The sequence below is a fragment of the uncultured Thiothrix sp. genome (assembly GCF_937873765.1).
GTDB lineage: Bacteria > Pseudomonadota > Gammaproteobacteria > Thiotrichales > Thiotrichaceae > Thiolinea.
In genome coordinates this window covers 1-57529 of record NZ_CALMZC010000021.1, presented here as the reverse complement: position 1 = coordinate 57529, position 57529 = coordinate 1, and the positions used below count along the sequence as shown (strand labels likewise).

Annotated in this window: 58 protein-coding genes and 1 pseudogene (1 of these 59 cut by a window edge); 31 read left to right on the top strand and 28 right to left on the bottom strand. The window is 44.2% G+C overall.

The genetic code is table 11. The annotated features are described in order from the left end of the window. The 10 genes from Q0307_RS06980 to Q0307_RS06935 all read right to left on the bottom strand — a co-directional run. Nucleotides 1-3053: the 5' portion of a PilC/PilY family type IV pilus protein gene (locus Q0307_RS06980; RefSeq protein WP_298658569.1), read on the bottom strand. 607 nt of this gene lie to the left of the window's left edge; 3053 of the gene's 3660 nt are visible here — the first part of the coding sequence; its start codon is at nucleotides 3051-3053; its stop codon lies off the left edge, out of view. Between the two features lie 27 nt (nucleotides 3054-3080). Beyond that, complete coding sequence (locus Q0307_RS06975; protein WP_298658566.1) at nucleotides 3081-3590, bottom strand: hypothetical protein; 510 nt, start codon at nucleotides 3588-3590, stop codon at nucleotides 3081-3083. A gap of 3 nt (nucleotides 3591-3593) precedes the next feature. Then, a complete protein-coding gene (locus Q0307_RS06970; RefSeq protein WP_298658563.1) occupies nucleotides 3594-4460 on the bottom strand; it encodes a PilW family protein in 867 nt (288 codons plus the stop codon). A gap of 11 nt (nucleotides 4461-4471) precedes the next feature. Continuing rightward, nucleotides 4472-4978 (bottom strand): type IV pilus modification protein PilV, encoded by a 507-nt coding sequence (gene pilV / locus Q0307_RS06965; protein ID WP_298658559.1) that lies wholly within the window; start codon nucleotides 4976-4978, stop codon nucleotides 4472-4474. Beyond that, nucleotides 4978-8577 carry a PilC/PilY family type IV pilus protein gene (locus tag Q0307_RS06960; protein ID WP_298658557.1) on the bottom strand — a complete coding sequence of 1200 codons (3600 nt, stop codon included), beginning with the start codon at nucleotides 8575-8577 and terminating at the stop codon, nucleotides 4978-4980. The genes pilV (Q0307_RS06965) and Q0307_RS06960 overlap by 1 nt, the downstream gene beginning before the upstream one ends. Nucleotides 8578-8683: 106 nt before the next feature. Next, a complete protein-coding gene (locus Q0307_RS06955) occupies nucleotides 8684-9118 on the bottom strand; it encodes a type IV pilin protein (RefSeq protein WP_298658554.1) in 435 nt (144 codons plus the stop codon). 70 nt (nucleotides 9119-9188) lie between these two features. Further along, complete coding sequence (locus Q0307_RS06950) at nucleotides 9189-9728, bottom strand: PilX N-terminal domain-containing pilus assembly protein (RefSeq protein ID WP_298658551.1); 540 nt, start codon at nucleotides 9726-9728, stop codon at nucleotides 9189-9191. Nucleotide 9729: 1 nt separating this feature from the next. Then, entirely contained in the window at nucleotides 9730-10686 is a 957-nt protein-coding gene (locus tag Q0307_RS06945) for a PilW family protein (protein WP_298658548.1), read from the bottom strand. Between the two features lie 9 nt (nucleotides 10687-10695). Then, the gene (pilV, locus tag Q0307_RS06940; protein WP_298658545.1) at nucleotides 10696-11235 is read right to left on the bottom strand and encodes a type IV pilus modification protein PilV; all 540 of its coding nucleotides are present in this window, start codon (nucleotides 11233-11235) and stop codon (nucleotides 10696-10698) included. A 125-nt stretch (nucleotides 11236-11360) separates the two neighbouring features. Beyond that, nucleotides 11361-11552, bottom strand: a complete 192-nt coding sequence (locus Q0307_RS06935; protein WP_298658542.1) for a hypothetical protein — start codon at nucleotides 11550-11552, stop codon at nucleotides 11361-11363. A 116-nt stretch (nucleotides 11553-11668) separates the two neighbouring features. Between Q0307_RS06935 and Q0307_RS06930 the strand changes: the two genes are divergently transcribed. Further along, nucleotides 11669-12562 carry an SUMF1/EgtB/PvdO family nonheme iron enzyme gene (locus tag Q0307_RS06930; RefSeq protein WP_298658539.1) on the top strand — a complete coding sequence of 298 codons (894 nt, stop codon included), beginning with the start codon at nucleotides 11669-11671 and terminating at the stop codon, nucleotides 12560-12562. Here the strand turns inward: Q0307_RS06930 and Q0307_RS06925 are convergent. The 9 genes from Q0307_RS06925 to hisC form a co-directional block, all read right to left on the bottom strand. Then, entirely contained in the window at nucleotides 12559-13902 is a 1344-nt protein-coding gene (locus tag Q0307_RS06925) for a dihydroorotase (protein ID WP_298658536.1), read from the bottom strand. The two genes, Q0307_RS06930 and Q0307_RS06925, sit on opposite strands and share 4 nt — an antisense overlap. After that, nucleotides 13899-14384, bottom strand: coding sequence for a type 3 dihydrofolate reductase (folA, locus tag Q0307_RS06920; RefSeq protein ID WP_298658533.1), 486 nt, complete (start codon nucleotides 14382-14384; stop codon nucleotides 13899-13901). Before folA ends, Q0307_RS06925 begins: the two co-directional genes overlap by 4 nt. Nucleotides 14385-14399: 15 nt before the next feature. After that, nucleotides 14400-14888, bottom strand: coding sequence for a ClpXP protease specificity-enhancing factor (locus Q0307_RS06915; protein ID WP_298658530.1), 489 nt, complete (start codon nucleotides 14886-14888; stop codon nucleotides 14400-14402). Further along, nucleotides 14885-15514, bottom strand: coding sequence for a glutathione S-transferase N-terminal domain-containing protein (locus tag Q0307_RS06910; RefSeq protein ID WP_298658527.1), 630 nt, complete (start codon nucleotides 15512-15514; stop codon nucleotides 14885-14887). Before Q0307_RS06910 ends, Q0307_RS06915 begins: the two co-directional genes overlap by 4 nt. 85 nt (nucleotides 15515-15599) lie before the next feature. Beyond that, nucleotides 15600-16370: a cytochrome c1 gene (locus Q0307_RS06905; RefSeq protein ID WP_298658524.1), complete on the bottom strand. Its 771-nt coding sequence runs from the start codon at nucleotides 16368-16370 to the stop codon at nucleotides 15600-15602. An 11-nt stretch (nucleotides 16371-16381) separates the two neighbouring features. Continuing rightward, nucleotides 16382-17809: a cytochrome b N-terminal domain-containing protein gene (locus tag Q0307_RS06900; RefSeq protein ID WP_298658521.1), complete on the bottom strand. Its 1428-nt coding sequence runs from the start codon at nucleotides 17807-17809 to the stop codon at nucleotides 16382-16384. Beyond that, nucleotides 17809-18405 (bottom strand): ubiquinol-cytochrome c reductase iron-sulfur subunit, encoded by a 597-nt coding sequence (gene petA, locus Q0307_RS06895; protein WP_298658518.1) that lies wholly within the window; start codon nucleotides 18403-18405, stop codon nucleotides 17809-17811. Before petA ends, Q0307_RS06900 begins: the two co-directional genes overlap by 1 nt. A 259-nt stretch (nucleotides 18406-18664) precedes the next feature. Further along, nucleotides 18665-19414, bottom strand: coding sequence for a Nif3-like dinuclear metal center hexameric protein (locus Q0307_RS06890; RefSeq protein ID WP_298658651.1), 750 nt, complete (start codon nucleotides 19412-19414; stop codon nucleotides 18665-18667). A 2-nt stretch (nucleotides 19415-19416) separates the two neighbouring features. Further along, on the bottom strand, nucleotides 19417-20475 hold the full coding sequence (hisC, locus tag Q0307_RS06885) for a histidinol-phosphate transaminase (protein WP_298658516.1): 1059 nt from the start codon (nucleotides 20473-20475) through the stop codon (nucleotides 19417-19419). A 177-nt stretch (nucleotides 20476-20652) separates the two neighbouring features. On the opposite strand from hisC, the gene Q0307_RS06880 reads away from it, so the two are divergent. The 9 genes from Q0307_RS06880 (at nucleotide 20653) to gluQRS (ending at nucleotide 29108) form a co-directional block, all read left to right on the top strand. Further along, entirely contained in the window at nucleotides 20653-21063 is a 411-nt protein-coding gene (locus tag Q0307_RS06880; protein ID WP_298658513.1) for a hypothetical protein, read from the top strand. 201 nt (nucleotides 21064-21264) lie between these two features. Beyond that, nucleotides 21265-22134 (top strand): hypothetical protein, encoded by an 870-nt coding sequence (locus tag Q0307_RS06875; RefSeq protein WP_298658510.1) that lies wholly within the window; start codon nucleotides 21265-21267, stop codon nucleotides 22132-22134. Between the two features lie 69 nt (nucleotides 22135-22203). Next, on the top strand, nucleotides 22204-23694 hold the full coding sequence (locus Q0307_RS06870) for a helicase HerA-like C-terminal domain-containing protein (RefSeq protein WP_298658507.1): 1491 nt from the start codon (nucleotides 22204-22206) through the stop codon (nucleotides 23692-23694). Nucleotides 23695-23919: 225 nt separating this feature from the next. After that, nucleotides 23920-24381, top strand: coding sequence for an acetyl-CoA carboxylase biotin carboxyl carrier protein (gene accB / locus Q0307_RS06865; RefSeq protein ID WP_298658649.1), 462 nt, complete (start codon nucleotides 23920-23922; stop codon nucleotides 24379-24381). Between the two features lie 13 nt (nucleotides 24382-24394). Continuing rightward, complete coding sequence (gene accC, locus Q0307_RS06860) at nucleotides 24395-25738, top strand: acetyl-CoA carboxylase biotin carboxylase subunit (protein ID WP_298658504.1); 1344 nt, start codon at nucleotides 24395-24397, stop codon at nucleotides 25736-25738. Further along, the gene (prmA, locus tag Q0307_RS06855) at nucleotides 25735-26634 is read left to right on the top strand and encodes a 50S ribosomal protein L11 methyltransferase (protein WP_298658501.1); all 900 of its coding nucleotides are present in this window, start codon (nucleotides 25735-25737) and stop codon (nucleotides 26632-26634) included. Before accC ends, prmA begins: the two co-directional genes overlap by 4 nt. A 163-nt stretch (nucleotides 26635-26797) precedes the next feature. Further along, complete coding sequence (locus Q0307_RS06850; protein ID WP_298658498.1) at nucleotides 26798-27547, top strand: zinc-ribbon and DUF3426 domain-containing protein; 750 nt, start codon at nucleotides 26798-26800, stop codon at nucleotides 27545-27547. A gap of 202 nt (nucleotides 27548-27749) precedes the next feature. Continuing rightward, the gene (gene dksA / locus Q0307_RS06845; protein WP_298658495.1) at nucleotides 27750-28205 is read left to right on the top strand and encodes an RNA polymerase-binding protein DksA; all 456 of its coding nucleotides are present in this window, start codon (nucleotides 27750-27752) and stop codon (nucleotides 28203-28205) included. A 3-nt stretch (nucleotides 28206-28208) separates the two neighbouring features. Further along, nucleotides 28209-29108 (top strand): tRNA glutamyl-Q(34) synthetase GluQRS, encoded by a 900-nt coding sequence (gene gluQRS / locus Q0307_RS06840; RefSeq protein WP_298658492.1) that lies wholly within the window; start codon nucleotides 28209-28211, stop codon nucleotides 29106-29108. Nucleotides 29109-29112: 4 nt separating this feature from the next. Here the strand turns inward: gluQRS and ispF are convergent, their stop codons facing one another. From ispF to Q0307_RS06825, 3 genes are read right to left on the bottom strand one after another with little or no spacing between them, the layout of a single operon-like run. Next, nucleotides 29113-29589 (bottom strand): 2-C-methyl-D-erythritol 2,4-cyclodiphosphate synthase, encoded by a 477-nt coding sequence (ispF, locus tag Q0307_RS06835; RefSeq protein WP_298658489.1) that lies wholly within the window; start codon nucleotides 29587-29589, stop codon nucleotides 29113-29115. Next, nucleotides 29589-30290, bottom strand: coding sequence for a 2-C-methyl-D-erythritol 4-phosphate cytidylyltransferase (ispD, locus tag Q0307_RS06830; RefSeq protein ID WP_298658486.1), 702 nt, complete (start codon nucleotides 30288-30290; stop codon nucleotides 29589-29591). The genes ispF and ispD overlap by 1 nt, the downstream gene beginning before the upstream one ends. After that, nucleotides 30280-30645 (bottom strand): septum formation initiator family protein, encoded by a 366-nt coding sequence (locus tag Q0307_RS06825; RefSeq protein WP_298658483.1) that lies wholly within the window; start codon nucleotides 30643-30645, stop codon nucleotides 30280-30282. Before Q0307_RS06825 ends, ispD begins: the two co-directional genes overlap by 11 nt. 311 nt (nucleotides 30646-30956) lie before the next feature. Between Q0307_RS06825 and Q0307_RS06820 the strand changes: the two genes are divergently transcribed. From Q0307_RS06820 to Q0307_RS06800, 5 genes are all read left to right on the top strand, one after another. Then, nucleotides 30957-32579 (top strand): S8 family serine peptidase, encoded by a 1623-nt coding sequence (locus Q0307_RS06820; protein ID WP_298658481.1) that lies wholly within the window; start codon nucleotides 30957-30959, stop codon nucleotides 32577-32579. Nucleotides 32580-32631: 52 nt separating this feature from the next. Further along, the gene (locus Q0307_RS06815) at nucleotides 32632-33099 is read left to right on the top strand and encodes a hypothetical protein (protein ID WP_298658479.1); all 468 of its coding nucleotides are present in this window, start codon (nucleotides 32632-32634) and stop codon (nucleotides 33097-33099) included. Between the two features lie 71 nt (nucleotides 33100-33170). Further along, complete coding sequence (locus tag Q0307_RS06810; protein WP_298658476.1) at nucleotides 33171-34046, top strand: hypothetical protein; 876 nt, start codon at nucleotides 33171-33173, stop codon at nucleotides 34044-34046. Between the two features lie 20 nt (nucleotides 34047-34066). Then, nucleotides 34067-34516 (top strand): hypothetical protein, encoded by a 450-nt coding sequence (locus Q0307_RS06805; RefSeq protein WP_298658473.1) that lies wholly within the window; start codon nucleotides 34067-34069, stop codon nucleotides 34514-34516. Between the two features lie 95 nt (nucleotides 34517-34611). After that, the gene (locus Q0307_RS06800; protein ID WP_298658470.1) at nucleotides 34612-34956 is read left to right on the top strand and encodes a hypothetical protein; all 345 of its coding nucleotides are present in this window, start codon (nucleotides 34612-34614) and stop codon (nucleotides 34954-34956) included. On the opposite strand, the pseudogene Q0307_RS06795 reads toward Q0307_RS06800, so the two are convergent. After that, nucleotides 34945-35966: pseudogene (locus Q0307_RS06795) on the bottom strand (IS1595 family transposase). The gene Q0307_RS06800 and the pseudogene Q0307_RS06795 overlap by 12 nt on opposite strands. 137 nt (nucleotides 35967-36103) lie before the next feature. Between Q0307_RS06795 and Q0307_RS06790 the strand changes: the two are divergent. Continuing rightward, nucleotides 36104-36313 (top strand): helix-turn-helix transcriptional regulator, encoded by a 210-nt coding sequence (locus Q0307_RS06790; RefSeq protein WP_298658467.1) that lies wholly within the window; start codon nucleotides 36104-36106, stop codon nucleotides 36311-36313. Between the two features lie 76 nt (nucleotides 36314-36389). After that, nucleotides 36390-37388 carry a P63C domain-containing protein gene (locus Q0307_RS06785; RefSeq protein WP_298658464.1) on the top strand — a complete coding sequence of 333 codons (999 nt, stop codon included), beginning with the start codon at nucleotides 36390-36392 and terminating at the stop codon, nucleotides 37386-37388. On the opposite strand, the gene Q0307_RS06780 is transcribed toward Q0307_RS06785, so the two are convergent. Both Q0307_RS06780 and Q0307_RS06775 read right to left on the bottom strand, forming a co-directional pair. Beyond that, nucleotides 37381-37584, bottom strand: coding sequence for a Uma2 family endonuclease (locus Q0307_RS06780; protein WP_298658462.1), 204 nt, complete (start codon nucleotides 37582-37584; stop codon nucleotides 37381-37383). The genes Q0307_RS06785 and Q0307_RS06780 overlap by 8 nt on opposite strands. A 64-nt stretch (nucleotides 37585-37648) precedes the next feature. Next, nucleotides 37649-37876 carry a Uma2 family endonuclease gene (locus tag Q0307_RS06775; RefSeq protein ID WP_298658459.1) on the bottom strand — a complete coding sequence of 76 codons (228 nt, stop codon included), beginning with the start codon at nucleotides 37874-37876 and terminating at the stop codon, nucleotides 37649-37651. Nucleotides 37877-38100: 224 nt separating this feature from the next. On the opposite strand from Q0307_RS06775, the gene Q0307_RS06770 reads away from it, so the two are divergent. Further along, on the top strand, nucleotides 38101-38796 hold the full coding sequence (locus Q0307_RS06770) for a hypothetical protein (RefSeq protein ID WP_298658456.1): 696 nt from the start codon (nucleotides 38101-38103) through the stop codon (nucleotides 38794-38796). Between the two features lie 92 nt (nucleotides 38797-38888). Here Q0307_RS06770 and boxB read toward each other — a convergent pair whose 3' ends face one another. The 3 genes from boxB to Q0307_RS06755 form a co-directional block, all read right to left on the bottom strand. Next, on the bottom strand, nucleotides 38889-40316 hold the full coding sequence (gene boxB / locus Q0307_RS06765; RefSeq protein ID WP_298658453.1) for a benzoyl-CoA 2,3-epoxidase subunit BoxB: 1428 nt from the start codon (nucleotides 40314-40316) through the stop codon (nucleotides 38889-38891). 65 nt (nucleotides 40317-40381) lie between these two features. Next, nucleotides 40382-42046: a 2,3-epoxybenzoyl-CoA dihydrolase gene (gene boxC / locus Q0307_RS06760; protein WP_298658450.1), complete on the bottom strand. Its 1665-nt coding sequence runs from the start codon at nucleotides 42044-42046 to the stop codon at nucleotides 40382-40384. Between the two features lie 115 nt (nucleotides 42047-42161). Next, on the bottom strand, nucleotides 42162-43088 hold the full coding sequence (locus Q0307_RS06755) for a helix-turn-helix transcriptional regulator (protein WP_298658447.1): 927 nt from the start codon (nucleotides 43086-43088) through the stop codon (nucleotides 42162-42164). Between the two features lie 142 nt (nucleotides 43089-43230). On the opposite strand from Q0307_RS06755, the gene Q0307_RS06750 reads away from it, so the two are divergent. The 13 genes from Q0307_RS06750 to Q0307_RS06690 all read left to right on the top strand — a co-directional run bounded on the left by Q0307_RS06750 (nucleotide 43231) and on the right by Q0307_RS06690 (nucleotide 57498). Beyond that, complete coding sequence (locus Q0307_RS06750; RefSeq protein ID WP_298658444.1) at nucleotides 43231-43695, top strand: DUF4863 family protein; 465 nt, start codon at nucleotides 43231-43233, stop codon at nucleotides 43693-43695. A gap of 26 nt (nucleotides 43696-43721) precedes the next feature. Further along, nucleotides 43722-45263 carry a 3,4-dehydroadipyl-CoA semialdehyde dehydrogenase gene (locus tag Q0307_RS06745; RefSeq protein ID WP_298658441.1) on the top strand — a complete coding sequence of 514 codons (1542 nt, stop codon included), beginning with the start codon at nucleotides 43722-43724 and terminating at the stop codon, nucleotides 45261-45263. 53 nt (nucleotides 45264-45316) lie between these two features. Beyond that, complete coding sequence (locus Q0307_RS06740) at nucleotides 45317-46885, top strand: benzoate-CoA ligase family protein (RefSeq protein WP_298658439.1); 1569 nt, start codon at nucleotides 45317-45319, stop codon at nucleotides 46883-46885. Continuing rightward, nucleotides 46885-47706, top strand: coding sequence for an alpha/beta hydrolase (locus Q0307_RS06735; protein WP_298658436.1), 822 nt, complete (start codon nucleotides 46885-46887; stop codon nucleotides 47704-47706). The genes Q0307_RS06740 and Q0307_RS06735 overlap by 1 nt, the downstream gene beginning before the upstream one ends. Further along, complete coding sequence (locus Q0307_RS06730; RefSeq protein ID WP_298658433.1) at nucleotides 47703-48869, top strand: ABC transporter substrate-binding protein; 1167 nt, start codon at nucleotides 47703-47705, stop codon at nucleotides 48867-48869. Before Q0307_RS06735 ends, Q0307_RS06730 begins: the two co-directional genes overlap by 4 nt. Nucleotides 48870-49002: 133 nt before the next feature. Beyond that, nucleotides 49003-49884, top strand: a complete 882-nt coding sequence (locus Q0307_RS06725) for a branched-chain amino acid ABC transporter permease (RefSeq protein ID WP_298658430.1) — start codon at nucleotides 49003-49005, stop codon at nucleotides 49882-49884. An 11-nt stretch (nucleotides 49885-49895) separates the two neighbouring features. Further along, nucleotides 49896-50894: a branched-chain amino acid ABC transporter permease gene (locus tag Q0307_RS06720; protein WP_298658427.1), complete on the top strand. Its 999-nt coding sequence runs from the start codon at nucleotides 49896-49898 to the stop codon at nucleotides 50892-50894. A 12-nt stretch (nucleotides 50895-50906) separates the two neighbouring features. Continuing rightward, nucleotides 50907-51653: an ABC transporter ATP-binding protein gene (locus tag Q0307_RS06715; RefSeq protein WP_298658424.1), complete on the top strand. Its 747-nt coding sequence runs from the start codon at nucleotides 50907-50909 to the stop codon at nucleotides 51651-51653. Between the two features lies 1 nt (nucleotide 51654). Then, the gene (locus Q0307_RS06710) at nucleotides 51655-52371 is read left to right on the top strand and encodes an ABC transporter ATP-binding protein (RefSeq protein ID WP_298658421.1); all 717 of its coding nucleotides are present in this window, start codon (nucleotides 51655-51657) and stop codon (nucleotides 52369-52371) included. A gap of 152 nt (nucleotides 52372-52523) precedes the next feature. Then, on the top strand, nucleotides 52524-53777 hold the full coding sequence (locus Q0307_RS06705) for an MFS transporter (protein ID WP_298658419.1): 1254 nt from the start codon (nucleotides 52524-52526) through the stop codon (nucleotides 53775-53777). A 243-nt stretch (nucleotides 53778-54020) separates the two neighbouring features. Next, entirely contained in the window at nucleotides 54021-54440 is a 420-nt protein-coding gene (locus tag Q0307_RS06700) for a YqaA family protein (protein ID WP_366936761.1), read from the top strand. A gap of 541 nt (nucleotides 54441-54981) precedes the next feature. Beyond that, nucleotides 54982-56025 (top strand): bifunctional nicotinamide-nucleotide adenylyltransferase/Nudix hydroxylase, encoded by a 1044-nt coding sequence (locus Q0307_RS06695; RefSeq protein ID WP_298658413.1) that lies wholly within the window; start codon nucleotides 54982-54984, stop codon nucleotides 56023-56025. A 66-nt stretch (nucleotides 56026-56091) separates the two neighbouring features. Continuing rightward, nucleotides 56092-57498: a nicotinate phosphoribosyltransferase gene (locus Q0307_RS06690; RefSeq protein WP_298658410.1), complete on the top strand. Its 1407-nt coding sequence runs from the start codon at nucleotides 56092-56094 to the stop codon at nucleotides 57496-57498. The last annotated feature ends 31 nt before the right edge of the window (nucleotides 57499-57529 follow it).

The window sequence follows — 57529 nt, the reverse complement described above, 5'->3', positions numbered from 1 at the left end:
ACATAGAAACGATCCTTAATAGCCTTAGAAAGTGGATGTGAGCGATAACCACTGCCTACCGCTAGGGTCAATAAATCTTGCCCTTTGATACGTGTGACTGCTACATCAGGCTCATAATAGAACATCCGTTTATCAGCACCTGTACCACCTAATTCAGCAAACTTACTTAAACGTGCTTTGGTATAATCATAGAGCGTACTAGAATCGGTATCTTTAACATCTACATCCATATCAACCCGCCAAATATTTCCTCCAGTATCACCAAAGTACAGGCGATCCAACAGTCCATTTCGATCCATGTCCATTACCCGAATATCACCCGGTACACTATGTTTTAAGTCTGTTCCTGCAGAAACATGTGTACGTAAAGACCAGATAAGCTCACCAGTGCGTGCATCAATAATATAAACATCATTGCCTATGGAGTGAATGGTACGTGTACTAGGATCTTGATTTTCTAAAATTGGATCAAAACCGCCGCCAATGACTAGGACATCCTTCACGGTACTACCGGAGTCAGCATTACTATCCGCAACTCTTAATTTTGCCAACACGGGCTTAGACCAAGACTCCCCTAAGTTATTAAAGCCAGAGGTATCCTTACTAAACTGCCAAGCTAATTTAGGATAAGCAACATCACTCATGTCCGTAATATCTAAGGCATAGTAAGCACTTCCGCCACGACGCAAACCAAAATACACATAGATGCCTTCACCGTCAGCCTTTTTAATTTGGCCATCCTTGTTTTTATCGTCGTACCAAACCGTCAGCGGGCCATCGACGCCATATAAATGCTGTTCGGTAATAGCATTCTCTTTTAAAGCTTTCAGATTCTTCAGCAGGACATTTGGCATAAACGCCCATTTTTCTAACCCTGTGTCTGCATCAAAAGCATGTAAGTAACCATCATTACTCCCAGCTAAGACATAAGATTTATTGTTGATATCGCGTACTATCACTGGCTTACTATTCATAATATCGCCTAGATAGTGCAAGGCTGAACCATCTTCAGCATAACCTTTGGCAAACTGAATCAGTGCAGCACGCTCTTCATCACTCATAGCTGCATTACCTAAAGCAACTTTGTTCAGCGTATTGTCTAGCGGAACTAAAGAACTCGTATTATTCGTTAATGCCACACGGCTGGCAGGATCTAATAAACTTGCGACGCCACCTTCAGCAACATTAGCGCCACTGGCAGCACTACCCCAGAAATCCCAAGCACTATCTAAAAACTGTCCTTCGGCATTTACAGCAGGCTGAGTTGATTCAGAGTCACTCTTACCCACAATTACACTGTTTTCTAGCTTGAACTTCTTCAAATTACCTTGCCAGCGAGCGTTGGGGGTACGTACAAACACCGGAAGAAAGATCTCATCAGAATGAGCCAGATAACTATTTGGGTCAACTTTATAGGTTGGTGAAGCAAAAGAAGATGCTGAAGACTGTACGCGGCCAATAATCGAGGTGAAAGCCTCAGTTAAGTCTTTAACACTACTAGCATCAAAAAAATTACTATTAGTTGCTGCTAAACTAGGGGCACTGCCTGTAAAAAGAGAAGGCTCAAATAAGTTCAACATCGCTTTCGCTAAATCTGGATTATTTAAGAAACTTCTCCATAAGGCCCAAGTGCTGACTAAAGGATTAGTATCATCCCTAGCAGCTTGGGCAACTAACTGTGCCATCTTCAAAGGGCGGGCAGCAGCATAGACTGGTTCTGCTGTAGCTGTTTTATGGGTGCTAGTGGCTTGCGCAAGTACCTGTGTTAAAGCATCCCGCAACTGATTAGCATTATTAGCTACTTTTAAGTGACCTGCTTCGGCCATGCTTTTTAAATACTGAGTACCATCTGGATCATTTAAAGCAAATGCAATGGTGAAAGTTTCAATGGTTTGTTTGCCATCTAAACTAGCACTTTGATCTTCGTTAGCTAAGTATTCGGCAATCTCCGGGCCACAAGTCCCGGCTGGATAGCCTGAAGGAGAGTTCAGGCAAGCTTTGCCAATCGTAGTTTCAATTAGACTTTGTGATACTGGATAATTGATAATCCCATTCATACCTTCGGGTCGACCATCCGACATAAATACAATGTAATTCGACTGACACTCTGAAGTTAGGGGGGAAATATAGTTAGCTGTGCCGGTCATTTGCTCCATACAAAAACGTTGTTCACAAACCTCCGCCTCTACTTGCCCAGCAGGAACTAAACAATTTGCATAATTATAGCCTGGGCAGGTATATCCGCCGGTACACTCCCAAGCGGTCGGTTGCCCAGCCTCATTAAAACTGACAGGAGTTGAGGCACAACAAGCATCATTAGTGGCCTCAAACTGCGAACAACCTAGATCGACCCACTGAGTAGAACAGCTCCCAGGAACGATTTCATAGTAACAAGCACCTGCTGTCTTATTGCAGGAAAAAGGCAAGGAATAACTCCCACAAGCATCATAGCTTAAGTTACCACTATAAGTAGAGGGATGAGCAGCACGCACATGCCCAGGCTTTAAAGCACCGAAACTACTGACTTGCTCACCACGATAATAACGAGCAGCCTCAGCGAGTGAATCAACAATGGGGGTTGCACCAACCGCTTGCCAACTATTAACCACTAAGGGCAAAAACTCACGCACAGTTTGTCCTGCTGTTGGATCGGGTAAATTATCTTGAGCAAAAGGAATGCTACTGGAGATAATAGGTAGAGCTTCAGAGTCAATCGGTTTAATTGGAAAGCTAACTCCACTAGGATCAGCAGTTTCCTCTCCACCGTAACGCATTAGCCCAATATTCAAATTGGGGGGTGCATTAGCAATAACATCAGCAAACACCTCCTGCAACACGCTCATCCGAGTCTTCGTTCCTCCACTACCATCATCTACATCCTTAAAAGCCATACTCCCAGAGTTATCGAGTAAGAACAGTATATTGGGGTTAGCTGCGGGTTTAGCAGCAGAGTATATTTCTGAATCATCAGCTACTACGCTAAACTGCCAGCTCACGATCATTAGACCTAACAAGTAGCTTAAATAACTTGAGCGTTGCTTATTGTTATGCATGATTTCGCTTCCAGTTTCAGTTAAGGGTTATTCTGCCGGAACAAATTTCAAGATACCGGCTGTATGTTGGCTTTCTGCGGATGTACCCGGCACATTACTGTCTGCATTGACTGTAAATAAACGACAAGAGACATTGCCTGTTTTAGGTGTGGCTGAAGTACTCATGGCAACGCCTTGCAAAACAGGTGGGCAAGTAATGCTAGTACCCATTGAGATAGTGCCTACAGAGCTGATTTGCTCACCATTACTGATCGCATCGTTATAAGGCCCTACTTCTTTATCAGTGTGAGTTGTAGCTTCCTGCTTAGCCGTTTGCTCGATTAAATACAGATTACTTGAACGACGTAAACTTGCTTCTGCACCTTGATAAGAAAAATCATCAAACATAGCATTCCCTGCAATCTTGGTGTCCAAGGTTGCGATGCGCCCCGCTGTAATTCCCAAACCAGCGAGTACTAATAAACCGACTAAGCCCCAGAGCAACACAGTACCTTGCTGATATTTAGACTTTTTAAACTTTTGGTGAATGAGGTGCATGTTTTAAACTCCCCCTTGATAAATGTCTAAATTACGTAAATAAATAACTGTGGTATGCACGGTACGCTGATAACGATCATTACGGTTGTAGGTTGTATTCAATAAGGTGTAATTGCGTGCTTCTGCGGCATTAAAAACAGGCTCACGTGAACGTACTAAAACTGAAGCTTTAATTGTGCGCACTTGATACCAACGATTAGCAGCTTTTACGGCAGTGGCATCAAGATAAATATCTACAGTACCATCATCGTTTTGATCTAATCCGTAAGCGAACTGTAGCGCCTCCACCCCTTCGGCCACAGGAATAGCAGCTTGGCTCCGGGAGCCTGCACAGAATAAATTAGGTATCCCGCCTTCAACCCCTACATAAAAGCTATTATAAACTCGAGAATATTCAGGATTGGGAGCCTCTTGGGCTTGACAACTTAGGGGAGTAGCCTCATTGCCACAGTCTAAACCCAAAACAGAATCGGCATAAAATATCACCCCAATCGTATCACCAGTTCCGCTAGATAAATTATTATCAGCAGTTTGCACTAAGGTCTGTGGATTGATGACAAGACTATTTGCACCACCACCACAACTTTTTGAGGCGGGAACTGGATCACCATCGACATAAAACGCCTTAGCCAGCGGTAAATGTGCGGAAGTAGTATAACCTGCATGCTCTAGATGCTTAGCAAGCGCATTAATGGCACTACGTGCATTTTCTTGCATGGTTGATAATTCGTCGCGAGCGTTATAAGTCTGGCGGCTACCCATATAAATAGTTGCTACACCAGCCACCAATACCAGACTCAACGCACTTGCAATCATTAGCTCTATTAACGAGAAGCCTTGCTGCAAATTGGAACACTGTTTAGTTTGCATTTGCCTCACCCTTATAAAACCGTGTTGATCACTAAGTTGAAAGGCTCTACATCGGTTTCGTTTTTAGAACTATTACGCTCATTCCACTGCAAACTTAAACGCACCCCCTTAGAACACTCTGCCGAGGGATCAGGACAATCGACTACCAGTTGACCATTAAGCAACGCACCATTGATGCCGCTACCTGCCCCATAACCACACATAACCCGATACATATCATCTAAGGCCATTTGCGTGGCATTACAGGTATTGGTTTGGCAACTGAAGGCTAATGGATTTGCGCAATAAGTGGCCGCAACCGCATTAATTTTATAGCTACCCGCTAAGACCGCTGAACGATTCGAGCGCATGCGCTCTAACAACTCATGAGCTAATTGGGTAGCCTGTTGCATTTGGTAGGAGTTATGGGTAGCTCGGAAGCTTTTAACCTGCAAGCCAGCCATCCCTAACAAGCCTAAAGAAATTAAAAATGCAGCTACTAAAACCTCGAGGAGATTAAGACCATGTTGTTTTTTCATTATTCTCCTCCATTTTCTGCAGTGGAATCCAACCAGTACATACGTGGTAATAAACGTGTAACATCAATCATTTGACTATAAGCAGTGGAGGCTTGATGCTGAGTATTCGCTAAATCCAACAAGGGCAACTTTAACTTACCAATTCGCACCATAATATTTTGTTGGCAATCGCCTAATTGACAACTTGAACTACCATCCTTACTAGTAAGTCGCCCAAAAATAAGTTGGGGGGTATCTAAGAGTTCATTTGCACCTGCTACAGCAAATTTATCTGCTGAAGCATCTACTGAGCGATCTAAATTCAGTACTGCTTTACCTTGTAAGATGTCCAATACATAAGCACGTGAAGTATTAGTAGCAGGCTGACAGGCTTGCGCTATACTAGAATTGCCCTGTGCATCAGCTTGTGAGAAGGTCGTAAACATCACCTTATCGAGTACCGTTAATACCGGTGAAAGTGCTTTTTCACCATGATGCTCGAACTCGTAATACCAACCTTTCATATCGGGGTAGTCTAATATGTTTTTCCCCGTTTCAATGTTTGCTACATTCAGCAGATTGTTATCTGTAATGAGAGTAGGCGCTTCTGGCATTTTATAAACATCAGGATCGATCAGCACATACAGTCGATCAAGAGCAGCCGTAGTATTTAAAGGATGTGTACGATAACCACTGCCTAAGGCAACCGTTAAAATAGGCTTGCCATTCTGCATACGAATCGCTGTATCAGGCTCGTAAAAGAATTTGCGGTGATCTAAGGTCGTATTGCCCCCACCCAGACTCGCTAACTTGGTAAGTTTAGCCTTGCTATAATCGTAGTATGTAGTCTTGTCCTCATCTAGGACATCAGCGTCCATATCGACACGCCACACATTGCCGCCGGTATCAGAAAAATACAGTCGATCCAAAGCACCATTCCCGTCCATATCTAAAATACGGATGTCACTTGGAATGCTGTGAGTCAGACCACTGGCACCTGTTACCGCTGTTTGGGCACCGGCCAACCCAAAGCCACCTTTGCGTAACGACCACAGGAGACTGCCCGAAGTAGCATCAACGATAAATACATCCCGCCCCCATTGATCTGGCAAGCGTTCAGCAATATCTTCTTCGTCTTTGCGTGGATCGTAGCCGCCGCCAAACACCAAGACTTGGACTAATTTCGATTGTTGCGGATTATCCGCATCTGCTAGGCGTAACCTAGATAGCGTAGGCTTTGACCAAGCCTCTCCTAACTCATCTAAGCCATCACTCCCTGTATTCGTAGTCGATTGTGGTGCAAGCTTCCACATCACACTAGGACTATCGGCCACGCTAATATTTAAGCCATAATACATGCGACCACCACGTCGTAAGCCGAAATACAGCTTTACACTATCGGCATCCTCCGCATTCACTTGCCCATCATGGTTATAGTCTTGGCTCGGCGTAAGCTCGATAATGCCGTTGAGATTATGATCAACCCGTACCAGAGTAGGACTACCGTCAATACCATAGACATGCTTAGTGTCGTTCTGATTATCTAGGAATAGACTCGCATTTTTCAGCAAAGACGCTGGCATAAACGCCCATTTTTCCACACCCGTATTAGCATCAAACGCATGTAAGAAGCCCTCATTCGTAGCTAATAAAACTCGCACTACTTGATTACCATAATCAACAACGACTGCTTTGCTATTTAAGCTATCCCCTAGATGATTGCGTGCTCCTGCATTAGGATCGCCATTTTTATAGCCACGAATAAAATTCAGCAGTTGTGTGCGTTTCTCTTGTGAAATGACTGGCGCTGGACAAGTTGTCACTGCAGCAATGTTCACACAACCCGTGCCCGTATTAGGATTGCCATTCACGGTATGCTGTACACCATTACAATCTTTGTAAGTACCCCAGCAACTGATGCCAGCCGGTAAATTAGGATAGTAAGTGCTAGTTAGAATTAAATTATGTACCGAATTAATCGTATCATTGATTGATAATAGGTTAGCGGTAATGCTTGTGGTGTCGGGACTAATGTGAACTAGACTAGTGCCAACGGGATCCGTATATAAAACGCGGTTAGCGGGTAAAGGTAGTTTGCTTGCAGCCCCACCAATGGTTACATCAGTTCCATGAGGGGTATTTGACCATAGATCTTGCGCATCAACTTTTAGAGTTCCGTCCGTATTTAATACGGAACCACCATTTGCTCCTAGTAAATCCCCTTCATCACTCACGGTGAATTTACGCAAGTTGCCTGACCAAAGCGTGGTTTGGCTAGGGTCAAATATGGGCATATACACCTTATTTTCATGCGAGAGCAGATTAGACTGATCGACCACAAAGCTCGGTGAACTAAAAGATAAGGAGTTTTTCTGAGCATCTGCCAATATTTCACTAAAGGCATTGGCCAATTCTTGAGGATTATCAGCAGTATAGGTACCGTGCTCAGCCGTTGCCAATTGTGCTAAATAACTAGTCCCCACTGGCTCATCGTTCATACCAAAAGCCACTGTAAAGGTATTAACAACCTGACTACCCGGCAATGAAATTGATTGGTCTTGAGTTGCTAAAAAATGAGTTAACTCTGAACCGCACTTGCCACTTTTATACCCCAACGGTGCATCTGCACAGGTTGCTGACGTTAAATTAGGCACTGTTACCGGAAAATTAGCCGTATTCATATCCGGCAACATTGGTGGAACCACATTTGTATTATAGGTTTGAGTGGGTGCAACAGACTCTGGATAACGAGCTGTACCGTCAGCAGTTACACCCTCCCAGAAGGGGTACTCTGGCTTACCGTCTGACATCAACACTAAATAGTTAGCTTGGCAGCTATGTTTAATCGGTGATTTATAAATCGGATTACCACTATAGGTATCACAAATTGTGTGCTGGCAAAACTTTACATTAACCTTGCAGCTGTAATTATTATTTTTGCAATATTGCTTACCATTCGGTGCTGTTTCCCACTCACAACATTGACTGTATTTGCGAGTAGTACAAGCACCTGGGCTTAAATTAGCAGTAGAATTGCAGGTCCCCCAATCAGGGCTACATTCCTCTTGGTGTTGGCTAGTACAAGTTAAACTGCCCGTATAAGTAGCAGGATGAGCTGCCCAACTATAAGCTGCTGTATGCTTACCCCAGACTGGACTTTCGCCACGGAAATAACGTGCTGCTTCATATAAAGAATCAACAATTGGTGTATAACCGGCTGACTGCCAGCCATCCACAATATCTGCTAAAAAAGCTCTAACCGGCATACCGGCTGGTGGGTCAATTAAATTATCACTACTCGCATCTGAACCAATAATACTGGAAGCTTGTTGATCAATTGGCGAAACTGGAAAGTTCACTCCTTTAATCGCGCTCCAGCTATAAGACGGTAATAAATCGGCATTTGCATAATGCATCAAACCAATATTCACATTGGCTGGTGCATTATCAAGCACTTCACGAAAGGTATCCTTGAGGACCTGCATACGTGAGCGCCCACCACTATTCGACAGGATTTGATTCATACTGCCTGAAGCGTCTAGTAGGAACAGGATATTAGCATTCACCTTGCTGGCTTCATTTTGCGCGAAGATTTCCGTTTCATCCGCAACGCTTAGCATAGACCCACAACTACAAATGAGACCCAGCGTAAGCTTTTGAAAGAAAGCTAGAAATCGGTTCATCTTGAGTGTCCTCGCAGAACTGTTCATTATTTTTATAATCAGATTAGTGCCAACACTTATCAGTCGTTACTGTCCCTGAACTGTCCTTTGCAATTTTTCGCCCCATATGATCGAGGGTGAAAATTGCACAGGCGGTATCTTTAGCCTGTGCCGAATTACTAGCAGGCGTTGCTTGAATCGTGTAGCTAGTAGCTGTAGCTGCGCTAATCGTAATGCTGTAATTATTTTCTTGGCTAGGGATGGTATCAGCCGCAAAACCCAAACTTGTCAATTTGTCGGCATAAGTATAGTTTTTTACAAAATGTGATTCTTCGCGTTGCGCAATTTGCTGCAACGCTATTTTCGCATCCGAACGCTTACTTTTGCTAATTTGCTCGACATAACTAGGATATGCAAAGGCTGCAATAATACCGACAATAGCAACCACAATCATGATTTCAATCAAAGTAAAACCGCGCTGTAAGCGAGTGGTAGACATGGCTCTTACCTAAATTTTAATTATTATTCATAGCGCTCTTTATACTACAGTATATTTACCACCAATTAAATTAATTTATTGGAGCGGGCGCAGGCATAAAATGTACAACCCCCATTTCATGCAAACTATGCGAACCTGTACCCTGTAAAAGACTGCTGGCATCTACGATAAACATTGAACAACTATATTTATCGCTATTCATTTCTATACTCATAGAAGCATCTAGAGGTGGGCACTGATCTAGAAAACCACCATGTTGCACTCGTACACTGTTGCTTAACTTATCACTTTGAAAGAGAACACTCGTATTATCTTGTGGCACTACAAACTGTTTAGACGCCTGATCCATCGCCACCTTAATAAAAGCAAGTGAGTCAGAAGGCGCAAGCATGTCTAGCGGTGGACGCACCAAATTAAGTTGGGACTCAGCCCCTTGATAAGTCAACATACCCGACATTTCATTGCCTACAATGCGCGTATCGGTGATCCCAATGCGAGCAGCAGTCACTCCAATGACAGACATAACTAATAGAATCGCCATTCCCCAAAGTAAGCTAGAACCACGCTGTGCCTGTATAGAGGAAATAGATAAACAGTGATGGTAAATCATATCAACGGGCCACATTTCTTAAATAAATGGTAGTGGTATAAACAGCACGTTTATAACGATCATTAGTCACTATGTTCTGGTCAAATAATTGATAAACTTTGGACTCAGCTTGTTCAAACATTGGCTCCATGGTACGCACTAACAAAGCCACTTGGACTAAAGCAATTTTATCCCAAGCATCATTCGCTGTGACTTGCGTTGCTGTCCAATAGTCGTCAACTTGCCATTGCTTTTTCTGCCCAGAAGGTATCGTACTGGGTACATTATCAATCCCATAGCGCAGTTGCATATTCTCAATACCTTGTGCCCAAGGCTGTGAATAAGTATTTAGTGAACCACCACAAACTAGCTCAGGAATACCATCACCTACACTATTTTGACGTGAGGTATTTTTTTGAACTCTAAATGAACTATACACCCGCCGCATTAATTGAGCATTAGGTGTCTGACTAACTGAAGTACTTATGCTCGCCTCTGGATCAATCATACAACGGTTTTTCCAAGAAGAACCTGTGCAGTCATCCAATAGCTGATCATCTGCTAAAAATGAAACACCAATGGTATCCGCCCGCGCCATAATTTGGTTAGTCGTCAAAGCATTAGTGCCAATGCTTTGGCCATCAGATGAATTAGCAATGCGATTAACATTAATAATATTAGCCTGCCCTGTTGGACAGATCACTGAACTAGGACTAAAACTGCTGGGTAATAAATAATTCTCTAATTGGGGATTGGCATTGGATGAATAGCCTGCTCTTTCAAGATGTGTGCGTAAAGCCTTCATAGCCACACGTGCACTTTCATCCATTTCAGAGATTTGATCGCGCAACGCATAGGTCTCCTTACTGCTTACATACACTGTAGCGATCCCAGCCGCAATGAATAAGCCAATTCCCGTGGCAATCATTATTTCGATTAACGAGAAACCTGCTTGGAAAAACTTAGACCTTTTTTTCATAATTTATTATTAAATAATTGCATCCATTTCTAAGCTTATGGTTTCTTTTTCTTGTTCAGGGCTTGGATAAGTGGAACCAGTGTTAGGATCAGGTATTTGTTGAATACCTCGCTGCTCTAAACGCTCTAACCAACTTAATTGAAAATGCAAGCCCGATCCACAATTACCGCTATTAGGGCATGTGATGATTAATTGTGCTGCTGGTAAACGATTAGTACCGCTGCGACAGACAACTTGATATAAGTCATAACTGGCTCGTTGGCTAGCTGAACACTCTACTCCCGTACAGGACTGGGGGGGAGAATCACTACAATCTGTCGTTTGAAGATAACTACCGGCCAATACAGCTTGTCGACTACTACGCATCCGCTCCAATAAATCGTACAAAATGAAAGTAGCCTCTTGCTTTAAGGAAGCGTTCTGTGTGGTTTTTAGGCTACTGACTTGTAGTCCTGCCAAGCCTAAGAGGCCGGCCGATAAAACTAAAGTGGCAATTAGAACCTCAAGCAAGCTAAAACCAGCTTGTGCACATCGGGCAGCACTTTTCATTTATTATTTTTATAACCTTAATAAAAGATAGCCTCTCTAGATTATACAAATCTCAAGCTTATGCCAAGATTAAACTAGACGAAATCTCGCATGGTTTTCATTGAGTTAATTGTTAAGCGTAAAACTTAATGCAGATTTTTAGAGCACGGCAAGTCAGTACTTGCGGGTACACCGCTACAGCGCAACAGCAACTCTAAATGCCTTCCTGCCTCCCCTAGCTCTAAACGATAAAGAATTAAACCATCTAATAAGCGTCTAGCTGTCTCTAGATAAGAGACTGGTTGTGTCTTGCCTTGGTTATCTGAATAAATGTCCATACTGAAGCCCACCCTTTTCACCCTTAATTTTTATTGTAGACCATATATTTACAAACAAGGTTGCGAGTGAGTGAAAATGAATGGTAGATTGCAACTATCTACATTAATGGTTGCTAATGAAGCATATGGAAGCCTTGAAGTTAAGCACTTTAGCAGTGCCTGCAGTTGATACGCTTTCTGTAGAGGAGTTAAAAGCGCTACAAACTCAAAGCGCTAGCCGGTATGGTCTAGACGCTTTTTTTCAAGACACGCTTACAAGTGGCTTAGCAGGCCCACAATTAGCTGTTATTCCGGCTGGACAATTTGAGATGGGTTCACCCCATAACGAATTTGGTCACCGGCGCGAAGAATACCCGCAACATACCATTCGCTTAGAGTATGACTTTGCGATTGGCGTAGTGCCTTTGATGGCCGAAGAGTTTGAGCTATTTCGTACCGCCACAGAGTGGTATAAACGCCCAGAATTGATTTGGCATCGTGGTCGTTTTCCAGTCATCAATGTGCGCATAAGCGATATTAAGCTTTATCTAGCTTGGCTTAGCGAGCAGACTGGGCAAACCTATCGTTTACCAACAGAGCCAGAATGGGAGTATGCCGCTCGTGCTGGCAGCACTACACCGTTCTGCTATGGAAGCAATGTAAGCTGCAAAGAAGTAAACTTTAACCCGATCTTTCCTTATCAAGAAGCTACTGAAAAAAAACGGTGGTATTTACCGCGCTGTATTCCTTCGGTTAGTGCTAGCGAGGTTGGTCTACGCACCCCCAATCATTGGGGTCTCTATGATGTGCATGGTAATGTTTGGGAATTTACCAGTACGCATTGGACTAGCTCACATTTGGGTGCTTACCGTGATGGCAGTCCATCCCATAGTGCTAATCCCTATTGGTATGTGACTAAAGGGGGATCTTGGTTTGATCCAGCCGTACTAGCACGTAGTGCTGCGCGGAAGAAACGTTATTTAGATGAATTAGATACCAACCTGGGTTTTCGAGTAGTCCGCGAACTCTAAGATCGGCGAGTGAATTGAAGTGCTTGCCCAACCGGTGAGCGCTCTAAGATTTGACCCTGATGCCAAACTAGTTCACCATTGACAATCGTACTGAGAATTCTGGAGCGGAATTTGTAGCTATCATACGGTGTCCAAGCACATTTAGCTAACGCTAAGGCACTGGTTGCTATTTGCTCTTGTTGCAAATCCACTAACACTAAGTCTGCCCAATAACCTTCTCGAATAAAACCACGCTCTTGAATGCTGAATAACTGCGCTACTGCATGACTAGTTTTCTCTGCAATAAACTCTAAACTAAAAATACCATCATGATAGTTTTCCAACAGCGATAGCAAAGCATCCTGTACCATAGGCATACCAGCAGGTGTTTTAAAATAAGTATGCCTCTGCTTTTCAGCTAATAAGTGCGGTGCATGAGCGCTACCAATCACATCCAAATGACCATCTAGAAGACCTTGAATTAAAGCGGCACGATCCTCGATGGTTTTAATGGCGGGATTACATTTGAGCAGGCCTTGCTTGATTGCATAATCTTCATCAGAAAAATGCAGATAATGAGGGCATACTTCTGCGGTAATAAACTTCTCTGCAAGATTTCCAGCAGCAAATAATGCTACCTCTTTTGCTGATGAAATATGCAGAATATGTATGCGTGCCTTACAATGATTAGCGACTTCTATTAAGCGCTCAGCCGCAATATAACAGGCTTCATCACTACGAATCACACCATGTAACTCAAAAGGTACGGCATCGCCATAGATACTTCGATAGCTTTCCTCATTCTCTGCAATCAATGGCATATCTTCACAGTGCGCAGTCACTAAGACTGGCGAACTCGTCAGAATTTCACGCAAAACCTCTGGATCATCCACCAATTTACTAGCACAAGAAGATCCGACAAAAACATTCACACCACAAGCAAGTTGTTCATCCACAGATTTAATCAACTCTAAATTTTCGCTAGAGGCACCTAGATAAAAACCATAATTTGCAAAAGCTCGTCCAGCTGCTAACTGATGTTTTTCAGTTAGTAACTCATTTGAAAGAGTTGCAGGAACTGTATTTGGCATATCCATGAAACTAGTGATACCACCCGCAACAGCCGCTCGAGTTTCAGTCCAGAAATTGCCTTTGCTAGTCAAGCCTGGTTCACGAAAATGAACTTGATCGTCAATCATGCCGGGCAACAAATAACGCCCTTGAGCATCTAGAACTTGCTCAGCATGATGACCGGTGAGCTGACCAATTGCCTCAATCCGCCCATGATTAATGTAAACATCCCCCTCAAAAATCTTTCCTTCATTCACTAACTGGGCATTAATAATCAATAAGCTACTCATAAACGCTCATAGATAGTGAAGGAATAGTTATAAGGATTTTTCTGGTCAGCCACAAAATGCTGCTCTTCAGCTAGATACCAATTTTTGGTGTCAAAACTTGGAAAAAAGGTATCACCTACTAGCTGAGCATCAATGAATGTCAGATACATGCGCTGAGTCTGTGGAAGAAAATAATGATACAATTGCGCCCCACCAATAATCACAACTTCTGGGCTATTGGCTACTAACTCCATAGCTGCTTCAGGAGTAGGCCTAACCTCTATATTAGGCACTGAATCAGTAGTGCTGCTGGAAACCACAATATTGCGCCGATTGGGCAAAGCTCGACCTAGAGATTGCCAAGTTTTACGCCCCATGATGATAGGTTTACCTAGCGTATTTTGTTTAAACCAAGCCAGATCTGCGGGTAAATACCAAGGCATGGAACCTTGGTAGCCGATGACATGATCAGCACGGGTCATAGCGGCGATCAAAGAGATCATTGGGATTACCGCTAATTATTTGACAACACGTAAGAAAGGGCGAGTTTTTGAATCGGGTTTATTAGTTTTGGTCGGTGGAGAAGGTTCATCTGGTGAGGTATTTTCGCTAGCCTCTAAAGCCGCTTCCTCATCTTCATCTGTAGTCGATACTGCCATGAGACTAGGAGCTTTTACAACGGGTTTTAAATGGGCATATTCATCCGGCGGGAAGGAACCTCCCTCTTGAGTCTCGCGCGAATAGATAGCTAAAACTGAGTAAATAGGGCAATACACATAAAACGCCGCCCCACTAAAACGCGCACTGAAACTGACTGCATCATTATCCATGACGAAATCGCGTACTGCGGTTGGACTAATATTCAATACAATACGTCCATCTTTCACATGCTGGCGCGGTACAGATACCTCTTCTGCAGTCGCATCCACTGTGATATAGGGCGTCATACTGTTATCGACAATCCATTCATAAAATGCACGTAATAAGTAGGGGCGTTTTGGAGTCATGGTCTGATTGCCTTTTCAACCTTGCTCAATGATTGTTGGAAACCATCACGGGAAAATACGCGCTCCATATACTTTAGTATAGGCTTGCCCTGCTTAGCGGGCACATCAATACCATATTTGGGCAAGCGCCATAATACTGGAGCGATAGTACAATCAACGAGCGTATATTCATCACTTAAGAAATAAGGTTTAATCGCAAATACTTCGGCGGCTGATAGTACGCTCTCGCGTAGGATTCGGCGTGCTTCAGTAGCAGACTTTTCATCACCACGCTCAATATCCTCCACCAAAGAAAACCAATCTTTCTCAATCCGGAATAAAGCCAAGCGTGAATGTGCTCGAGTTACTGGATCAACGGGCATGAGGGGGGGATGTGGAAAACGCTCATCTAAATACTCCATGATAATGCGTGCATCGTACAGCACTAAATCACGGTCAATCAGCGTAGGGGTGGTGTTATAGGGATTGAGTTCGGCTAGCTCCTCAGGCTTATCATCGGGATTAATATTTAGCACATCGACGGTGATATCTTTTTCTGCTAAGACAATGCGTACACGATGGCTGTCAGCACAATCAGCAGCAGAGAATAAAGTCATAACAGAACGGCGGCTAGAAATCGATGCCATAGCTTGAAAAGCTCCTGTAGTTCAAATGAAAAGGCTACTCTAGTAATAAGCTAGAGTAGCCAATTTATGTTATACCAGTTGGTAATTAATGAACATCCTTCCAGTATTCTTTCTTCAGGAAGTATGCCACTACAATAAAGATTAGTAGGAACAATACGACCCAAATACCAACTGCTTGGCGATGCAGCTTGCCAGGCTCGCTGACATAGACCAAGAAATTAGTAATGTCTAACACCATACGATCATATTCCGTCGGTGATAGCTTACCCGGCTGGCTTAAGACTAGTTTAGGTTCTGCATGCGCATTCGCTGCTGCATGAGCACCTTCTGCAGGAGCTTCCGCATGTTGCAGCTCTTGCATACCCTGCAATTCCCACAGGATGTGTGGCATACCAACATTCGCAAATAGCGTATTATTGACACCTAGCGGACGGGTCGGGTCTTTATAGAAGGACTTCAAGAAAGTATAGATCCAATCAGCCCCGCGTAAACGTCCTTCCAAAGATAAATCGGGAGGTGCATTACCGAAAGCCTCTGCTCCATATTTGGCAGTCATACCGTTTTTCATCAGTTCACCAACCTTAGCTAGCTCACCATCGGTACGAGTAAAGATCAAGTTCTTTTGTACTTGCTCTGGCGTCAAGCCCAAATCAGTCGCTACTCGATTGTAACGGCTCATACTTAAAGAGTGACAGCCCATGCAATAGTTTACAAAATACTTTGCACCACGCTGCAAACTTTGCTTGTTATGCAGATCAATATTAGCTTTTTCAACCTTGATCACTTCTGAAGCAAAGCCAACTGCGGGAACAGCCATCGCTAAGGCAAGCACCATACTGGTAATAAACTTTTTCATGTTCTTACTCCTTACCCAGTCACACGTTCAGGAACTGGTTTTTCCTGATTGAAGCTAGGGACAAAGGCTGGCAACAATAAAGTTGCAGCTAAGTAAATTACCGGCCAAATAAATTGCAGTAACATTTGAGTGGTAGCTGCACCATCACCAAGATTGAGACGGAAAACTAAGTCGTACACCACCACAATGCCTAACAAAATACCAAACCATTTTTTGTAATTCACTTTTGCTGGATAACTATGCAACCACAGCACGACGAAGAACAAGAAATAGATTTGTGTCATCCGTGTACCCAGCTCTTTATAAACTGTAGTAACCGCTTCAACACCCATCCAACCTAAAACTAAGAACACTACCGCAAACAGTAACAGATTGATCTTGTGCGCTGGATTGCGATAGCGCCAAGATTTGATAGGGTTTTTATCCAGCCAAGGTAATAGGAACAGGACAATAATGGCAGCAAACATGGCTACAGTACCCCACCATGGATCAGGAACTGCACGTAAAACCGTATAGAAAGGCGTAAAATACCAGACTGGAGCAATATGCAATGGAGTTTTCAGTGGGTTCGCAGGCTCAAAGTTAGGTTGCTCAATGAAATAGCCGCCCATCTCTGGCGTAAAGAACAGAATGGCAAAGAAAATCAATAAGAAGACCGCAACACCTAAAATATCTTTAACTGTGTAGTAAGGATGGAAAGGAATACCATCTGTTGGAGCATCTGGAGCCCAACGATTACCTTTAGGTCCTTTTTTAATCTCTACACCATCAGGATTATTAGAGCCGACTGCATGTAAAGCCACAATATGTACGAATACTAAGGCTGGAAGCACAATCACTGGCACAAAGAAGTGTAAGGCAAAGAAGCGGTTTAACGCTGCATCCCCTAAAACATAGTCACCCCTTAACCACACTGATAAATCATTACCAATATAAGGGACAGTGTTGAATAAGTTGACAATTACTTGTGCACCCCAGTAGGACATTTGCCCCCAAGGTAACAGATAACCCATGAAAGCAGTGGCCATCAAAGCAACATAAATCAACATGCCGATCAACCACAATAATTCGCGCTTACCTTTATAAGAGCCATAAATCATAGCGCGGAACATATGCAGATAGACAACAATGAAGAAGGCTGAAGCACCTGTGGAGTGCATGTAGCGAATAAACCAACCACCGGGTACATCACGCATAATGTACTCAACAGAAGCAAAGGCTAAATCAGCATCAGGCTTATAGTGGAAAGCTAAAAACAAACCGGAGAAGATTTGAATAGCCAGTACCAACATGGCTAAAGAGCCAAAATAGTACCAGAAGTTAAAATTTTTCGGCGCATAATATTGCGCTAAGTGCTTATTCCAAGTTTCCATTAAGGGGAAACGATCTTCCACCCAACCTAGAAAACCTGTGTATTCATGTGCAGGACGCTCAGCCATTATGCAGCACCTCCATCTTCACCTACTAAAATCGTCGCCTCGCTCTTGAAATAGTAAGGAGGGACTTCAAGATTAGTACCCGCCGGAACGTTCTTGAATACACGTCCAGCTAAGTCAAAACGGGAACCATGGCAAGGGCAATACCAACCACCTTTCCAATCAGCACCTAAATCAGCAGCACCTACTTCAGGGCGGTACGTTGGAGAGCAACCTAAATGTGTGCAAATGCCAACTAGTACTAAATATTTAGCCTCACGTGAGCGATAGCCATTTTTCGCATACTCCGGTTGCTGACTTAACACCTCAGAGTTTGGATCTTTCAAACCAGAGTCTAAGTTAGGTAAATCGGCTAGCATCTCCTCAGTACGATTGACTACCCAAACCGGCTTACCACGCCATACCACCCGCAATAACTGACCGGGTTCAATTTTGCTTACATTCACTTCCACCGGTGCACCCGCAGCTAAAGCGCGCGCACTGGGAGACATCGACCCTAGGAAAGGATATGCAAGCGCTGCCGTCCCTGCTGCCCCTACTACCGAAGTAGCTGCAATCAGGAAACGACGGCGATTCTTATCGACTCCAGAATTTGCCATCGTTAGCTCACTCCCAAATTATCAAAACCTCAACACTTCTTGCAGTTTTGTTGACTCTGCAAGAAACAAAATCCTCAATTGCTACTGGACTCATGCATTGCAATATTAGCAGATGCTAAAAAACGCCATAGGATGTCTGACTTCATTAGTGAAATCAAGCGACTCCCCTTGCAAACATTGGGGAATTAACACCAAGCACCTTTAAGGGCAACCAATCCGGTGGCGATGATAGCACAAAAAATATCGAAATAACCTGACATTAAGCAGGATTATCAATCTCCACAAACTGACACTCAATTCCAAATTGCAAAGCTAAATGCTCACCTACAGCCTGCACACCATAACGCTCTGTAGCATGATGACCTGCAGCAATATAGTGCAACTGATTTTCCCTTGCACTATGCGTAGTGTGCTCAGAAATTTCCCCACTTAGGTAAGCATCCACCCCAAAACCTAAAGCCTCTTGAATATAAGCTTGTGCCCCACCAGTACACCAAGCCACTCGTTGGATCAAATGCTCACCACCAGCCACTAGTACAGGTTTACGCTGTAAAACCTGCTCTATTTTTAGACCAAACGCTTCCAAACTAATTGGCTCAGCCAATATTCCTACATTGCCGACACCCTGCTCATTCAGAACAGTTTCACTGGTTAAGCTTAAACGCTTAGCCAACTGTGCATTGTTGCCTAATTCAGAATGAGCATCTAAAGGGAGATGATAAGCAAATAAACTTAAGTTATGTTTCAGCAAAGTCGCTAAGCGGCGTTGATGCATACCTCGAACTACCGGATTATCACCGCGCCAAAAATAGCCATGATGAACTAACACTGCATCAGCTCCGTATTCAACCGCAGCCTCTAAAAGCGCTTGGCAAGCAGTGACACCCGTCACAACTTTATGAATAGACTTACGCCCCTCAACTTGTAAGCCATTCGGTGCATAGTCTTTAAACTTACTAATATTAAGCAAGGCATTTAAGTAGCGTTCTAACTCATCACGCTCGATCATACTCATCCCACTAAAAACTTTAACTTACTTAACAGTATTTGCATTTCTTCATCAGTGCCAATCGTAATACGCAAATACTCTTGAATACGGGGCTTTTTGAAGTGTCGGACTAAAACACCCTGATCTTTAAGCGCTAAGTACAAAGTCTCAGCATTACCAGCCGGTGGACGTGTAAACACAAAGTTCGCGGCTGAGGGTAAAACGTGGAAACCCAATTCCTGCAAACGGGTGATCGTTGTCGTGCGGGTTTTAATGATGCTCTGGCAGAGTTCTGCAAAATAAGTTTGATCCTGCATCGCAGCCGTCGCCCCTACAATCGCTAAGCGATCTAGTGGATAAGAATTGAAGGAGTTCTTCACCCGCTCTAAAGCCTCAATCAAATCGGGATGCCCTACCGCAAAGCCTGCGCGCAAACCTGCTAAAGAACGTGACTTCGATAAGGTTTGTACGACTAGTAAATTTGGATAGCGTTTCACTAAAGGAATCGCAGTTTCTGCGCCAAAATCGACATAAGCCTCATCAATCACAACTACCGATTGTTGATTCGCCTGCAAAAGTCCTTCAATTGCGGCCAATCCTAGCGCTGAACCCGTTGGTGCATTAGGATTCGGGAAGATAATTCCACCATTGTCTTGCAGGTAAGCGCTTAAATCTAAACTGAAGTCATCGGATAGGGGAATTTGCTTGACCGCTAGCTGATAAAGCTTGGCGTAAACCGGATAAAAACTGTAAGAAATGTCTGGGAATAACAGCGGTTGGTTTGGCTTAAATAAAGCATGAAAAATATGCGCTAATACTTCATCAGACCCATTACCAACAAATACCTGCTGACGCTCTAAATCATAGTACTCTGCAATTGCATCTTTAAATAAATCAGCATTAGGATCGGGATAGAGTCTGAGCTTATCGGTTAACTCAGCCTGAATCGCCGCTAAAACTCGAGGTGAAGGCGGATAAGGACACTCATTGGTATTGAGTTTAACATAACGCTGATCTTTTGGTTGCTCCCCCGGTACATAAGGGTCTAGTTGCTGCACCAAAGGACTCCAATACTGGCTCATGAAAGCGTTCCCGCAAAGTCGCATAAAGTCCTGCATGATATAAGCAGGTTCAAGCTTTTACTAGCCTTTTACTCACTGACCTTTTGTCATCTAATTCTCTTGCCCCATCAAGCCTAGGCCAGCAAAAAACGTAACAATCAAGAATACTGTTAGGACATTCATTGCTTGCTTGTTGTTATGACTTATTCAAACCTCCAAAGCTTCCATCGAGGCTTGAAGTTGCAAAATGCAACTGCTTTGCCTGCTGAATATTATACTGCGTTAAATAACTCAAGTAGCGTGCGTTCAGTGTCGCGTTATATGCTGCCAGCGATTGCTTCCATTCATCCAACCACTTCAAGGGCGACCGCTAAAGGTGATTCTCAAACTATTAACTTGCATGTTCAAACATTGCCTGAGAAACACATTTCCCCATCCATTGATCCTGAGCTTATCCCTATCGTAGTCGATCATCTGCGTCCCAAGCTCACTATTGATAGCATCCCCGTTCTGGAGCAAAGTGGCAGGGTTATCTGGAAACCCGGACATGGCTTAATCGAAAAGGTGGATAAATTAACGGGAGAGATTGTCCATTTGTCCGAAAAATAGGCAAATCGTAATTAAAGCACAAAAGTTTCTCGACTCCAGACTGCATTTACCGCAAGCTTAACGGCTTTCTAGCTAAACCTATACGTATTAATAAATCAAACTATATGCTTTAATCCAATGCAGCATAAAATCACTCTAATTTTTGGACTACTCTCCAGCCTCGTTTTAGCCGGTTGTCTCAATCAAGGCAATCAGCTAAATATGACTCACTCTACTATTAATAACACTCAGCAGTTCAATACTACACAACGAATTCCGACCCAATGTTCAGCTGAGCTACTACACCCTGCTATCTTCCGTACAGAGCCACTAAAAGTTTTGGTTTATGATGGCTCTGCAACTTATTCTAATATTCCAGCAGAAATGGTCTGGAGTGAAACCAAGATTCAAATAGAACCTGCCCGCTATGCCCAAGAAACAGAGCCAGCTCAATATGAAGAGGTGCAAGCAACCATTGAGGTAGAACGTATGCGCTCTGAGTTATATGCAACACCGCCGCAATATCAGAAAATCGTTCGCGAAATCTTTATAAAACCTGACTATAAGCACTGGAAGCTTGGTTGTCTAGCCAGTAGTAACGCGTCTTGTCTAGAAACTATTAAAGCTGAACTGGTCAAAATTCCGACTGAGGTAATTAAAGAGCCAGCCCAGATCCATCAGCGTACGATTCCCGCAAAAACGCTTAAAATTAAGCGCAAAAAACTTATTAAGCCTGGCAAAGGTAGTGGCTCTATTCTTCCAGCACGCTATACAACCATCAAATTAATACGTGTGAGTAAACCTTGGAAAATTATCTCGAGTTTAGTACCTGCACAATATGAAACCATCACAGTACAGCGTAAATTACGAGACGCTAAAATCTTAACGATGCCGATTGCTTGTACTAGCACCTTAACACCGGAGCAGATCAGACGTATCCAACAAGCTTTATTGCAAGCTGGTCACCGCCTAAATCTCTCCGGGGTTTTAGATACTGCGACTATTGTGGCTTTGCATGCTTTTCAGAAAGCTAATCAGCTAGCGATTGGTGGCCTGAGCCTTGAAACTTTACGAAAGTTAGGTCTAACATAGCGGTCATTAGGCATTTTAGATAGACTGCAACTCAATACGCCAAACATGAAAAATACAATAGGAGCAGTCATGAGTGAACAAGCTGGCATTCTCATTGGCAAAGGTGGAAATCAACAGGTTAAGTTGAATCTGCGCTTCGCTAATCGACACGGGCTAATTGCAGGCGCAACCGGTACGGGTAAAACCGTTTCCTTACAAGCGATTGCTGAAGGCTTTTCGCGGGCTGGTGTACCAGTTTTCATGGCGGACATCAAGGGCGATCTAACGGGTATCAGCCAAGCGGGTAGTACTCATCCTAAAGTAGAAGAGCGTGTTCAGACGATTGGCATTGACAACTTCAAGTTTGAAGGTTATCCAAGCATTCTCTGGGATTTAGCCGGACAACAAGGCCACCCGATCAGAGCCACGGTCTCTGATATTGGGCCTCTCTTACTATCTCGGTTGCTAGAACTGAATGACACGCAAGAAGGCTTATTGAATATTGCTTTCAAATTTGCCGATGATGAAGGCATGTTGTTACTAGATTTCAAAGATCTGCGTTCCATCCTGCAGCATATGGGCGAAAACGCTCAAGACTTTCAAAATGCTTATGGCAATGTTAGCTCCTCATCGATTGGTGCAATTCAACGCCGACTTTTAGTCCTCGAACAGCAAGGCGCAGAAAGTTTCTTTGGCGAACCAGCTTTGGATTTATGGGATGTTATCCGCACCGCTCCCAATGGCTACGGAAATATCAATATTCTGATGGCCGATAAGCTGATGATGACACCGCGCTTGTATGCCACTTTCCTGCTATGGCTGCTATCTGAATTATTTGAAAATCTACCTGAAGTGGGTGATCTCGATAAACCGCGCTTAGTTTTCTTCTTCGATGAGGCTCATTTACTGTTTAATGATGCGCCAAAAGCTTTAGTTGATAAAGTTGAACAAGTCGTGCGTTTAATTCGCTCTAAGGGTGTGGGTGTTTACTTCATCACCCAAAACCCATTGGATATTCCAGACAGCATTCTGGGTCAACTTGGTAATCGCATTCAGCATGCCTTGCGTGCTTTTACACCCCGCGATCAAAAAGCAGTAAAAGCCGCCGCTGATACTTTCCGCGCTAATCCTGAGTTAAATACTGCCGCAGTCATTATGGAACTTGGCGTAGGTGAGGCTTTAGTTTCGGTCTTGGAAGAAAAAGGTATTCCCAGCGTCGTACAACGAACCATGATTCGCCCTCCTCAATCGCGTATTGGGCCTGCCACTCCAGAAGAGCGTGCTAACTTAATTCGGCAAAGCCCGTTCGCGGGGCGCTATGACAAAATGATTGATCGCGAATCAGCGCATGAAATTTTGCAAGCGCGTGCCGAAAAAGTGGCTGCAGAAACCTCTGCAGCCAACCAAGCAAAAGAATTTGAAAAGGCGGCACGGCGCTTTGAAACCTCGAATACCCCACGCCCGAGTAATCGGCAAACTTTAGGTGAAGCAATCGTGAAAAGTGCGGCACGCTCAATTACCTCTAATCTAGGTAAGCAAATTGTCCGTGGTATCTTAGGTTCAATTTTTAAAGGCCGCTAACCCGGCCTTTTCTTAAAGCTTTCTTGCTGCAACTAAAGAACAAACGGTGTAAACTCGCGCCCATTCTGTTGGGATATGCCGAGAAAAAGGGCAGATTTGCAGATTTAAGCAATCTTTGAGACATGACTGTTTAGGACAAGGAATGCCTCTCAATCCTGATCGTTTTAAGCACATCGGCACTCTAACAACATCAAGCCATATAAGACTTATAGGAATAACTCCATGATGGATGTTCGCAAAATCAAGAAACTAATCGACCTGTTAGAAGACAGCGATGTAGCCGAAATCGAAATCAAAGAAGGCGAAGATTCAGTACGCATTAGCCGTGTATCGACAACAGCCGCACCAGCTATGCCGATGCAGCAATATTATGCACCGCCACCGATGATGGCTCCAGCAACTCCACAAGCTGCCGTTGTTCCTGCTGCTAGCGAAAAACCCGCCGCACCCACGGGGCATGTTTTAGAGTCGCCCATGGTGGGGACTTTCTATCGCTCTTCCTCACCCGGTGTAAAATCCTTTGTAGAGGTCGGCCAGTCGGTCAAAATCGGCGATACGCTTTGCATTATCGAAGCGATGAAAATGCTCAACCAAATTCAAGCCGATAAAAGTGGTGTCATTAAGGCTATTTTGGTTGAAAACGAACAGCCCGTAGAGTTTGGTCAGCCCTTAATGATCATCGACTGATGTGGAGGCTTGCATGTTAAAAAAAGTCCTCATCGCTAATCGTGGCGAAATTGCCTTACGTATTCTGCGTGCTTGCCGTGAACTAGGCATTAAAACCGTTGCAGTACACTCTACCGCTGACCGTGATCTTAAGCATGTACGTCTGGCTGATGAATCAGTTTGTATCGGCCCACCGCGTTCGATTGATAGCTACCTCAATATTCCAGCCATTATCAGTGCTGCCGAAGTGACCGGTGCGGATGCGATTCACCCCGGTTATGGCTTTTTGTCTGAAAATGCTGATTTTGCTGAACGCGTCGAGTCTAGTGGCTTTATTTTCATCGGGCCACGTGCTGAAACCATTCGCTTAATGGGCGATAAGATTTCCGCTAAAGATGCGATGCAACAAGCCAAAGTTCCGTGTGTGCCGGGCTCTAATGGCCCTGTTCCTGAAGATAAAGACGAATGCTTAGCGATGGCTAAACAAATTGGTTATCCGATTATCATCAAAGCTACCGGTGGCGGTGGTGGGCGTGGCATGCGAGTGGTACATCAAGCTGAAGATCTATTCCGCTCCATAGAAATGACACGCTCTGAAGCTAAAGCAGCTTTCGGCAATGATGTTGTGTATATGGAAAAGTATTTAATCCATCCACGCCACATTGAATTCCAAGTCTTGGCAGACCAACATGGCAATGCAGTTCATTTATGTGAACGTGACTGCTCCATGCAGCGCCGCCATCAAAAGGTGGTCGAAGAAGCACCAGCGCCCGGGATCACTGAAGAACAGCGTGCCCGCATTGGTAAAGTTGTCGCCGATGCTTGCCGCAAAATTAATTACCGCGGTGCAGGCACCTTTGAATTCCTATACGAAAATGGTGAATTCTATTTCATTGAAATGAATACCCGTTTGCAAGTTGAGCACCCCGTTACTGAATTGATTACAGGCGTTGACTTGGTTAAGCAGCAATTACTGGTTGCGGCTGGCGAAAAATTGCAAATTAAGCAAGAAGATATTCGCCCACATGGACATGCGATTGAATGCCGGATCAATGCGGAAGACCCCGATACCTTCGCCCCCTCTCCCGGCAAAATTACTCGCTATCATGCGCCCGGTGGTTTAGGAGTACGAGTAGATTCGCATATTTATGCCGATTACACCGTTCCCCCTTATTACGACTCGATGATTGGTAAATTAATCGTGCATGGCGAAGATCGCTTAACAGCGCTAAATCGTATGAATGGCGCTTTAACTGAGATGATTGTTGAAGGCATTAAGACTAACGTGCCCCTGCAACGCCGGATCATGACCGACCCAGCGTTCCGCCAAGGTGGGACTGATATTCACTACTTAGAGAAAAAGTTGGGTTTACAATGACTTGGCAACAGCTCATTTGTCACACCACGGTTGAGCACCAAGAAGTCATCAGCGGGGCTCTAGAAGAAGCTGGCGCGGCTTCAGTCACTTTTGAAGATGCCGTGGATCAACCTATTCTTGAGCCTTTACCGGGTGAGACTCCTCTATGGGATCAGCTCGTGATTACGGGGCTGTATCCGGCAGAAGATGACCTGACCGCCCTGCTCCTAAATTTAGAGTTACATCGTGGCGAATGGGGTATTACCGAGCTTAAACTGGAGCAATTAGAAGACCGCCCTTGGGTGCGTGAATGGATGGATAACTTTCACCCCATGCAATTTGGCAAACGACTATGGGTGTATCCAAGTTGGCGTGAAGTCCCCGAGGAAGCCACGGATGCAGTGAAGATTTTATTAGACCCAGGTTTAGCTTTCGGTACTGGCAATCATCCGACCACCGCTTTATGTTTAGAATGGTTAGATGGTGAAAATTTAACGGGTAAAACAGTACTGGATTATGGCTGTGGCAGTGGAATTCTAGCCATTGCAGCAGCCAAATTAGGCGCAAGTACTATTGTTGCTACGGATATTGATCCTCAGGCTTTAGAGGCTACTCAGGAAAATGCGCGTCGAAACGCGTTGACTGAAGCACGTATTTTCACCTGTTTACCAGAAGATATGCCGGATCAAACCTTCGATGTAGTGATTGCGAATATTCTTTCTGGCCCCTTAGTTAGCCTCGCACCGACTATATTACGCTATTTAAAACCACAAGGCCGAATCGCACTCTCAGGTATTTTGGCTGATCAAGGCCAAGCGGTTGCTGCTGCCTATCAAAATAGATTAGAAGAGGTACAGATGGCTGCCAAAGAAGATTGGTTACGTTTAGAAGGCACAGCGCAAGTTAGCAGCAACTAAACCGCTCCTGCTAGATTTCACCCCGCTCATCAGTTCAATAATGTTAAAAGCGGGGTTCTCCCTTAGGATTAACGCTAATATTTTGTACATCAAATCATGAAGCTGCCTGAAAAAAACAGGGCTACAATAAGAATACTATGTCTAACTTAATTACCTGAGCTAAATGTATACCCAGTGTAGTCATTGTCGCGCTGTTTTCCGCGTCACTATGAAAGAGCTAACTGCCGCGCAGGGTTTATTGCGTTGTGGTGAATGCGATACGATCTTCGACGCTATGAAAGCACTCAGCACCACCTTGCCTGATGAGCGTTTGGGGGGGGTAGGTAATGGGCGTGACCTACCGGGCGAAGCACGTATTCATACCTTGCCTTTGAATACATTGGCAGAGGGTAGCTCTAATAGTTCAGTCAAAACTGGCAAGAGTGGTTCTTCGAGTCGACGCTCATCCAAATCGCACAAATTCTTATACTTAAGCCTGCTAGCCTTGTGTTTGTTATTATTAATTCAGCTTTTTTACAGTTATCGTACTAAACTCCTTGAAAATCCAAGCACCCGTGAGTTTACCCAGACGGTTTGTGGGTGGGTTGCGTGTGGCTTAGACAATGTACGACATTTAGATCAAATTAAATTACTCAGCCACACAGTTTATACTCATCCGAACACGCCGAATGTACTGATTATTAATACATCAATTCAGAACAATGCTAGTAACTCACAAGCTTATCCGATATTAGAAGTAAGCTTTTTAAACCAAAAATCTGAAATGGTCGCTTTACGGCGTTTTACCCCTGAAGAGTACCTTAGCAAGGAACAGCAAGGTCAGCTAATGCCATCCAAGATTCCTCAGGAAGTCTCGTTGAATATTGAAGACCCCGGCAAGGATGCTGTGCGCTTCCAATTACGTTTTTTATGAAATTAGCGTTTGAGTGAGGAGTCTAAATAACAAAATTTATGCAATTTTACAATTACCTATCAATAAAAAATGCGAAAACCTTTTTCATGGGATATAATCGCGCGCCCATGAGTTATGCCGAAGAAACAAGGTAAGGTTCTTCACACCGATCCTAGATTTAACCCATTGATTTCGATTGAAATCAAGCTGTTGGAGAAAAAGAATGGCAACTGAAAATGTAACCTATTTAGCAAGGAAAGCTGCGTTACCAGTTGATGGCATTAATCCCTATATCCCCGAAGCTGGCGAAGAATATATGAACGAAAAGCAGTTACAGCATTTTCGTGATATTCTGGTCGCTTGGAAAAAAGAACTAATGGAAGAAGTTGATCGCACTGTAGATCATATGAAAGAAGAAGCTAGCAACTTCTCTGATCCTGCTGATCGTGCCACACAAGAAGAAGAATTTGCTTTAGAGTTACGTGCGCGTGACCGTGAACGTAAACTGATTCGCAAAATCGAAAAGACTATCGCCCGCGTCGATGAAGAAGATTACGGCTATTGTGATGCTTGTGGTGTAGAAATCGGTTTACAACGCTTAGAAGTACGCCCTACAGCTGAGCTTTGCATCGATTGTAAAACCACTCAAGAAATCAAAGAAAAACAACTCGCCTCGTAAAGTGTGACTTACATTGGGCGTTTTGCACCCTCCCCCACTGGTCTATTGCATTTTGGCTCACTGCTGGCTGCGACTGCGAGTTATTTACAGGCTCGCAGCCAACATGGGCAATGGCTGCTACGCATTGAGGATTTAGATAAACCTCGCGAACAAACAGGTGCTGCTGACGCTATCATCCAAACCCTCGCTGCTTATGGTTTTGAATGGGATCAAAGCATTATTTTTCAAAGCCAACGCCTCGCTGCTTATACGGATGCCTTAAATAGTTTGAAACCATTTATTTATGCTTGTTGTTGTTCACGCAAGCAATTACAAACTTTTGCGCATCGTGGAAGTTTTGGACTGATTTACCCGGGAACCTGCCGATATAAGAGCTATGCGTTAACTGATTCCCTCACAATGCGGATTAAAACTAATGAGCAAACTATTTGCTTTAATGATCAAATTCAGGGATTGTTTTGCCAAAATCTTGAGCGTGAATTAGGCGATTTTGTAATTCGACGTGCTGATCAAATCTTTGCTTATCAACTAGCCGTGGTCGTAGATGATGCTTGGCAAGGTATTACTGAGATCGTGCGTGGTTCAGATTTACTGGATAATACTCCTCGCCAAATCTATTTACAGCAGCTTCTAGGCTATTTAATACCCAGCTATGCGCATATACCTATCGCAATCAATGTATTAGGTCAAAAGCTTAGTAAGCAAACCTTAGCCCCTGCTTTAACAACACAAACTCATGAATTATTGGATAATCTAGTCAAAGCTTTGCAATTCTTAGGACAAACTTCCACTGAAGCCCCTTCTTTTAGTACACTCAAAGAATGTTGGGATTGGGCAATAGACAACTGGGATTTAAGTAAGATTCCTAAGCAGTTAGCATATCATCCAATGCACTTTGCTTAGATGATTAATTTATTGACTTCAGTAACACCACCGCATGTGCCGCGATTCCTTCCTTGCGGCCTTCAAAGCCAAGGCGTTCGGTGGTGGTTGCTTTTACACTAATCTGATTAATTTCACACGCTAAATCAGCAGCTAGATTGGCACGCATCGCCTCAATATGGGGCGCCATTTTTGGTGCTTGGGCAACGATAATACTATCGAGATTAGCTAGTTTATAACCTTGCTCTTTAAGCAACTGGTAAACTTGTCTAAGCAGAATCCGCGAATCGATTTTGGCATACGCTGCTGCAGTATCTGGAAAATGCTTGCCAATATCGCCCAGTGCTAAAGCACCCAACAAAGCGTCACAAACCGCATGAATTAATACATCACCATCTGAATGCGCTGCAAATGCGTGAGTATAGGGAATCTTCACGCCACCCAAGACTAGATGGTCACCTTCAGTAAAAGCATGCACATCATAACCCTGTCCGATACGCATTAAGCTTGCTCCTGCAAAAAGAACTCTGCTAAAGCTAAATCAGCCGGACGAGTGATTTTAATATTACTGGCATCACCCTCCACTAATAAAGGTTGAAGTCCTAAATACTCTAAGGCAGAAGCTTCATCCGTAATAGTAGTCCCCGACTTTAAAGCCTGCTCTAAGGCTTGGGTTAATAAGCCTAAGGTTGCTAATTGTGGAGTCAAGGCATGCCATAAATCCGCCCGCTCCTCGGTGTGGCTAATCAAATGCTGGCCTTTAAAAGCGCGCTTCATGGTATCGCGTACTGGAGTCGCTAAAAGGGCACCTTGCTCACTATTGCTTGCCAGTAAACGACTTAAATCCTGTTGGGATAAACAAGGACGTGCCGCATCATGCACTAAGACTTTCGCAGTCGAGGAAATCTTTAAATGTTGCTGCAAATATTTTAAACCATTGAGCACTGAATCTGCTCGCTCTTGACCACCAACTGTTTGATAGACTGGCAAACCTTGATAGTTAGGTGCTAAATCCAGCCAGTAATCATCATCAGCACTAAGCACCACTACCACCCCTTTAATTTTAGGGTGTCGTAAAAAGCAAGATAAACTGTGCTCTAAAACGGTTTTGCCATGTAAGCGCAAATATTGCTTAGGGATCGCCGAAAGCATACGCTTTCCCACCCCTGCAGCAGGAATCACGCACCAAACTTCATTCGACATGCGGCTGAGTACTCGGTTGTTGAGGAGGATTAGTCGCTATCGGTGCTTGTGAGGCTTGGGTTGGATCACTATTCAAAATCACCTGATAGAAAGTTTCGCCTTGTTTAATCATGCCTAACTCACTCCGCGCTCGATCCTCAATCGCTGCATCGTCACGACTAATGTCTAAAACCTCTGATTGCAAGCCTTCATTACGCTTAGTTTGCTCCTCATTCAGACGCTTTTGCTCAGCAATTTGTCCTTGTAAATCCCAGATTTCAGGATAACTCCCCGTACCCAGCCATAAACGCAGGAACAGCAATAACGATAAGATGCTTAAGGCTATTAATAAAATTTGAGTTAAAGTTAGTTTCATGCCTGAGGTTTTAGATCGCCCAACAAAAATGGCAGGTTTAAGTCCCGCTATCAAGCATAGCAGATTGCTAGTTAGACTGTTGTATGCATTTGAAAGTAATTCGGAGAGTTCTTCAAAAAACCATTTTTGATCCAAAAAAAACCAACTTTTACAAAAATATTAATTTTGTACTATAACTTATCTAACTTGTGCTATAAGTTATCTAACTAGAGATAAGTTTTTATTAAAAAGTAGAGTGAACTATGTAATTTATTGGCCTGCTAAAGGTGTTTTTTTATGACCTTGTTAAGTGAGGGTAAGGAGGTAAGGTAATGAAAGATACGATTCCTTCCAGTTGGTGTTCGCATAGACACAGGATTAGCCTAGTGTTACTAGCTTGCTCATTATGGAGTGGTACAGCTTGGTCTCAAGCTGAAAAACCCACTCCTGTGGCGGAACAGGCCGCTGAATTAATGAGCACAGTCATGCAGAAGGGGAAAGTAAGAGTTATAGTTGGCTTGCGAAGGCCGGAAGCAAGTTCAACTGAGGCTCAACACCGCCTAGGTCTAGAATCAGCACAGAGTAACGTGTTAGGGAGGCTGCAACAAGTAAACAGCTTTAAACCTAAAACTGTCAAACGTTTCACTGTAGTACCAGGGATGGCATTAGAAGCTGATCTTGCAACACTACAAACATTAGCATCTGATCCTAATGTCGTTAGTATTAAAGAGGACGTAGCAGTGCCTCCAACATTGTACCAAAGTATTCCCTTAATCGATGCTGATGATGCTTGGTCTATGGGGTATTCAGGTGCAGGGCAAACTGTGGCTATTTTGGATACAGGAGTGAATAAAAGCCACTCTATGCTTAGTGGAAAAATAGTGTCAGAAGCTTGCTATTCAACTTCCGATGGCGATGGTGTTTCCAATTCTTTATGCCCTGGCGGTGTGGACTCTTCTACAGCAACTGGCTCGGGTGTTAACTGTACTAGCAGCATTAATGGATGCAATCATGGTACTCATGTGGCAGGTATTGCTGCAGGTAAAAATGGATCCACTTCTTCTACCGGCACTTTTCATGGGGTAGCTCGTGATGCAAACATCATTGCGATACAAATTTTTTCCCGCTTCAATGATTCTTCTGATTGCGCACCTTCAGCCGCACCTTGTGTATTAACATATACATCTGATCAAATAAGAGGATTAGAACGTGTATATGCGTTGCGCAACACCTATAGAATCGCTGCAGCAAACATGAGTCTAGGAGGAGGAGAATACAGCTCAACTTGCGACTCGGCTAGCCAAAAGCCCATCATTGATCTACTGCTGTCTGCAGGTATTGCCACTGTTATCGCTTCGGGTAACGATGGCTTTAGTAATATGACATCATCACCAGGCTGTATTTCAACAGCTATTACAGTTGGAAGTACTAATAAGTCTGATGGCCTTTCTAATTTTTCCAATAATGCTTCTTGGGTGGATTTAATGGCCCCAGGTGGCTCTATCATTTCTTCAATCATATCGGGTTATGATTTCTATAATGGTACATCTATGGCCACACCTCATGTCGCTGGTGCATGGGCTGTAATGAAATCCAAAAATGGTCTTGCTTCAGTTTCTAGCATACAAAGTGCTTTACAAAACACTGGTATAAGCATTTCTACACCTGCTGGGACTAAGAAGCGCATTAATCTAGATAATGCGTTAGCTTCCATCACACCTGGTCCACAGGTAGGTTTAAATTGGGATCGTTGCCAAGAAACCTACCGTGACTTGTCTGCTGACAAGACGTGGTGTTACCTAGAAGGTTCTAAAATATGGATATGGGTCAATGATAACGAAGGAGAGAATACCCTGATCAAGGCTGCTTCTTCAAATCATTGGCTTGGATACAACGTAAGTAGTATTAATGGCAGTTCTTTTTCAATTAATCATCTGAGATTGTATAAAAACTGAAAATTTTTTATAAAGTCTTATGTGTATGATTTAAGTATTTGGGAGGTTGGTCATGAAACTAGTAAATAAGTCTGTTGCAGCGTCAGCAGTAGTTTTAAGCTCGTTACTTTCATTTTCTGTGGTTTATGCGGCGACCGCGCCAGAGGCAGTGCCTGCGCCTGCGGCTGAAGCTGCTGAGATCTTTGCTGGGAGTGCATCTGCTCCTCCACCTGTTGAATCACTAATTTCTCCACCTCAAGCAGCAGCCGAAAAAGCGAGAGGACAAAAAGGTGGGGTAGCTGTGTCAGCTGAGGCAGACGGTTTACAACTTACCACTGGCTGGTACAGAGTACAGCAAACTTATCGCTTTCTGGGAGATAGTTCAACATGGGCTTATCTTGAGGGACCTAATGCATGGATATTGTGTAATGATAATGAATGTGAGCAAATGCTTATTGCTGCTGCTGAGTCTTCTCATTGGTTGTATGTGAATATGACGAGTGCTTCAACATTCAATGCTGTTCGGTTATATAAATATTAATAGTTTGTTGTAAATAGTTCAGGATGCCACTATTTTTCACAAATAGTGGCTTTAGTTTTTTGGAATAGTGAGTGATTATTTCAATGTATAAAGAGAAGTTTATTGGTGTATTGGCCATAAGCGGACTTCTAATAGCTGTCAGTAGCAAAGTATTAGCTATTGTGGAGTCAGGATCAGATGCAGCAACGGCATCGACGCAGGGGCAGTTTGCGGTAAGTCTAGCGAAGAGTTTGGGGCATGCAGGTCTGGAAGAAAAAGAAGCAATTAAATTGCTATCAAGTTTGTCGATTAATCCAAGCGTAACACCTGTTCAAGCTCAGTGGCAAGCCAACCAAGTAGTAACTCCTCAATTTGTAGCGCATATTCAAGCCTCAATTCAGCTTATGCTAAAAAAATTGGCGGAACAATCAAAAATATCTCCACCCCCTACATTGGATCTAATGATTTTTGAACTACCACCAGCACCGCAGCGTGTATTTTTCCCTGTAGCTGCTACTGGGTCTATAGAGGATAGCGCTCCTCCTCCAGCATCTATACCTCCATCTACTGAAATAATCCAGAACTTGACCATTGATGAAAATACGATAGGAGGGGGTATGGCTTCTCCAGAGGATCAAATGATTAACTTAGAAGCTTCTTCTAATTTGATAGGACTGACTGATCAGGCGGTTATAAAGTATCTGAAAAAACACGATAAAGTTGCAGTCATTGTTGAGCTTAAACCTACTCTTTCAGCTAAGACTGATGTAACAGTTGAGGATGTAATTGCTAAAGAGCAGCAGGCCGTCTTAGATACTTTGTCGATTGATGAGTTTAGGCTAAAACATCGTTATTCCAGTATTTATACTTTCTCTGGCTGGATCTCTCATGAGGGAGTAAAAAAATTGGAAAAAAATCCTTCTGTATTAAGAATTTCCTTAGATACGGTCAGTTCAATACAAAAATAAAAAAAGGTTTATATCTATAAATGAAGATGCTACTTATATATCTATTTGTTGGAGTAGGTTTTGCGAATATCTCTGCATGTAATTCTGTACCTGCTGTCTTTTCACCTTTACCTAATATGTCTAACTCTACTACACTAAAATTGCCTCAATATCAGGGTAATATTATAGACAACACAGTTATTTCCGCTTTAAACCAACGACATGAAGTACCTGTTATTATCGAGCTACGTCCGCCGCTATCCGTAGTACCCGAAACACTTTCTGCTGAAGAAAGAACTAGGAAAATCGATATGACGCAAGAGTTGGTTTTAAATACACTAACTCAAGGAGAGTTCCGCCTTAAGTATAGGTCGGGCATTATCTTCATGATGGCAGGCTGGATAACAATGCAGGGAGTAGTGACGTTAAGTCGAAACCCACATGTTGTTAAAGTTAGTTTAGATAGTGTCAGTAGAAACAGTATCCAATAGTTAGGAAAGTTCGGCATTATGTAGCACATGCACAAAGCCAAATATAGCTTAAGCCCTTAAAATAACTACCATTATACCCTTTTTATAGGTTAGTCATGGCAGAAACCCACGTTATTAGCGCATTAGTGAATAAGCGCTCCGAACTATCAGGCTTAATTACCCATTATAAGAAAGAACTTTCCCGCTTAGGCGAAGAGGTAAAAACCTTAGATGCAGCCATCAAGCTTTTTGAGCCTAATTACGAGCTTGAGGGTATTAAGACCAAACAATTTAAGCACAAAAACAATTTTTTCAAGCATGGTGAATGCAGCCGAATGATGCTGAATTATTTGCGAGTGGCTACCAGCCCACTGAGTACCCAAGATTTAACTCTTAAGGTTATGATAGATCAAGGCTTGGAGTTGAGTCCTTGGGAGCTGGTGAACTCATTAGGCCGCTAGACATTCAGTCGTTTTGTTGCCCTGCCAATAGCCACACCAATTCCGCGAAGTCGGCTTTTTGGCACAGCGAGTTGTAATGTCATTGAAAATTTTACCCGTTGACCAACGACGGGTATCTTCACGATAAGCGCACTCATTGGCGTAAGCCTGTAGATGTTGATTGCTCATCTTATGCACTTGTCCTTTGTGCATCCGACGGAAACGTGAGAAATAGCTTTCCGCTTGATTGGTGCATTCGCCATTTTCACCACGGTAGCGCTCTTGGTGGTTAATCCGTTTCATTTCATAAAGCGCGTGCAGTACATCGTAACCAGTAGCTTCATCCGCATGAATGACTGTGCTGTTTTGAATATGCGCTTGTGCCAAGGCTTTTAAGTTCGCTTGGTTTTCTGACTTCACCACAAACACCTTTGTCTGGCTGGCACCTTCGCCTTGTTTTCCCCGTTGACGAATCGTGATGATGCATCGCTTATTCAGGTTCTGATTCTCTACCAAACGACGGTCTTTACGATTTTTCTTCTCGTTCTCAGGACGACTATAGCTACCCACGTAGCAGCCATCTATTTCTACTTCACCCTCTAGCTTTTCACTCGCTTCAGCATCCATCAAAGCCTCGCGTAACTTATGCATCAGTACAAAAGCTGTTTTGTATTGCACGTTCAAATCGCGTGATAGCTGTAAAGCCGAGAAACCTTGAGCGGTGTATTGGTATAAAGAGCAATCGCTGCGATATAGACCCGTAATGGTTTTTTATGATGCGCAAACAATGTGCCTGAAGTCACACTAAAGGTATGGCTGCAATCCTTACAACGCCATTGTTTACGGGTTTTTAGAAAATAGTGTTTTGAGCAGCTACCACAGCAAGGGCAGATGGCCTCGCCTTCAGTTTCAGGCCAACGAGCCAGCCGAAAGAGTTCAAAAGCCTCATCATCGCTTAGTCCAAATATGTCTATCAGCGATAGGCTACGAGCCTTCGCGCTGAGTAGAAAATGTTGGCCTTGGCGTTTCATGATGATGGTTATTCCATAGAGTAATCTAATGAAATGATTATAGTGCGAAATCGCACCCTTTGACAAGGGATATTTAGTGCATTATCGCACTTTTCCTACTATGATTAATTAATATTCAATTAATGGCACATGCAACTATGGAAAAAACGAATTTTGCGCAAATTCTTAAAGAGCTTAAAGATAGAGGTATAAATGACTATAAGCTTTCCGAGTTGACCGGAATAGAACGCAGCAAGCTGACAAAGCTTAGAAACGGGACAAAGCAGCAACCTTACTATGATGATGGGGCTGCAATTATGCAGGTATATAATGAAGGCATAGATAATCATAAAAATGCAAGCACATAAAATAAAAGCATGCTTGCAAATGTAATAGCATATAAACTAATATGCAAGCATGTTAGTTTATATGGGATGCTTGCATATGAGCGAAGAAGATAGCAAGGTGACAGGAAAAGCTATAGGCGCTAAAGCCAGAGCAGAGAAGTTAACTCCAGAGCAAAGAAGTGAAATAGCAAGGAATGCGGCATTGGCTAGGCATAATGCAAATAAGACGTTAGAGGCTATAAGGAAAGGGAATTTTATTGATGATTTCGGCTTGGATATTGATTGTTATGTTCTTAATGATGACCAAAATACTGCTGTAATTAGCCAGAGGGGCATGGCTGCTGCAATTGGATTCACTGGAAAAGGAGGAAACAACCTTAGCAGATTTATTGAAAGAAAAAGCATAGCTCCTTATATTGGATCTGAACTTAGTCAAAAAATACTGAATCCCATTGTTTTTAAAACAGATAAAGGTGGATCTGAGGATTCAGTTGCTCCACGTGCTCATGGCTATGATGTTACAATATTGATTGATTTGTGTAATGCCATAATTGAGGCTGACAACGCTGGCGCGTTAGCTAAGTCACAAAAAGGCATTGCTCAACAAGCCAAAGTAATAACTGGCGCTTCTGCGAAGTCTGGAATACAACAGCTTGTATATAAATTATCTGGGTTTGATTCTACAAAAGAACAGTTTATTCAAGCTTTTAAGCAATTTGTAAATGATGAGGCCAAAAAGTATGAGAAGGAATTTCCTATAGAGCTATACGAAGAATGGGCAAGATTATATTCTCTAACCATTCCTGATCGTGGATGGCCGTGGGACTTCAGGCATCTTACTGTTAAGCATGTATATTATCCACTTGCTAAGAGTCGTGGGAAGCTGCTCACCCTATTGCGAGAAGCAAAAGGCAAGGATGGGGATAGCAAGAAAAAGCTATTTCAGTTCCTAAATGAGATTGGAACACGTGCGCTCCGTATGCACCTTGGCAGGCTACTTGAAATGGCAGAGTCATCAAAAACAAAAGAGGAGTATGAAAAAAAAATAATTGATCGCTTTGGCGGTCAATTCGCTCTTTGTGCAAGTGCTACATAATACCGGAAATATCAGTCAATTGGTGGTATTCATGCAGATTCCATTCATAAACTCCAATGCGCTGATAGTGTTCAACTAAGATGGTCTCAGAATCGATTAACAGATAATCACGTAAGCTCGAAATAGAACGGTAATGGTGGAATTTATCACCCCGATCATAACTGCGTGTGCTTGGGGATAAGACTTCAACGATCAATACTGGATTGAGCAGGGTTTTATTATTATCAGTCAGCTCCAGTTACCCACGATAAACAGAAACATCAGGATAAGTATTGAGTCCTGAGGGTATCGCTATTCATCGGCTGGCAGGGCTTAGTACGTAAACGCACTGCCAGTTCAGTGGTAACGTTCAAACCAATACGGGCATGTTGGAAAGTACCGTCAGCCATTGCGAACACTTCGCCTTGATAGAGCTCATGTTTTTCAGTGTTGGCTTCTTCTATTTTTAGGTAGTATTCACGGCTGAGCTGGGGTTTTATGGCTTGCATAGTTATCTCCACATTTATAATTTAACTATACAGATGATTGGAGAATTGACATAGAAGACTATCAAAAAAGGGGCAGGTTCCAGAGACTAATAAGTTTTTGCTAAGGTAAACGTACTTTATTTGGACATAAATCAACCAACTACATACCACTTATACTTTTCACTCTGGTTTTTGACTAAGAATTAGATAATATATCCGTAAAGCCCATAATTATAATCATCATAATGAAGCAATATACTTTCATTTTATTAGTGATCCTAACAGCTTGTAACGATCAAAGCACATTGACCAACCAGTCAGCAAAGCCTTCAAACTATAAACAAGCGACCTATCAAAAGCAAATATCTAATCATACAAACTCTCCTATACTGCTAAGCCAGCATCAACAGGAAAATACTAAGATATATCCGCAGAATCATCTTCAAAAGATAGTAGATCAATCACTAAAAGCCATAATAGTACCCATACAAAAAGACATTTTAGACATCATGGGTACTGAATCTCAATTTGTAAACACTAGCTATAATGGGCAGCAGATTAATTTTCAGTATCAAGTTTGGCAAGTTAAAAAATCATCTATTTGTAATAATGCAAAGCTCGATGTAATGCAGTTTTCTAATTGTACTCAAGCTGCACAGCAACTATTCCAAGAAATGTGCACACAACTCCAGCAAGGAAAATTCAATAATTATCCAAGAAATCAGCAGTTACAACGTATGTATTGCCAAGCAGCCGCTAACTTTAAACCTACTATTGCACAGATTTCACGTAGCCTAACTGTAAAAAACAATAAAATCGAAACATTACGTACTAGTTGTAACGATTTAATTTTTAAGGCAAAGATTTCAGAAAGCGTAAATGATGAGAAAACACGAGACAAAGCTTGTGCAATTTATAAGAAGGCTGCAAACATAAAATAGAGGTAGTTACAATTCTATTTTGTAGATACTTTTAAAAAGAAAAGCCACCCGCAATCGCAAGTGGCTTTCCGTTGGAGGAGACAGCTCAGTTCTTAATTAAACCGCACATATTCAAAATCAACCGGTTGGCGATTAATCCCCATCACAGGTGGTGCAATCCAATTGGCGAATTTACCCACATCCGTCACACGCCCCATTAAGCTGGCTACGAACTGACGATCACCCACCGATGGCAACCATTTATCTACATTCGCATCCCACTCAGCTTGAGTAACTACTTGACCTTGTGGCGATACTTTCGCACCGGATAATGAGCCGATATTGCGATGGAAAGCTTTATGCGGCACGCTTAAGCGGAAGGGAATACCCGCTTTTTCAATCACTTTATTCCAACGCTCAACCCCAGCAACACTGTCTTTAATGTAGTCATCACGGAGTACTTCGTTGAGAGCATTCAACATCGGTACTTCTTTCTCGACTAATTGACCATTACGCACTTCCAACACTTTGTAGCTATCATTTTTCAAGGTGTGGTCATCGGTACGCTTACCTTCTTCATAACGGCCTTTTAAGCCAGTGGTGTAGAAGGTTGCTGCATTCGAGGATTCATCCGCACCAAACAGGTCAATCGTGACACTGAAATGGAAGTTGATATAACGCTGAATCGTGGGCAAATCAATTACACCCGCCGCACGAATCTTCGCGGGGTCATCGGTTTTCAGGTCATTCATCACTTGGCAAGTACGTTGAATCACACGAGAAACACCAGATTCACCAACGAACATATGATGTGCTTCTTCAGTCAGCATGAACTTAGTAGTGCGTGCTAAGGGATCGAAGCTCGACTCTGCCAAGGCGCATAACTGGAACTTACCATCACGGTCAGTGAAGTAAGTAAACATATAGAACGACAACCAGTCTGGGGTCGGCTCATTAAACGCTTGCAAAATGCGCGGATTATCCTCTTGACCGCTACGACGCTCTAATAAAGCCTCACCTTCTTCACGACCATCGCGCCCGAAGTATTTATGTAGTAAGTAGACCATCGCCCATAAATGCCGACCTTCTTCCACATTCACTTGGAACAGGTTACGCAGGTCGTATTGGCTAGGTGCGGTTAAACCTAAATGGCGTTGTTGCTCAACCGATGCTGGCTCAGTGTCGCCTTGCGTGACGATAATACGGCGTAAATTAGCACGATATTCGCCCGGTACATCCTGCCATGCGTTTTCGCCTTTATGATCACCGAAATGGATTTTGCGATCTTGCTCAGCCGGATTTAAGAAAATACCCCAGCGATAATCGGGCATCTTCACATGCCCAAATTGCGCCCAGCCCTGTGGGTCAACGTTGACCGCAGTACGCAGGTAAACATCAAAACCATGCGAACCATCCGGCCCCATATCTTGCCACCAATTCAGGTAGTTAGGCTGCCAATGCTCAAGCGCACGCTTTAAAGTACGGTCTTCGCTAAGATTGACATTATTCGGAATCTTTTCTTGGTAATCGATAGTGGACATACTGCTCTCCTCAGTGGTTCTAGCAAGGAGCTAATCGCTTAGCTCCAAAATTTTTAATGCGAAACTTAAACGCGATTCCAGTCAAACTGAGCTTTATCGCCTTTACCATAAACTTTCAGTGCACCTTTCTCACCGACCGCATTCGGGCGTTGGAAAATCCAATTTTGCCATGCCGTCAAGCGACCGAAGATGCGCGTAAACATATTTTCCTCACCATTGAAGCGTAAGTTCGCCTCCATGCCAGTGAGTGCATCCGGTGACATCGCCACACGTTCTTCGACCGCGATGCGCACTTCATCACTCCAATCAATATCATCAGGATTGCTGGTGACTAAACCGACTGCAATTGCTGCATCTGCATCGAGTGCTTGACCCGCTTTAGCGCGGACTGCATCCAGTGCAGCTTGCTCATTGTAGAAACGACGTCCTAAGCGGCTTTCGCCGGTTGCCATGGGGTACAAACCAAAGTTCACATCTGCGACGGTAATCGTTGGAGTATCGACATCATCTGGTAACATTAAGTGATAGCTACGGTCACAAGCTAGAGCAAATTCCAAGAAAGAACCCGCAAAGCACGAACCCTTTTCAATCAAGGCAAACAAGCTGCGTGAAGACACATCTAAGCGGCTGAAAGTGCGACGTAATAAACCAATCGTTTCACGCACTAACCAATGGTCTTTATTAGCCAGTAACACCTTATCCATGGCTAACACTGCGGCTGGATCGCCGGAAGTTTTCAACAACCAGATACCAATATCTAACTCATTGGTGCGCATGGATAAAATCGCATCTTCTAATTCACGCGCTAATTCGAGTGGATACCAGTTTGCACCTGCCTCTTCGATTTCAGCGATGGTGGAAGGCTGAACACCTTCAGGTGCTTTCACCGTGAAAGTTGCTGTGCGAGCAGCGCGATTAATCTCAACACTCACATGCTTATAGTGCAGTGCATCCGCTTCGATAGTACGGCTGATAGGAGTCAAGGTTACGCCTTTAGCATCGGCAGGACGATCACTTTGTTCTGCTAATTGCAGCGCACGTTCTTTGACTTTTTGGGCGAATACCGCAGGCTTGGCGATTTCATCGACTAAACGCCAATCTTTGGCTTTTTGCCCCCGCACGCCTTCGGTGGTGGTACAGAAAATATCCGCTAAATCGTGACGTACATGGCGTTTGTCCGTAACGCGAGTTAGACCGCCCGTACCCGGTAAGACACCTAATAAAGGTACTTCTGGCAAGCTCACCGCACTAGAGCGGTCATCCACTAACAGAATCTCATCGCAAGCCAGCGCTAATTCATAGCCACCACCCGCACAAGCTCCATTCACGGCGGCTAAGAATTTCAAGCCGCTGTATTTAGAAGAGTCTTCTAAACCATTACGGGTTTCATTGGTGAATTTACAGAAATTTACTTTCCACGCATGACTACTAACACCGAGCATGAAAATATTCGCACCGGAGCAGAACACCTTATCTTTCAGGCTAGTCACTACAACGGTACGTACTTCAGGATGCTCGAAACGAATGCGGTTAATCGCATCGTTGAGTTCAATATCCACGCCGAGGTCATAACTATTGAGCTTTAACTTATAGCCCGGACGTAAACCCGCGTTTTCGTCAAAGTCAGCGCTCAGGGTAGCGACGGAACCATCGAAACTTAAAGTCCAGTGGCGATATTGGGAAGGATTAGTTTGATAATCCACACGATCAGATGTAATGGCTGCGTTCACAAGAGTTCTCCTCACTTGGTGCATTTGTTGACAGCTTGCGCTGTATCGTTTCATGCATAATATTGCATTATTTAAAACCCTGTCAAGAATAAATATGCATTAAATTGCAAAAATCTTAAATCGGTAACTGTAATGAATGACGCACCAACTGACGTAAGGCTACAAAAGTAGCCTCCAGCGACTGTGCACTGGTATCCAACTTAGCTTGAGCTTTGGAATAAAACGCAGCACGCGCCGCCAGAATATGCTTTAGATCCTCCATCGCCTCTTTACTCGCCGCCATCGGGCGAAAATCCCCTTGCTTCATCACACGCTGCATATGATCCTCTGGGTCAGCTTGTAACCAAATCGTGGTGCAATGCGACAATAATAAATTAAAGGTCGAGGTATCGGATACCAAGCCACCCGGGGTACAAATAACAGCTTCTGGATAAATCTGAATCGCTTCTTCTAAAGCACGACGCTCATAACGACGATAGGCATTCGCACCATACAGGGCTTGAATTTCAGAGATACTGCAGCCCGCAAATTTTTCAATTTCTTGGCTTAACTCCACGAAAGGAAAATCAAGATCATCTGCCAACATTTTCCCCAAGGTCGACTTCCCTGCGCCACGCAAACCGATTAAGGCAATCCGTGAACTCGCAACTGTTGTAGCACCTATCGTGCCGAGTGCCTCACCAATCGCGACCCGCGCACGACGTAAAGCATTCTCATCTTTATTTTCTAGTAAAGAGCGAATCATTAGCCATTCAGGGCTAGAGGTGGTGACATCACCGATTAACTCAGCAAGCGAACACTCCAAAGCAGTCGCAACTTGTTGTAATACAAGGATAGAGGCATTCCCTTCCCCGTATTCAAGGTTCGCCAAATGCCGCTCGGATACCCCCGTCATGATCGACAAAGCCTTACGAGTTGTGCCTTGGCGAGCCCGTAAAGCCCGCACTCGCTCGCCTAAAGACACTAAAAAAGGATTCTTGGTTTCAGACTCAATGAGTTGTGTGGGATGCAGAGTATGCTTCTTCTCAGCCTTCGCCATCATGGCGCTCCTCATGAAATTAGTATATGCAATATAATGCTTGACACAGTAGAAAACTACCATTATTGTTCTAACATGCACAATAATTCATATCAGATGAATTAGCAAGTTCGATACAGTTTGACCAAGATGAGGAGAGAGGACGATGCCGAGTAGCCAGTTCCGCCAACAGATTGCTGACTTAACTGCCCAATTAGCAGGCCGTGAATTAAACACTGCTTTACAAACTTGGTTAAACCAAGAACATGGTGTGAATAGCAGCACTTATCAACAATTGAAACAAAGTTGTGAGCAAGGAGTTGCTGAAGGTTGGTTATGTAATCGCGAAGGCGGCGGCATTCGCTATGGGCGTATTTTCAAACCCGCTGATGACTTAGCGGGTTTTTCTGTCGATGTGGTCGATATGCAAGATCTGGTAGGCCCCCATCATTCTCATCCTAATGGTGAAATTGATTTAATCATGCCGCTTGAAGGTGAAGCCTTATTTGATCAGCATCCGGCAGGTTGGTTAGTTTATCCAGCAGGCAGTGCGCACAAGCCCACCGTCACGCAAGGCCGTGCTTTAGTTTTATACCTGTTACCACAAGGTAGCATTGAATTCACGCGCTAAGCACTCCGGCTATAAGGAACATAGACATGACTGAATTACTCGCCAATTTTTTTGCAGGGCGCTGGCAAACGGGCACTGGTGCAGGTACTCGCCTCTACGATCCAGTATTAGGCACTGAATTAGTCCGCATTGACTCCACTGGCTTAGATTTAGCAGAAGGTTTCAATTTTGCACGTGAACAAGGCGGAGCGGCTTTACGCGCTCTCACTTATCGTGAACGTGGCGCACTACTCAGCGCGATAGTTAAAGTCCTACAAGCGAATCGTGATGCGTATTATGAAATCTCTACCGCCAATAGTGGTACGGTGAAAAATGATACAGCCGTTGATGTCGATGGTGGGATTTTCACTTTAGGCACTTATGCCAAGATGGGCGAAACTTTAGGTGATCGCCGCTATTTACTCGATGGCGAGTTAGCCCTTTTAGGCAAAGACCCCCTATTCCAATCCCAGCATGTGTTAGTGCCAACCCGTGGGGTCGCCTTATTCATTAATGCTTTCAACTTCCCAAGCTGGGGCTTGTGGGAGAAAGCGGGCCCTGCACTCTTGTCGGGCGTGCCTGTCATTATTAAACCTGCTTCTGCGACGGCGTGGCTCACACAACGCATGGTTAAAGATGTGATTGATGCGGGTATTTTACCAGCCGGTGCTCTGTCAATTATTTGTGGCAGCTCTAAAGGCTTAATGGATCAACTTCAGCCGTTTGATGTGTTGTCGTTTACAGGTTCAGCCGAGACCGCAGCGGTGATTCGCTCCCATCCTGCCGTCACTCAACATTCGGTACGGGTGAATATTGAAGCGGATAGTATTAACTCGGCGGTATTGCTCCCTGATAGTACGGGTGAAAATGCAGCTTTAGATTTACTGGCTAAAGAAGTTAGCCGCGAAATGACCGTGAAATCAGGCCAAAAATGTACTGCAATTCGCCGGATTTTCGTGCCAGATACTTTATTCGATAGTGCAGCAGCGGCCATTAGTGCACGTTTAGCCAAAACCACAGTAGGCAATCCACGCAATGAAACCGTGCGCATGGGGGCAGTCGTTAGCCAAGGTCAACTGCAATCCGTCAAAGATGGCTTAGCTAAGCTCAAAACTCAAGCTGAAGTCTTATTCGACAGCTCGACACAAACACTCATTGATGCCGACTCCAACTCTTGCTGTATCGCCCCCACTTTGTTAGGTGCGCGTGATGCGGATGCTGCACAAATTATTCATGACACTGAAGTGTTTGGCCCAGTCGCGACCTTATTAGCTTATCGTGATCTTGAGCATGCGAAAACTTTAGTCAGGCGTGGGCAAGGCTCTTTAGTCACTTCCCTATACGGCACTGACCCCGAAGCTTTAGCAGTGATGGCCACAGAGTTAGCCGATAGTCATGGGCGGGTGCATATTATTTCCCCTGATGTGGCAAGTATTCAAACCGGACATGGTAATGTCATGCCGCAATCTTTACACGGTGGCCCCGGACGTGCAGGCGGTGGCGCAGAGTTAGGTGGCGTGCGCGCTTTGAATTTCTACCATCGGCGCAGCGCGGTACAAGCCAGTACTGAAGTTTTAAAACACTTATAAATGGGTTCGCCTTGCGCGAACACTAATTAATATTGCTATGGAGGAGGAGAGTCATGCCCATAGAGAACGTGCCAGCACCCGAAGGACGCTTTAACTTTGCTCAGCACTTGCTAGACTGTAATCAGCAACGCGCTGGAAAAACTGCTTATATTGACGATCAAAGCGCTCTGACTTACGGAGAGCTAGCCGATAAGATTAAACGCATGGCTGCTGCGTTAATTAAGGCCGGTGTACGCCGTGAAGAACGTGTACTGCTATTAGTGCATGATTGCAATGATTGGCCTGTCAGCTTCTTAGGGGCGATGTACGCAGGGATAGTGCCAGTAGCTGTTAATACCTTACTGACGGCTAATGACTACCACTATATGCTGAACAATAGTCGCGCTACTGCGGCGATTGTGTCTGAAGCCTTGCTCCCTACATTAGAGGCTGCTTTAGCCAAAGGCGACCATGATGTTAAAACAGTCTTCGTTTCACGTGCGAACAGCGAATTATCTGCAGGTAGTATCGATTTAGACCAAGCATTGCAAGCCACTGAACCCTTAACGACCGCAGCTAGCACTAGCGCTGACGATCCGGGCTTCTGGCTCTACTCTTCTGGCTCAACCGGTAACCCCAAAGGTACTGTACATACGCATGCGAATCCTTATTGGACGGCTGAGCTGTATGGGAAGCGTTTATTGGGTATCACCGAACAAGATATTTGCTTCTCAGCGGCTAAATTATTCTTTGCTTATGGTCTAGGGAATGCACTCAGCTTTCCCCTAAGTGTGGGAGCAACTGTCGTCCTCATGCCCGAGCGCCCTACGCCTGATGCGGTGTTTAAACGCTGGATCGATAATAAACCGACTATTTTCTTCGGCGCACCGACCGGCTTTGCAGGCATGTTAGCAGCGGCTAATCTGCCGAAAAAAGCAGAGGTCGCCTTGCGTTTGGCCTCTTCCGCAGGTGAAGCCTTGCCTGCCGATATTGGTGAGCGTTTCACAAAACATTTTGGTGTAGAAATCATTGATGGCATTGGCTCGACCGAAATGCTGCATATTTTCCTCTCCAATCAACCGGGCAAAGTGCGTTATGGAACCACCGGCTGGCCCGTACCGGGTTATGCAATCGAATTGCGTGGTGAAGATGGCCTCCCTGTACCTGATGGTGAAACCGGCGACCTGTATATTCAAGGCCCTAGTGCCGCTTTGATGTATTGGAATAATCGCGCAAAAACTCGCGAAACCTTCCAAGGGACATGGACGAAAAGTGGCGATAAATACCTACGCAATCCCGATGGGACTTATACCTATGCTGGCCGTAGCGATGACATGCTGAAAGTCAGTGGGATTTATGTTTCGCCCTTTGAAGTAGAAGCCACCTTAATCGAACACCCAGCCGTTTTAGAAGCTGCAGTGATTGGTAAGCAAGATGCTGAAGGCTTAACTAAAACCAAAGCCTTTGTCGTACTTAAAGAGGGTGCAGAAACCTCAGCAGAAGATTTAAAAGCCTTTGTTAAAGACAAATTAGCGCCCTATAAATACCCACGCTTTATCGAGTTCGTAAAAGAGCTGCCAAAAACTGCTACTGGCAAAATTCAGCGCTTTAAATTGCGTCAACAAGAAGTGGATGCCAGCTAATGCCTGCTCCCATAGAGTTTGTCAGGCTTGACTGGTGCGGTCGTGAAATTCAGCTTGAGTATCAATGGGTAGGTAAACCTGACTCCCATCTACCCTTGGTACTCTTTTTACATGAGGGCTTAGGTTCGCTGAGTATGTGGAAAGATTTTCCAGAAACTTTCTGTCAGGCAGCCAACTGTCGGGGTCTTGTTTACTCACGCCCCGGCTATGGACAATCAACACCACGCCATCCAGATGAGCGTTGGGATGTGGATTTTATGCATCGCCAAGCCTTTGAAGTCTTGCCAGCTTTTTTGGCAACATTAGAGATTGATCCGCTGCAACAAAAACTGTGGCTATTCGGTCATAGTGATGGGGGTTCTATTAGCTTGCTCTATGCAGCACGTTATCCACAAGCACTGGCTGGCGCTATTGTACTTGCCCCACATATCATGGTAGAAGACTTGACAATCACCAGCATTGAACAAGCCCGTGAAATTTATCAAACAACAGATTTGCCAAAAAAGTTAGATCGTTATCACCAAGATGCTGATTCAGCCTTTTGGGGTTGGAATACTATCTGGCTACATCCGCCTTTTCGCGCATGGTCGATTGAGGCAGAGTTAGTCAGTATTCAGTGTCCGTTACTCGCGGTTCAAGGATTGGATGACGAGTATGGCTCATTAGAGCAAATTAGAGGAATTGCTCGACGAGTTTCGACGGCTGAACTCTTGGAAATACCAGCATGTGGTCACTCACCACACCGAGACCAGCCCAAGCTATTGATTATAAAAGCAACCGATTTTATCTTTCGTCATACTTTAGGAGGAGAACTCGTATGAAACTATTCAGAACCACTTTGATTGCAGCGGCTATTTTAGGTTTTTCAACAGCCAGCTATGCTGAAGATGCTAAACCCTTAAAAGTAGGCCTAATGCTGCCAGCGACTGGTACTTTTGCAGCTTTGGGGACTGCGATTGAAAATGGCTTTAAACTTTACACCAAAGAGCAAGGCGATAAATTAGGCGGTCGCCCAATTGAGTTCATCAAAGTGGATGATGAATCCGATCCTGCTAAAGCTACTGATAATGTCAATAAGCTGATCAAAGGCGATAATGTTGATGTCTTAGTAGGCACAGTACATTCCGGTGTAGCAATGGCGATGGCAAAAGCCGCCAAAGAAAGTGGCACCATTCTCATCGTTCCCAATGCAGGTGCTCAGGCGGTTACTGGCCCGATGTGTGCACCCAATATTTTCCGTAGTTCTTTCTCTAATTGGCAGCCGGGCTATGCCATGGGTGAGGTCGTCGCACAAAAAGGCCATAAGAAAGTCGTCACGATTACTTGGAAATACGCAGCCGGTGATGAATCTGTACAGGGCTTCAAGGATGGATTTACTAAATCAGGTGGTGAAGTGATTAAAGAGCTGAATCTGCCTTTCCCGAATGTTGAATTCCAAGCCTTATTAACAGAGATTGCCGCACTCAAACCGGATGCGGTTTATACCTTCTTCGCGGGTGGTGGTGCGGTTAAATTTGTAAAAGATTATAAAGCCGCTGGATTAAAAGATAGCATTCCCTTATACGGTGCTGGCTTCCTAACCGATGGCACTTTGGAGGCTCAAGGAGGTGATGGTGAAGGCCTACTTACTACCTTGCACTATGCTGAAAATTTAGATAATGCTAAAGATAAAACCTTTCGTACTGCTTATAACGAGGCTTACAAAATGCAACCTGATGTCTATGCCGTCCAAGGCTATGACGCTGCACAAATCTTGAAAGTGGGTTTAGATGCAGTACAGGGGGATGTTAGCAAGAAGGCCGAGTTTGCAGCCGCCGTTGAAGCCGCTAAATTCGATAGTCCGCGTGGCGAATTCACTTTATCTAAAGCCCATAATCCTATACAGGACATGTACCTACGCGAAGCCAAGGGCAAAGAAAACCCAGTGGTGAGCGTAGCGACTAAAGCTTTAGCAGACCCTGCTAAAGGCTGCTCAATGAATTAATTGATTGCTCTTAGCCCCTCTATCAGCAGAGGGGCTGTTAGGTAGTAAAGCAGCTTACTGAGTGAGCCGTTTTCACTTACCTATCTCTCTGACCACAGGGAGAGATTATGAGAAGTTTAAAGCGGAGCATTCTATGGACTTATCCATTTTCTTAATTCAATGCCTAAACTCTTTGCAGTATGGCCTGCTACTGTTTTTAGTAGCGATGGGTCTGACTTTGATTTTTGGCATTATGGGCGTAATCAACCTCGCTCATGGTAGCTTCTATATGATAGGCGCGTATATGGCCTATGCACTTAGCCCGATTGTAGCCAATGCGTTTGGCGGAGGGTTTTTCTCGGTTTTAGTGGTTGGTTTAGTCTTAGCAGTGATTTTAGGCTATTTCCTTGAATGGGCGTTTTTTAGCTTTTTGTATGATCGAGATCACTTACAGCAAGTGCTGATGACCTACGGCTTGATTTTGGTCTTTGAAGAGTTGCGCAGCTTGTTAGTCGGTGATGATGTGCATGGTGTGCAACCGCCTGATTTTTTAGCGGGTGTGATTCCACTCGGCGATGTGATGACTTATCCGGTCTATCGCTTATTCATCTCAGCCGTTTGCTTACTCTTGGCTTTGGGCATGTATTACATCTTCACGCGCACTCGCTTGGGTATGATGATTCGCGCTGGCAGCACTAACCGTGAAATGGTGCAGTCCTTAGGCATCGACATTAAATTGCTCTATCGCATTGTATTTGCCGCAGGGGTGGCTTTAGCAGCTTTCGCAGGCATGATCTCAGCCCCTGTTTCTACGGTTTATCCGGGTATGGGTAGTCAAGTTTTGATTATCTGCTTTGTGGTCGTGGTCATTGGTGGGATTGGCTCAATTCGGGGAGCCTTTCTAGCAGCCATGCTGATTGGCTTTGTGGATACTTTCGGCAAAGTCTTGCTGCCCGAAGCGGCTGGTGTGCTGGTGTATGTGTTAATGGCTCTCATCCTGCTGTGGAAGCCGGATGGTTTATTCAAAACTAGCTGAGACCAACCATCATGGATAAGTTGTTCAGTGGAAAATTTCTGTTTATTGGCCTGGTGTTTACCGGTTTAGCTTTATATCCCCTCGTTGCAAGTAACTATGGTTTAGATTTAGTCGCTAAAATCATGATCTATGCCATCTTAGCCATGAGCTTAGAACTATTAGTCGGGAGCACAGGCCTCATCTGTTTCGGCCAAGCCGCCTTCTTTGGGATTGGTGCTTATATGGCGGTGATGCTTTCACCTGAAAGTGACTCAGCCAATCTTTTGTGGCTATTGCCTGCAGCCATTTTAGCGGCTGCCGCTTATGCCTTATTCGTGGGTGCATTATCGCTTCGTACTAAAGGTGTGTACTTCATTATGGTCACTTTAGCCTTTGCACAAATGGCTTATTATGTCGTGCATGATACCAAGTTAGGTGGAGGCACAGACGGCATTTACTTGTATTTTAAGCCAGTTTTAGGCTCGGTGATTGATCTGAATGATGCCAAGGTTTTTTACTTCTTTACTTGGGTATTTTTGGTCTGGACTTTTATTTTCCTCGCGATGCTCTTACGTTCTCATTTCGGGCGGGTACTGGCGGGGATTCGGATTAATGAACAACGCATGCGCGCTTCGGGCTTCTCCACCTATCCTTATAAACTTGCAGCCTTTACCACTTCGGGTGGTATTGCGGGCTTAGCGGGTTTTCTGTTTGCAGTCAAAGATGGTTTCGTTAATCCCGAAATGATGAGCTGGCATTTATCCGGTGCTTTGTTAATCATGATTATCTTGGGCGGCTTAGGGCATTTACGTGGGGCGATTATTGGTGCTTTTGCCTTTGTATTTTTGCAAGAGTTTTTCAAATCGTCGGAGATTTTTGGCGCTTTCTCCAAACATTGGCAGCTCGGCTTAGGCTTTACGATTATTGCCTGCGTGGCACTCCTACCGAAAGGTTTAGTGGGTTTGCCTGAAGTTTTGCGTAAGCGTTTAGATGGCAGTCGCCCTCGTGATGCACAAGTCGTGCTGAAATAAGGAGATGCAAACATGGCAGAAACTTTATTAAAAGGCAGCGACATTACCCAACGCTGGGGTGGACTAGTCGCAGTCAATAAGGTCTCGATTGAGATTGAACGTGGGAGCGTGCATGCAGTGATTGGCACGAATGGCGCGGGCAAATCGACGCTGATTAATATTTTATCCGGCGAATTCCCACCCACCGAAGGCAAAATTGAGTTACTGGGTAAAGAAGCCACTCATTGGTCACAGGCCAAACGCGCTCGCCAAGGCTTAGGACGGAGCTATCAACGCAATACCATTTTTCCTGATTTTAGCGTCTTCGAGAATTGTCGGTTAGCGGCTCAAGCTCAGGTACAACGTCCTTGGGTATGGTGGAATGATGCCCAGAAATGTAAGCAAAGTGTGGAATCCGCGAATCGAGCCTTAGAGTTAGCTGGCTTAAGCGAGGTTAAAGAGCGTTTTGCTGGTTTACTTTCCCACGGACAGAAGCGTCAACTAGAAATCGCGATGTGCTTAGCGATTCAGCCAGAAGTCTTACTACTGGATGAACCACTCGCTGGCATGGGGGCAGAAGAAACGGATCGGATGCTCAAGCTCCTAGACAACTTAAAAGCGGGGCATGCGATTTTGTTAGTTGAGCATGATATGGATGCGGTCTTCAGGATTGCTGATCGCATCACGGTCATGGTCAACGGGAGTGTGATTGCCTCCGATACTCCCGAGCAAATTCGTGTCAATCCAGACGTGCAAACCGCTTATTTGGGAGGACATTAAGATGCCTCATTCTGAACTCCTCGTCGAAGCCCATGATCTACATGCTTGGTATGGCTCTAGTCATGTGCTACAAGGCATTGATTTCAAAATTGGTCGCGGTGAAACTGTCGGTTTACTGGGACGCAACGGCATGGGGAAAAGTACGTTAATTCGTACTTTACTTGGACATATCAAGCAACGTGATGGACATATCACTGTACGCGGTAAAGATATGTCCAAAGCCAAACCGCATGAAGTAGCACGCATGGGCATTGCCTATGTCCCCGAAGGGCGCGGCGTATTCCCGAATCTGTCCGTGCGTGAAAATCTGATTATGGCAGCACGACGTGGCTTAGATGGACGCAATGACTGGCCTTATGAACGTATCCTCGAAACCTTCCCACGCTTACAAGAGCGGATTGGCAATATGGGCAATCAGCTTTCAGGCGGCGAGCAGCAAATGCTGTCGATTGGGCGGGCATTGATGACGCATCCGGATTTAATCATCCTCGATGAAGCCACTGAAGGTTTAGCACCCTTGATCGTGGAAGAAATCTGGCGAGTGATTGCTACGATTCGTGCCAGCGGCATAGCCACTTTAATTGTCGACCGCAATTATCACAAAGTTTTAGCGAATAGCGACCGCGCACTTGTCCTGCAAAAAGGCCAAGTAGTGATGTCGGGAACCGCGAAAACGATTGAACAGTCGGATGAGTTGACAGGGTATTTGGGGGTTTAAGTCATCCAGCTCCTTACTCAATGCTTGGGTGAGGAGTTCCCTGTTAAACTTAATTCGCTGCTTTAAACACTTACTAACTTGTCTGCTTCTTGTGCAATGCAAACCTCCAGCGAATAATGCCCCCTCCTTGATTGAACAGCTATAAGTCTTGTATGTCCTCACTAGCTAACACTAGCATCTACCGCCAACCCGGTTTTCTGCCTTTTGTCACCAGCCGCTTGTTTTCTTTCTTCGCCTCACAAATCCAAGCGATTGTTGTAGCTTGGCAAGTCTATGATATGACTCACGACCCGATGGCTTTGGCTTATGTGGGTCTGGCACAATTTATTCCGATGCTGTTTCTACTTATTCCAGCAGGGGATTTAATTGATCGCTTTAACCGTAAGAAAATCGTGATGGCGAGTTGGGCGGTACAAGGCTTGTGTAGCGCTTTATTGTTAGTCCTTTCTTTTTACCAACTAACTAATCCTAACTATTTCTACGCAGTACTTTTGTTGTATGGGAGCGCACGCGCTTTCACTGGCCCTGCGCTACAAAGCTTATTGCCCCAAGTAGTAGCACGCGCACAACTCCCCGCAGCGATTGCCGCGAATAGCATGTTAATGCGGGTAGCCGCTATTTCTGGCCCGGTTTTAGGGGGTGGCTTGTATGCTTTAGGCGGGGGAGTTGCAACGTATACCGTGGGTTTGCTTTCTTTTTTAGCAGCCGTCTTACTGCTTGGTCTAGTACCCGTCCTGTATGCTGAAAAGCCTGAGCCAAAAAATCAGGAAATTGGCGCTTGGCAACGCTTTACCGCAGGCATTCAATTTATTCGTTCGCGCCCGATTATTCTCGGCACGATTTCTTTAGATTTATTTGCTGTGTTATTGGGGGGTGTGGTTGCTTTATTGCCGATTTATGCGCAGGAGGTTTTGCACACCGACTCCACGGGTTTAGGTATACTACGTAGTGCAATGGCAATCGGTGAAGTAGCCGTCGGTTTTTATTTGAGCCTCTACCCGTTCAATCAGCGCGTGGGCATGAACATGTTCATTGCAGTATTTATTTTTGGCTTAGCCAATTTAGTTTTTGCCCTATCTAGCATCTTTGCTTTGTCTTTCATCGCTTTAATGATTGCTGGCGCTGCAGATATGGTGAGTGTCTATATTCGTTCCTCGTTAGTGCAGTTTTCAACGCCTGATGCGATGCGTGGCCGCGTGAATGCCGTAAATATGTTGTTTATTGGATCATCCAATGAATTAGGTGAGTTTCGTGCTGGTAGTAGTGCGGCTTGGTTAGGTGTAGTGCCTGCAGCAGTCATTGGGAGCTTGTTTACTTTAGGAATTACCGCTGCATGGATCTGGGCGTTTCCAAGTTTAAGGCAAGTGAAGAAATTCGAGGATGCAACGCCAAATAAACAGGCTTAGCGCAAACAAAAAAGGCAGTCCGCGAGGGATTGTAGACTGCCTTTCAAAAATACTGCAACTTCGAGGGTATGAGGTTGCAGCCACACTTTACTTGCGAGGTAGGTAATGTGTACTCAGTGTGTCGCGCCCAGTTTTTTAGAGGTTCATAATCTTTAGATATTTTTCTCAAGTTTTTTTGCTAGGCGTTTACAGTACTCAACAATTAGTTAATTTTTAGCCAATAACCCTAAGGAAGCATAGTTGATGGCGTATGCAGGCTTATTTTTAGCCGCTTTTTTAGCAGCGACTATTTTACCTGCTCAATCAGAAGCCATCTTAGTTGGCTTAATTCTAAGCAATGACTATTCAATATACCTCTTGGTATGGGTCGCAACACTGGGAAATAGCCTAGGTTCGCTAGTGAACTGGTATATAGGGCGGTATCTTGAGCAGTTCCGCGACAAAGCTTGGTTTCCTGTGAATACAACGAACTTAAAGCGTGCCCAAAACTTTTATCAGAAATATGGAGCATGGTCAGTGCTTTTAAGTTGGCTGCCCCTTATTGGTGATCCTTTGACTGTGATCGCAGGTTTAATGCGCATGCCTTTATTACCTTTTATTTTGCTGGTTATCTTAGCGAAGGGTGGGCGTTATCTAGCCTTAGCTTACTTGACTTTAAGCTAAACAATGAAAAAGGTCAGCACCGAAGTACTGACCAAAGGGGTTTGTTCTTATTATCGTTTTCACATCATCTATTGAATCGCTCCCCCTCAGGGCTAATCGGGGGAGCTATGCTTGGCTGTGGCTATTTATTGAGGCTTATTAGTTTGGCCACATCACCAATCGGGCTTGGAACCTTTTGATTATTATTTTGTTATACTTGTTATTTAGCTTCCGTCGTCTTCTTTTTCTTCTTGCTTAGCTTATTGCAACACCTGTGCCAAGTTCAAATAACGAAACCAACCAATTGATTTTTTAATAAAAATTAAAATCTAGACAATTTCTTTGTTTAAGTGCACTTGTCATAAATTGACGAGATTCAAAAAACTTAACTGACAATGAAATGGGCATTGTCAGTTAAGTGACAAGTCTGACACTACCAGTTATCTGTAGGGTAAGATGATTAGTCATACGGGGCTTGACCATCGCTAGCTAGAGTGTTGAACTACCCTTCAGATGCTCGGATAGACTGAGTACTTAATTTTCAGTAAGGAGTTTACTGATCATGCTAGCCAAAGCTGCTAAAGCTTTTGATTTTCTGGTCTTCATTGGTCGCTTCCAGCCTTTACATAAAGGCCATCATTATGTACTCGCGACTGCTTTAGAACAGGCAGAACGAGTCATTATCTTGGTTGGTTCCAGTCATCAACCGCGTAGTATTCGTAATCCTTGGACATTTGCCGAACGCGAACAGCATATTCGTGCTGCTTTTGACTCCACAACCCAAGAGCGTTTACTGATCCTTCCTTTGATGGACGATTTATATAATGATCAAAATTGGGTAGCACGTGTTCAGCAAAGTGTGAATGGCATCGTATGTCGCTATCCGCCTAAAGTTGGCACGGATGATCCACGTGTGGGACTCATTGGCCATTCTAAAGACCATAGCTCTTATTACCTTGCCCTTTTTCCACAATGGAAAGCACTGAATGTACCTGCTTGGGGTCATTTATCCTCCACACCCTTACGTGAGCAATATTTTTTAAAGGGCTTAATCACCGATGACCTTCCAGAAGGCGTGCAACAAGCTCTCGCTGCTTTTCAGCAAACGGCAGCTTATGAATATATTGTCAGTGAGTGGAGTTTTATCCGTGACTACCAAAGTGGTTGGGCGAATGCGCCTTACCCACCTATCTTTGTAACGGTTGATGCAGTGGTCATTCAAGCGGGACATATTCTCTTAGTCGAACGTAAAGCCCGCCCCGGCAAAGGCCAATTTGCCTTACCCGGTGGCTTCTTGAATGCTGAGGAAAAAGTTCGTGATGCGGTATTGCGAGAATTACGTGAGGAAACGCGCTTAAAGATTCCAACTCCTGTGTTGGCTGGTTCAATTAGTAAAGCTCAAGTCTTTGATGACCCACATCGTTCGTCACGCGGGCGTACCCTCACACATGCTTATTTGATTGAATTAAAACCGGATGCCCAAGGCTTGCCTAAAGTTAAGGGTAGTGATGATGCAAAGCAGGCCTTTTGGCTACCACTGGCCGAATTGAATCCTGAACAGATGTTTGAAGACCACTTTCATATTATTAAGACTTTGGTGGGTTAGTCTAAAACTCACTGGTATGCAGCGGATAGACTGCTGCTCTATTCACCCGAACACCGGAGGATTTCCATGTTCAACGTTAATCCGATTTTTGACAATTTAATTCTCAATACCGACAGCTACAAAGCCAGTCACTTTGTGCAATACCCACCCAATAGTGAAATTGTGTCTTCTTATATAGAAGCACGGGGTGGGCAATTTAAACAAGCACTCTATTTTGGATTACAGGCTTTTATCAAAGCTTATTTATTGCAGCCTGTGACCCAAACACATATTGAAGAAGCAGCGGACATTTTTGCAGCGCATGGTGTGCCGTTCAACCGGACAGGTTGGGAAATCATTGTCCAGGAGTATCAAGGCTTAATGCCTGTAGAAATTTGCGCCTTACCGGAAGGTAGCATCGTGCCAACCGGAACAGCTTTAGTCCAAATCCAGAATACCGATCCACGTTTATGTTGGTTACCTTCTTATTTAGAAACCATGTTATTACGGGCGATTTGGTATCCCACCACTGTGGCGACTCTGTCTTGGCATGCGAAGCAAATCATCCGTGACTATCTGGAAACTACTTGCGATCAACCCACTGAGCAATTGCCATTCAAACTCCATGACTTTGGTGCACGTGGTACTTCCTCACAAGAAACGGCTGCCTTGGGGGGAATGGCACATTTAGTTAATTTTATGGGTACGGATACCGTAGCAGCCTTATTGGCAGCTCGTCGCTACTATGGGGCTGAAATGCCCGCTTACTCGATTCCAGCAGCCGAACACTCCACGATTACCTCATGGGGGCGGGAACATGAAGCTGATGCTTATGCCAACATGCTCAAGCAATTTGCCCAACCCGGAAAAATCCTTGCAGTCGTATCTGATTCTTACGACATTTATCATGCTGTTTCAGAAATCTGGGGTAAGCAACTGAAAGAGCAGGTGGAACAAAGTGGTGCAACCTTGGTAATTCGCCCTGACTCGGGTCAACCTGAAATCGTCGTGGTTGAAATTATGGAACGCTTAGCACAAGCCTTTGGGAGTCGGTTGAATCAAAAAGGTTATCGTGTACTAAAGGATTGTGTACGTATTATTCAAGGCGACAGCGTGAATTTAGAGTCTCTTGGCGTAATCTTAGAGCGTGTAAAAGCACGTGGTTTCTCGACTGAAAATATTGCCTTCGGGATGGGTGCGGGGCTTTTGCAAAAAGTGAATCGAGACACTTTAAGTTTTGCGATGAAAGCTTCTGCGATTCGTATTCAAGGTGAATGGTTTGATGTGTATAAACAGCCGATAACAGATTTAGGTAAAACCTCCAAACGGGGGCGCTTAGCCGTGATTAAAACCGAGGCTGGTTGGCGAACGATTCGAGAAGACCAACTAGCCGAGCAAGAAAATCAGCTCCAGCCTATTTTCCGCAATGGCGTCTTATTAAAAGAAGTGAGTTTTGAGCAAGTACGCCAACGGGTCATGCACCAGAGGAGTTGAAGAGCCACTAAAGCGGTAGTAACTTAAGCGA

Excerpts from the sequence above, each read along its gene's own strand:
- Q0307_RS06975 (WP_298658566.1), bottom strand. The coding sequence starts at position 3,590 with ATGCACCTCATTCACCAAAAGTTTAAAAAGTCTAAATATCAGCAAGGT.
- Q0307_RS06970 (WP_298658563.1), bottom strand. The coding sequence starts at position 4,460 with ATGCAAACTAAACAGTGTTCCAATTTGCAGCAAGGCTTCTCGTTAATA.
- pilV (WP_298658559.1), bottom strand. The coding sequence starts at position 4,978 with ATGAAAAAACAACATGGTCTTAATCTCCTCGAGGTTTTAGTAGCTGCA.
- Q0307_RS06960 (WP_298658557.1), bottom strand. The coding sequence starts at position 8,577 with ATGCTAAGCGTTGCGGATGAAACGGAAATCTTCGCGCAAAATGAAGCC.
- Q0307_RS06955 (WP_298658554.1), bottom strand. The coding sequence starts at position 9,118 with ATGTCTACCACTCGCTTACAGCGCGGTTTTACTTTGATTGAAATCATG.
- Q0307_RS06950 (WP_298658551.1), bottom strand. The coding sequence starts at position 9,728 with ATGATTTACCATCACTGTTTATCTATTTCCTCTATACAGGCACAGCGT.
- Q0307_RS06945 (WP_298658548.1), bottom strand. The coding sequence starts at position 10,686 with ATGAAAAAAAGGTCTAAGTTTTTCCAAGCAGGTTTCTCGTTAATCGAA.
- pilV (WP_298658545.1), bottom strand. The coding sequence starts at position 11,235 with ATGAAAAGTGCTGCCCGATGTGCACAAGCTGGTTTTAGCTTGCTTGAG.
- Q0307_RS06935 (WP_298658542.1), bottom strand. The coding sequence starts at position 11,552 with ATGGACATTTATTCAGATAACCAAGGCAAGACACAACCAGTCTCTTAT.
- Q0307_RS06930 (WP_298658539.1), top strand. The coding sequence starts at position 11,669 with ATGAAGCATATGGAAGCCTTGAAGTTAAGCACTTTAGCAGTGCCTGCA.
- Q0307_RS06925 (WP_298658536.1), bottom strand. The coding sequence starts at position 13,902 with ATGAGTAGCTTATTGATTATTAATGCCCAGTTAGTGAATGAAGGAAAG.
- folA (WP_298658533.1), bottom strand. The coding sequence starts at position 14,384 with ATGATCTCTTTGATCGCCGCTATGACCCGTGCTGATCATGTCATCGGC.
- Q0307_RS06915 (WP_298658530.1), bottom strand. The coding sequence starts at position 14,888 with ATGACTCCAAAACGCCCCTACTTATTACGTGCATTTTATGAATGGATT.
- Q0307_RS06910 (WP_298658527.1), bottom strand. The coding sequence starts at position 15,514 with ATGGCATCGATTTCTAGCCGCCGTTCTGTTATGACTTTATTCTCTGCT.
- Q0307_RS06905 (WP_298658524.1), bottom strand. The coding sequence starts at position 16,370 with ATGAAAAAGTTTATTACCAGTATGGTGCTTGCCTTAGCGATGGCTGTT.
- Q0307_RS06900 (WP_298658521.1), bottom strand. The coding sequence starts at position 17,809 with ATGGCTGAGCGTCCTGCACATGAATACACAGGTTTTCTAGGTTGGGTG.
- petA (WP_298658518.1), bottom strand. The coding sequence starts at position 18,405 with ATGGCAAATTCTGGAGTCGATAAGAATCGCCGTCGTTTCCTGATTGCA.
- Q0307_RS06890 (WP_298658651.1), bottom strand. The coding sequence starts at position 19,414 with ATGATCGAGCGTGATGAGTTAGAACGCTACTTAAATGCCTTGCTTAAT.
- hisC (WP_298658516.1), bottom strand. The coding sequence starts at position 20,475 with ATGAGCCAGTATTGGAGTCCTTTGGTGCAGCAACTAGACCCTTATGTA.
- Q0307_RS06880 (WP_298658513.1), top strand. The coding sequence starts at position 20,653 with ATGACTTATTCAAACCTCCAAAGCTTCCATCGAGGCTTGAAGTTGCAA.
- Q0307_RS06875 (WP_298658510.1), top strand. The coding sequence starts at position 21,265 with ATGACTCACTCTACTATTAATAACACTCAGCAGTTCAATACTACACAA.
- Q0307_RS06870 (WP_298658507.1), top strand. The coding sequence starts at position 22,204 with ATGAGTGAACAAGCTGGCATTCTCATTGGCAAAGGTGGAAATCAACAG.
- accB (WP_298658649.1), top strand. The coding sequence starts at position 23,920 with ATGGATGTTCGCAAAATCAAGAAACTAATCGACCTGTTAGAAGACAGC.
- accC (WP_298658504.1), top strand. The coding sequence starts at position 24,395 with ATGTTAAAAAAAGTCCTCATCGCTAATCGTGGCGAAATTGCCTTACGT.
- prmA (WP_298658501.1), top strand. The coding sequence starts at position 25,735 with ATGACTTGGCAACAGCTCATTTGTCACACCACGGTTGAGCACCAAGAA.
- Q0307_RS06850 (WP_298658498.1), top strand. The coding sequence starts at position 26,798 with ATGTATACCCAGTGTAGTCATTGTCGCGCTGTTTTCCGCGTCACTATG.
- dksA (WP_298658495.1), top strand. The coding sequence starts at position 27,750 with ATGGCAACTGAAAATGTAACCTATTTAGCAAGGAAAGCTGCGTTACCA.
- ispF (WP_298658489.1), bottom strand. The coding sequence starts at position 29,589 with ATGCGTATCGGACAGGGTTATGATGTGCATGCTTTTACTGAAGGTGAC.
- ispD (WP_298658486.1), bottom strand. The coding sequence starts at position 30,290 with ATGTCGAATGAAGTTTGGTGCGTGATTCCTGCTGCAGGGGTGGGAAAG.
- Q0307_RS06825 (WP_298658483.1), bottom strand. The coding sequence starts at position 30,645 with ATGAAACTAACTTTAACTCAAATTTTATTAATAGCCTTAAGCATCTTA.
- Q0307_RS06820 (WP_298658481.1), top strand. The coding sequence starts at position 30,957 with ATGAAAGATACGATTCCTTCCAGTTGGTGTTCGCATAGACACAGGATT.
- Q0307_RS06815 (WP_298658479.1), top strand. The coding sequence starts at position 32,632 with ATGAAACTAGTAAATAAGTCTGTTGCAGCGTCAGCAGTAGTTTTAAGC.
- Q0307_RS06805 (WP_298658473.1), top strand. The coding sequence starts at position 34,067 with ATGAAGATGCTACTTATATATCTATTTGTTGGAGTAGGTTTTGCGAAT.
- Q0307_RS06800 (WP_298658470.1), top strand. The coding sequence starts at position 34,612 with ATGGCAGAAACCCACGTTATTAGCGCATTAGTGAATAAGCGCTCCGAA.
- Q0307_RS06790 (WP_298658467.1), top strand. The coding sequence starts at position 36,104 with ATGGAAAAAACGAATTTTGCGCAAATTCTTAAAGAGCTTAAAGATAGA.
- Q0307_RS06785 (WP_298658464.1), top strand. The coding sequence starts at position 36,390 with ATGAGCGAAGAAGATAGCAAGGTGACAGGAAAAGCTATAGGCGCTAAA.
- Q0307_RS06775 (WP_298658459.1), bottom strand. The coding sequence starts at position 37,876 with ATGCAAGCCATAAAACCCCAGCTCAGCCGTGAATACTACCTAAAAATA.
- Q0307_RS06770 (WP_298658456.1), top strand. The coding sequence starts at position 38,101 with ATGAAGCAATATACTTTCATTTTATTAGTGATCCTAACAGCTTGTAAC.
- boxB (WP_298658453.1), bottom strand. The coding sequence starts at position 40,316 with ATGTCCACTATCGATTACCAAGAAAAGATTCCGAATAATGTCAATCTT.
- Q0307_RS06755 (WP_298658447.1), bottom strand. The coding sequence starts at position 43,088 with ATGATGGCGAAGGCTGAGAAGAAGCATACTCTGCATCCCACACAACTC.
- Q0307_RS06750 (WP_298658444.1), top strand. The coding sequence starts at position 43,231 with ATGCCGAGTAGCCAGTTCCGCCAACAGATTGCTGACTTAACTGCCCAA.
- Q0307_RS06745 (WP_298658441.1), top strand. The coding sequence starts at position 43,722 with ATGACTGAATTACTCGCCAATTTTTTTGCAGGGCGCTGGCAAACGGGC.
- Q0307_RS06740 (WP_298658439.1), top strand. The coding sequence starts at position 45,317 with ATGCCCATAGAGAACGTGCCAGCACCCGAAGGACGCTTTAACTTTGCT.
- Q0307_RS06735 (WP_298658436.1), top strand. The coding sequence starts at position 46,885 with ATGCCTGCTCCCATAGAGTTTGTCAGGCTTGACTGGTGCGGTCGTGAA.
- Q0307_RS06730 (WP_298658433.1), top strand. The coding sequence starts at position 47,703 with ATGAAACTATTCAGAACCACTTTGATTGCAGCGGCTATTTTAGGTTTT.
- Q0307_RS06725 (WP_298658430.1), top strand. The coding sequence starts at position 49,003 with ATGGACTTATCCATTTTCTTAATTCAATGCCTAAACTCTTTGCAGTAT.
- Q0307_RS06720 (WP_298658427.1), top strand. The coding sequence starts at position 49,896 with ATGGATAAGTTGTTCAGTGGAAAATTTCTGTTTATTGGCCTGGTGTTT.
- Q0307_RS06715 (WP_298658424.1), top strand. The coding sequence starts at position 50,907 with ATGGCAGAAACTTTATTAAAAGGCAGCGACATTACCCAACGCTGGGGT.
- Q0307_RS06710 (WP_298658421.1), top strand. The coding sequence starts at position 51,655 with ATGCCTCATTCTGAACTCCTCGTCGAAGCCCATGATCTACATGCTTGG.
- Q0307_RS06705 (WP_298658419.1), top strand. The coding sequence starts at position 52,524 with ATGTCCTCACTAGCTAACACTAGCATCTACCGCCAACCCGGTTTTCTG.
- Q0307_RS06700 (WP_366936761.1), top strand. The coding sequence starts at position 54,021 with ATGGCGTATGCAGGCTTATTTTTAGCCGCTTTTTTAGCAGCGACTATT.
- Q0307_RS06695 (WP_298658413.1), top strand. The coding sequence starts at position 54,982 with ATGCTAGCCAAAGCTGCTAAAGCTTTTGATTTTCTGGTCTTCATTGGT.
- Q0307_RS06690 (WP_298658410.1), top strand. The coding sequence starts at position 56,092 with ATGTTCAACGTTAATCCGATTTTTGACAATTTAATTCTCAATACCGAC.